Raw genomic sequence first — 44,066 nt, 5'->3', positions numbered from 1 at the left:
TTGATCTCGAACAACGCGTAGTTGTCCGCACCACCGCCGTTCGACATCCACTCCTGCACGAACTCCCGGCTGAACGACGTCGACGCCGGCAACAGCTCCGTGAAGGACTCCCGCTCACGCGACTGGGCGTCCAACTTCACCGCCCGGAACAGGCTCAGCGACCGACCCGACCCCTCCCCCGCCGGACGCAACGCCCGCGCGTGGTCCAGGAACCGCTGCACATCGACCAACAGCGACTCGTAACGCTCCCCCTCCCGCACCTTGAGCATGCCCTCGTCGTCACGCCGACTCGTGAACGCACCCGCCTTGATCCGCCCCATGAACTCGAACAGGGCCTGGTCCTGCTTCGCGGCATCGAGGTGCTGACGCGCCAGGTCCACCACGAACGGATCGGCGGCGGGCAACGGCGGTGCGGCGGCGGGCTGGTGGAGGTCGTCGCCGTCGAGGTCCGTCAGGTGGTGGTCGGCGTCCTCCGCGGACGCCGCCTCCGGGTCGTGCCAGTCGTAGTCGGGGCTGTACCACTCCCAAGGGAGGTCGAGGGACTCGAAGCTGGGGTTCTCGGTCAGCGTCTGCGAACGAAGGCTCCCGCTCACCTCGCCGATGTTCTCGGCGGTGTAGCGCATCGGCTCGCGCGGCTCGGTGTCGTCGCTGGAGCGCCACAGGATCGAGACGGATTCGCCTTCATGGCGGATCGTCACTTCGGTGAACTGCCCGTTGAGATCCGGGTGGGAGTGCTCGATCCTGACGGTCCTGGTGAGGCCGTCCGGCGACGACGTCTCCGTGATGCGGTGCTGCGGGTTGAAGTCGTGGGGATAGGCGGCGCGCAGTGACTCCGGGCTGTAGAAGTCGGCGAAGCCCCGGAACGCGTCCGCCATCGACGTGCCGCTGGACCAGTTGGCGACCTCGCTGCGAATGTCGTCCACCGTCATGGGCTCGGCGTCGACCTTGATCACGTGGTAGCCGCCCGAGTCGTCACGGCCGGTCACCGTCAGGCGGCTGGGGCCGAGCGTCACCTCCGACTGCGCCTCGTTCACCGGCTGCGGGTCGTGCTCCGTCCTGGCATGGCCGGGCGGGAACGACAGGGCCAGCATCGGGTGCTCCAACGGCACCTTGATGTCGAACAGCGCGTAGTTGTCCGCACCACCACCATTGGACATCCACTCCTGTACGAACTCCCGGCTGAACGACGTCGAAGCGGGCAGCAGCTCGGTGAAGGACTCCCGCTCCCGGGACTGCGGATCCATCCGCACCGCCCGGAACAGGCTCAGGGACTGCCCTGACTGCTCACCCGCCGGGCGCAGCGCCTGCGCGTGGTCGAGGAACGTCTGCACGTCGTGCAGCAGGGAGTCGTAGCGCTCCCCCTCCCGGACCCTGAGCATGCCTTCGTCGTCACGCCGGCTCGTGAACGCACCGGCCTTGATCCGCCCCATGAACTCGAACAGGGCCTGGTTCTGGTTCGCAGCGTCGAGGTGCTGGCGGGCCAGGTCCACCGCGAGGGGATCGGCGGCGGGCAACGGCGAAGCTGCGGGCTGGTGGAAGTCGTTGCCGTCGAGGTCCGTCAGGTGGTGATCGGCGTCCTCCGCGGACGCCGCCTCCGGCTCGTGCCAGTCGTAGTCCGGGCTGTACCAGTCGACGGGGAGGTCGAGGGACTCGAAGCTCGGGTTCTCGGTCAGCGTCTGCGAACGAAGGCCGCCGCTGACGTTGCCGATGTTGTCGGCGTTGAAGACCATCGGCTCGCGCGGCTCGGTGTCGTCGCTGGTGCCCCAGCGGATCGATACGGACCCGTCGTCCTCGTGCCGGATCGTCGCCTCGGCGAACTGCCCGTTCAGGTCCGGGTGGGAGTGCTCGATCCGGACGGTCTTCGTGCGGCGGTCCTGCGACCACGACTCGGTGATGCTGTGCTGGGGATTGAAGTCGAAGGAGTAGGCGGCGCGCAGTGACTCCGGGCTGTAGAAGTCGGCGAAGCCCCGGAACGCGTCCGCCATCGACGTGCCGCTGGACCAGTTGGCGACCTCGCTGCGGATGTCGTCCACCGTCATCGGTGAGGCGTCGACCTTGATGACGTGGTAGCCGCCCGAGTCGTCACGGCCGGTCACCGTCAGGCGGCTGGGGCCCAGCGTCACCTCCGACTGGTTCTCGTTCACGGGATCCGGGTCACCTTCCGCCCGGACGTGACCGGGCGGGAACGACAGCGCCAGCATCGGGTGCTCCAACGGCACCTTGATCTCGAACAGCGCGTAGTTGTCCGCACCACCACCATTGGACATCCACTCCTGCACGAACTCCCGGCTGAACGACGTCGACGCCGGCAACAGCTCCGTGAAGGACTCCCGCTCACGCGACCGGGCGTCCAACTTCACCGCCCGGAACAGGCTCAGGGACTGCCCAGCCGGGTGCGTGCCGGCCTGGTTCAACGCCTGCGCGTGGTCCAGGAACCGCTGCACGTCGCCCAACAGCGACTCGTAACGCTCCCCCTCCCGCACCCTGAGCATGCCCTCGTCGTCACGCCGGCTCGTGAACGCACCGGCCTTGATCCGCCCCATGAACTCGAACAGGGCCTGGTCCTGCTTCGCGGCATCGAGGTGCTGACGCGCCAGGTCCGCCACGAACGGATCGGCCGCAGGCAACGGCGCCGAGACCATCTCATGAAGGTCGTTACCCTCCGTCAACTCAGGGGCGTACCAGTCGAAGGGAAGCTCGATCGACTCGAAGCTGGAGTTCTCCTGCAGCTTCCGAGTGCGAAGGCTGCCGAACACCTCCCCGATGGTCTTGCCGCTGTAGGCCGCCCGAATACGCACAGGGGCTTCGTCGCCCTCGACCGCGTCCTCGGTGGTGCGCAGGGTGACCGACACGGACTCGCCCTCGTGCCGGACCTCCACCTGGACGTACTGGCCTTGCAGGCTCTCGTGCGGGTACTCGATCTTGACGGTCTTCGTGAGGCCGTCCGACGACCACGTCTCGGTGATGCGGTGCTGAGACCCGAGGTCCTTGGGGTAGGCGGCGAGCAGCGACTCCGACGTGTAGAAGTCGGTGAAGCGCTGGAAGGCCTCCGTCATCGACATGCTGCTCGACCAGTCGGCGACCTCGGTGCGGATGTCGTCCACCGTCATCGGTGAGGCGTCGACCTTGATGACGTGGTAGCCGCCCGAGTCGTCACGGCCGGTCACCGACAGCCGGGACGGACCCAGCGTCACCTCCGACTGGTTCTCGTTCACCGGCGCCGGATCACCTTCCGCCCGGACGTGACCTGGCGGGAACGACAACGCCAGCATCGGGTGCTCCAACGGCACCTTGATCTCGAACAACGCGTAGTTGTCCGCACCACCACCGTTCGACATCCACTCCTGCACGAACTCCCGACTGAACGACGTCGACGCCGGCAACAACTCGGTGAAGGACTCCCGCTCACGCGACTGCGGATCCATCCGCACCGCCCGGTACACGCTCAGGGGCTGACCCGGCCCCTCCCCCGCCGGACGCAGCGTCTGCGCATGGTCGAGGAACCTCTGCACATCGAGCAGCAGCGACTCGTAGTCCGGCCCCTCCCGGTCCTTGATCATGCCTTCCTCGTCACGCTTGCTCGTGAAACCGCGGTTCCTGAGCCACCCCATGTACTCGAACAGGGCCGGGTTCCGCGACGCGGCGCCGAGATGCCGGCGAGCCACGTCAACCGCCGTCGGGTCGACGGGAGGCAACGGCGCGGCAGGCGGTTCCCCGTGTGAGGGGTGCTCTCCGACGGTCGGCTCGTCATGGACGGCCGCCGGGGACCTCACCTCGCTCTCCTGGTGGGTGAGGTACTGGCCGTGGGTCAGGTCGCGCAGGACGGGACCCGAGTGGAGGACCTCCTCGATGCGCTGGAGGTGGCGGGGCAGGACGGTGAAGTCGTCGCGGTGGGCGGCGGTGCCCATGACGCCGTTCTCGCCGGCCCAGCGGTCGCGGCGGCGCAGGGCGAAGGCGTCGCCGGGCCTGGCGGCCGGTTCGACGTACTCGTCGGGCAGGCCGAGGAAGTGCAGCACTTCGTGCAGCAGCACGCCGGGGGCGCTGCCGTCGTACCAGTGGAGCTGGTCGCTGCGGCCGGTGCCGGGCAGGACGGTGATGCTCTGGTGCGCGCCGGCGGCCTTCGGGGCGCTCTCCAGGCGCAGGTGGACCTGGTCGCCGCCGGGCAGGCGGTGGCGTTCGTTGAAGCGGTCGGCGACGACGGCGCGGGCGCGGTCGAGCACGCGGGTGGCGGCGGCCTCGGGGAGGGGTTTGCCGTCCGGTCCCTTGAGGTGGAGGTTCAGGGTGAACTCGGTGACCCAGTGGTCCGGTTGGGCCTCGAAGCGCCGCACGTCGTAGGTGATCGCGGTGTCGGCGCCGTGCAGGTCGCCGAGGCTGCGCTGGGAGCGGGGCAGGCCGCCGGGGCGCCGTACCCGGTTCTCGTACTGCTCGCGCACCTTGGGGCCGGCGATGGCGCCCGGGTTGTCCTGGCCGCGCACGCGGGCGTCGAAGCGGACGGTGTCCATGCGGGCGGACGGTGCGAGGGTGCGGATGTCGGCCCAGGCGGAGGCGGGCAGCAGCGGGCGCGGGTCCGTGGGCGGTACGGCCGTGGGCGGCACGGCGGGCGGCTGGGCGGGCGGTGCGGCGGCCGGCGTCCTGGGGGCGGTGTCGGGGGTCTCGGGGGTGTCGGAGGCGCTGTCGGTGGGGCGGGTGAGCGGGCCCGACGGGGTGTCCTGGGTGGGCTTCTCCTCGGGTACGGGGGTCGGCTCCGGCTCGCGCGAGGACTCGTTCGCGGGCTCGTGCGAAGACTCGTTCGCAGGCTCGCGCGAGGGCTCCGGCGTGGGCTCGGGGCGGCGGCCGAAGACGTTCTCGTGGGTGGCCTCGTGGCCGCGCCAGCGCTCGCCGTCGAGGTCCTCGGGCGCCCAGTGCTCCCGGTAGGCGTCGAAGAAGTCGTCGCCGTACTCGCTCTTGAGCTTGCGGATCTCCGCCTCCGGCACCCGGCGGTCCTCGGCGAGGCGGTCGTAGCCGGCCGCGGCGCGCTCGCGGGCCGGCAGCACGGCGCGTTCGAAGGCGACGTGCTCCGCCAGGCCCTCGGTCAGCCGGTCGCGCTCGGCGCGCCAGCGGGCCACCTGTTCGGGCAGCTCGGCGCGGTGGTCGGCGCCCGGATCGCGCAGCAGGGAGCGGAAGGTCTCCTCGAAGGCGGCGCGGACGCGCTCGGTGTAGCCCTCGCGGACCCGGCGGGCGGCGTCGGTGGCGGGCGGTTCGGTGCGGTCGGTGCGGGTGCCGCGCACCGGGCCCAGGGCCATCTCGACGGAGGCGGCGGCGTCGCCGTCGTGCTCGGTGGCGTGCTCGGTGGCGCTCTCCGGGCCGCCCAGGTCGCGCGGGACGTGGGTCCGGGCGCTGTCCTCGGCGGCGCGCAGCGCCTCCTCCCGGGCACCGTGCAGGGCCAGCAGGCGGTTGGCCTCGGCCCGGGAGGTGAGCTTGTCCAGTTCCGCCTTGAGGTGGGCGGGGTCGCGGTCGGCGGCGGTGTGCTCGGCGACCAGGCGGTCGACGCGGCGGGCCAGATCCGCGCGGGCGGCGGCCACCGCGCGCGCGGACGGGCCGTCGGCCAGGCCGAGCTCGCGCAGCGCCTCGGGGCCGAACTGGTCGGCGGCGGTGTCCTTCCACGCCGCGGCGGCGTCGTCCACCGCGTCGACGGAGCGCTTGAGCCCGGCCTCGCGCACGGCCTGGACGGTGAAGTCGTGGGACAGCCCGGCCCGGTGGCGTTCCAGGGCCTCCTGGAAGTCCGCTTCGAGCCGGGTGCGGCCCAGGCGGGTCGGGTCGACGGGGGCGAGGTCCTCGCCGCCCTCCTCCTCGATCCGCGGGGAGGGGCCCTCGTCGCCTCCGTGCAGGTCCGCCAGCCGCTCCCGCAGGGCCTCGGCCAGCTGGTCGCGGGCCTCGGGTGTCAGCCGGACGTCCCCGGTCAGGCCGGCGGCCTCCAGCAGGGCGCGGTCGCGGTCGGAGAGCTCGTCCGCCGACCATCGGTCGTGGGCGTCGTCGACCACCCGGTCGACCTGCTCAAGCGCTTGGGCCCGCGCCTGGCGGACGTCCAGCTCCCGGCCGGCCTCGCGCAGGCGGCGCTCCAGGGCCCGGGCGGCCAGGGCGTTGCGCTCGGGGGTGAGGTCGGTGCGGGCGGTGAACAGCTGGGCGATGTCCTGCTCGGCGTCGGCCCGGAACTTCTCCGAGGCGTCGCGGCGGATCCCGGTGAGGGTGTGGTCGCCGGAGTGCTCCGGGCCCAGGCCGCGGTCGGCCAGCAGCCGCTCGAAGCGGCCGACGGCGAAGGTGAGCGCGAGTTCGCGGGCGCCGGTCAGCTCCAAGCGGTCCGTGGCACCGGCGAGGATCTCCTCCCGCTCGTGCGGGCGCGCTTCGAGGTCCTCCCGCATCGTCTCCGCGGCCCGGCGCCACACCGGCGAGTCGGGCGTCACCAGGGCGCGCAGTTCCCGGGGCAGGAGGGCGGCGCCCTCCGTCAGCCGGTCCTCGATCGCACGGCGGTCCGCCTCCTGCCGCTCGGCCTCGGCGAGCCGGGCGTCGTGGTCGTCGGCGAGGGACTGCTGCTTGTCCCGCCAGGCGGTGCGCCGTTCGTCGCCGGCGGGCGCCTTGGCGTGCTCGGGGGCGTCGACCTGGTGGTAGAGGTGGCCGGCGGAGGTGGCGGAGGAGGACGGCGGGGTGTCAGGGGTGTGCGGGTCGGGGCCCGGGCCGTTGGGCTTCGGGTCGCGCGGCGGGGTGGCGGGCGGCGGCGGGACCTGCGGGTCGGGGCCCGGGCCCTGGGGAGTCTTCGGGTCGGGGCGGTTGGGGTCGCTGTGGTTGGGGTCGCTGTGGTTGGGGTCGGGGCGGTTCGGATCGGTGTGGTTCGGGTCGGGGCGGTTGGGGGTGGCCGGCACCGCGCCGTCGCCGGGGCCGCCGGCGCTGGTGCGGATCGGCGGTGGTGGCGGCGAGGCGGCCGGGCTGCGGTGGGAGCCGCCCTCCTGCGGCTGCGGCTGGGTGCCGTTCACGGTGCCGCCGGTGCGCGTGGTCGTGGACTCGTGCAGGGGCGCCTCGCCGTGCTCGTCGACGACGGTGGTGCGGCGCGACGGGTCCGGCTTGGGCTGCGCCTGCGGCTGTGCCTGGGGCTTGACGGCGCCGCTCTGGCCGTTGGCGTCGGCGGAGGCCGTCGCGGTGCTGCCGCGCTCGCCGCCGTTGCCCGCCTTGGCTCCGCCGTCCGCGTTCCGCCGGCCGCCCCCGGTGGTGGTGGTGGTGTTCTCCGCCCCGCCGTCCGTCTTCCTCGGCACGGGCGGCGGGACGACGGTGTCCCGCTCGCCCTGGCCTCCCGACGCGGCTGGAGGCTTGGGCGGCCCGGACGCGGCGTTGCGCTCGTCGCCGCGGGACTGGGTCTCGACCGGCCGGACCGGGGCCTTGGGGTCCCAGCCGCCGTCGACCGAGGAGTGGAAGCTGCTCTTGCCCGCGGGGTCGGCGAGGACGCCGTCGCCGTTCTCCTCCGGGTGGTGGCTGCCGGAGTCCAGCAGGGTGGAGCCGGACAGCGAGCCGGCGCCCTCGGTCCTGATCGAGACGCCGTCGGACTTGATCGAGGCGCCGTCACCGCCCGACAGCCGCGTACCGCCGATCTGGTCGATGTGGCCGGGGCGGGGCACCGGGAAGGGCGCCGCGTGGCCGCCCATGTTGCTGATCACCGACAGGAAGGTCCGGATGTCGGTCGGGCCGTAGAACCCGCCGTTCTCCTCGGTGATCCGAGAGCTCTCCAGGCCTCGGACGTAGTCGGCGTAGCGCAGGGTCAGCGGCGAGGCGAGGCCCATGATCATGTGCCGCATGCCGGCCATCATGAAGCCGCCGACGAAGCTCATCCCGCTGGCCGACCACTCGCCGTTGTAGATCGTGTTGTAGATGCCCTCGGTGAGGTACTGGTTGATGCCCGACTCGAACTGGCTGCCCAGGACTGCCCCGAGGTGGAACATCTTGTCCATCTTGTTGATGCCGCCGGCGAGTTCGGGCATCTTCTCGACCAGCAGCTTGAGTTCGGGCGTGAGGGCGACCTTGCCGCTGTCCTTGGCGAGGTTCTCCAAGGCCTCCTTGAGCGCCTCCTGGCTGCTCTCCTTGGCCACCGTCTTGAGCGAGTGCTGGACGAACTGCTTGCCGATCTGCTCGCCCATGTCGCGGGCGAGTTGTCCGCCGATCTCCGCGCCGAGCTCCTTCTCGAAGAGCTCGCCGAGCTGGCGCACGAACTTCTGGCCCATCGCGGCGCCCACCTTGCGCCCGCCCTTGAAGCCCTTGGCGAGGTACTGGGAGTTCTCCTTGAGGAGGGTGGTGATGCCGTTGGCGAACCGCTCGGCCGCCTCGTTGCCGAGCAGACGGCCGAAGCCCTCGCCGGCCTCCTTGCCCGCGCCCTTGAGCGCGCCGCCGGCCACGCCCTCTCCGAGGTCCTTGCCGATCCCCTTGAGCGCGCCCGCCGCAGCGCCCTCCCCCAGCTCCTTGCCGATCCCCTTGAGCGCGCCGCCCGCCACACCGCCGGCCAGGTCCTTGCCGACGCCCCCGGTCAGGCCCTTGATGACGTCCTTGAGGGCGCTCTCCACGAACAGCTTGCTCAGCCGCGGGCCGAGCAGCTTGCCCAGTCCCATGCCCAGCAGGCTGAGCGGTCCGCCGATCGCGCCGCTGATCGCGCCGAAGATCGCCGCCTGCTTGGTGAGGTCCTTGTCCCACTCGTGGCGGTCACCGTGCTGGAACTGGATGCCCTGGATGATCGCGTCCAGCATCAGGCCGCCGACGATGCCGCCGAAGGTGTGCATGGCGATCAGCGTGAGGAGCTTCTTGACGAGCCAGAGCAGGAACTGCCGGGTCAGGATCTTCTTGAACTCCAGCGCCACCATCGAGCCGCCGCCGGTGAACACGGACCAGGCGATGGCCAGGGCGATCTCGAAGAGCAGTTGGACGAGCTGGCCGATCGCCATCCACTTGGTGTACTCGACGGTGTTGGCCACCTTGCCCGCCAACTCGGCGAGCTGGGTGCAGAGTTCACCGGCCTTGCGGAGCGGGTCGTTGGCCTCGTCCGTGTTGACGAAGCGGCCCCACTCCTTGCGGAACGCCTGGGCGGCCTCGCCCTCCAACCGCTTGTCGCAGTTCTGCACCGCGTCGAGGATGTACCCGCTCAGCTTGGGCAGATCCTCGGCAAGTGCCTGGTAGTCGTCCCGGACGTCGCGCAGCTTCCCCTCGTCGGACTCCGGCCAGGGCATGCCGCTGATGATGTGGAAGAACTGCGCCAGACCCGGGGAGACGTGGACCGAGGAGTGGGGCATGGCGCAGGGCCTCCGGAGGCGGGGCTGATGGTTCGGGCGGTACGGGGGCGTTCGGGCGGTGGTGCCCGAGGGCCGGGGGTTTACGGACGGAGGCTCACGCCAGGCCCACGTTGTGCTCGTCGGTGGCGTCCAGGAGGTCGACGGTGTCCTTGCCGTGCTGGGACATCGCCATGATCTTGTTGTAGATCTGGCCCGTCAGCGTGGTGAGGTCCGCGGTCGGCTTGTCGATCTTCTCGTGGTACTGCTTGCCGATGTCGTCGCCGCCGCCGGCCTGGACGTTCCACTCGTTGATGTCCTTCACCTCCCCGTGGATCTTCTTGACCAGGGCGGCCACGTCCTCGAAGTTGCTGAACGCCTCCTTGGCGCCCTCTTCCTTGCGCAGCGTCTTAGCCATTGAACTCCTCCTGCTTGCGGGACTTGGCGGTCCGGTCGGCGCCGGGGCGCATCGCGGTGAGCGGGGCGAGCAGTGCGTCCAGGTCCAGGCCCGCCCCGCCCCCGAAGAGGTCCTCCTCGTCACCGCGTTCACCGGTGAAGCCCATCCGCAGCGTCTCGCCGACGCCCTCGAAGCCGCGCATCTCGGCGGTGAGCTGATCGCCCATCCGAGCCTTGGCCTCGTTGAAGACGTCCTTGAGCACTGCGCTCAACTCGGCCGGGGCCATGGACTGGTAGGCGGTGGTGTGGAAGCTCAGCGCGAGCAGTTCACCCTGCGGGCCGACCTTCGCGGTGACCATCCGGTCCTTGCTGGTCGCGGTCGCGGTCATCGACTGCATCCGGCGGGTGGACTCGGCCAGCCTCTCCTGCTGCTCCGCCAACGAGGCGATGGCCTGGTTGAGTTGGTCCTCGAAGGAGTACGACATGTCTTTCCTGTTCCTCGTTCCTCGGTGGGGTCGTCACGCGTCGTCCGGAGCCCGGTCCGGCCGCCGGTTCAGCGGCCGATCACTCCGCTGACCGCACCGGTGTCGGTGCCCCACACCTCTTCGTCCTCCGCCAGCCAGGTGGTGCGCTGGCGGTCCTTCTCCCCCTGGCCGGCGCCCATGCCACCGCCGCCCATCGGCCCCATCGGCATCCCGCCGCCGCTGGTCTGCATCGAGCGGCCACGCATCGCGGCCTCCTCGGCGGACATCGCGGAGGCCTTCTGCATGGCCGCCTTCTCGGCTGCGGCGGCCTCGGCCGCTGCGGCGGCCGCCGCCTTGCCGCCCGGAGCCAGCCCGCCGCTGTTCTCGACGGCCCGCGCGCTCAGCCCGCCGCCGGAGCTGACCAGCTTGGGCAACTGGCCGCCGCCCGACCCGACGCCGCCCCCGCCGATGCCGCCCGCTCCCCCGCCGCCCAGCAGGCCCGAGTAGGCGCCCAGCCCGCCGGCGCCCGCGTCCGAGCCGTGGTCGTCGAAGGCGCTGCCCAGGTCCAGCTTCCAGTCGGAGCCGGTGGTCGGCAGCCGGGTGCCGCCGCCCGACCCGATACCGCCGCCCCCACCCCCGCCGCCGCCCCCGCTGCCCATGATCGTGTCGATCGCGTGCTGGCGGTCGGTGTAGCGCTGGGAGACGTCGGAGATCGGGTGGCCGGTGGAGTCCAGCAGGGTGCCGTCGGCGGCGATGGAGCCGCCCTTGGCCAGCACCACCGGGTTGCCGTCGCGGTCCAGGACCTCCTTGCCGTCGGGCCCGATGACCGTCCCGTCCTCGCGGACCCTGGAGCCCTTGGGCACCTTGGCGTTGGTCCCGTAGATGCCGCCGCCGGTGCCGGGCGGCACGTCCGAGCCCGGCGGGACGACGACGGGCTTGCCGTCCTTGCCGATCACCTTCTGGCCGTTGGCGTCGTAGACCTGGCCGTCCTTGCCGATGTAGCCGCCCGGGGGCAGCAGCACCGGCTTCTTGTCGGCGCCCAGGACGGGCTTGTGGTCCTTGTCGAGGATCGGTGTGCCGGCGCCGTCGCCGATGCCGGAGCCGCCGCCACCGCCGGGGCCGATGACGGGGGGCGGTGGCGGCAGGTGGGTCTTGTCGCCGCCCTTGCCGCCCCCCGCACCGCCACCGGCACCGCCTGAGCCGCCGCCCAGGTCGAACTTGCCGTTGCCGTCCTTGCCGTCGCCCCCGCCGCCGCTGCCGCCGCCCAGGTCGATGTTGCCGTCCTTGCCGCCGTCCTTGCCCCCGTCCTTTCCGCCGTCCCCGGCGCCGGTGGGCGGGCCGGTGGGCAGGTCAAGGGTGGCGTTGCGGTAGCCGAAGCCGAAGTCGGCGTCCAGCCGGTTGAAGGCGTCCTGCAGGACGAGCATCGGGTCACCCACCTTGCGCAGGGTCACCGCGGCCGTGTTGGGATCCTCCGTCTGGAAGGCGTAGGACCGGTCGTCGAGGTACTTCTTGACGTTGTCCAGCCAAATGGACTTGGCCTTGAGCTCCAGCTGGTCGTAGAAGCCCTGTTCCCGGGGGTCGCCGAGGGGGGTGGTGATCGAGCTGATGGCGTGCGCGGTGGAGTCCAATTGCGGCACGACACCCACCAGGGCCGTCGACAGGGCCTCGTAGATGGCGTGCGAGGGCCACAGCTTCCCGCTGTCCCACCAGCGCTGGTGGACGGTGTGGAGCTTGTCGACGGTGGCGGGGAGCAGGTCGGCCACCGCCCTGAGGTCGGCCTCGTACGGGCTGTTCTCCAGCTGGACGCGGACGGTCTCCAGCTCCAGCGCGTACTGCTTGAGCAGCACCTTGAACTCCCCGGCCGCGTCACCCTGCCAGTTGCTGTCCGGCCCGTTGACCAGCTCCGCCCAGTGCTGCACCCGCGGGTGCCAGAGGTCCAGCCACGCCCGCACCTGGGCGATGCCGTCCGCGGCGTACCGCAGGCTCTCGGGCTTGACCGTGTCGTTCCCGGGCCCGCCCGAGCCCAGCGGCGCGAAGATCCCCTCGTGCTGGTGGATGAACTGGGACAGCGGCTTGTCCGCGTCGTTGCCCCAGTCCGTGTAGTTGACGCTCACCGTGATCCGGATGCTGTGCGCCAACGTGCCGTGCATGTAGTTCCACGCCCACCAGACGTCGGGGGTGCCCATCCCCGAGACCGCGCCCTTGTCCGTGGTGCCGTTGTAGAAGTTGTTGAAGTCGAAGACCAGCTTGTCGATCGGGCGCAGCCAGGGCTTGTCCTTGGAGGGTCCCGCGACCTGGTCCCTGGTGACGATCTTGGAGCTGCGCTGGGCCTCGGAGGCGAAGAAGCCGAGCACGCTCTCCCAGTTCAGATCGGCCATGGGGGTTCGTTTCTCCAAAGGGTGTCGGGCGGTCGGGCCGGGGCGGGGGTGGCGCTAGGACGACGTGCTGGTCTTGGGCGGGGTGGCGGACGAGACCTTGCCGAGGATCGCCATCATGTCGGCGGCCGTCATGGCCTCCTCGTGGGCGGCCTCCATGAGGGTCAGCGCGAGCCGGATCCTCAGCTGGCCCTCGGTCATCTGGGTGCCCATGGTCTTGAGGTCCGTGGAGATGCCCCCGGCGAGGGTCTTGAAGTCGGTCTGGATCTTGGTCGCGATGGACAGCGCCGCCGGCGAGCCGTGCCCCAGCAGCAGCGTGGAGTAGTCGCCGCCGCCCTCGCCGGCGAAGGAGAGCATCGCCCGGTAGCCGGGGTTGCCCGCCAGGTCCTTGAGGAAGGCGCCGAGCTCGGTGTCCGCGAAGTACTTGAGGTCGTCGTGCTTGACGCTGAGGGTGTGGTTGTAGTCCGGCTCGGTGGGCGTGGCCATCAGCCGATACCCGCGGCGGCCCGCTTGTCGGCGTCGCGCAGCAGGCCGTGCATGGTGCGCAGGGCCTCGACGCCGGCGGCGATCTCGTTGTTCATGTCGGTGTTGTTGTTGGACAGCACCGTGTTGAACGCCTCGGCGGCCTGGGCGAGGCTGCCGCTGAGGTGCTCCTGGTTGCTCTTGATGGCCGCCATGCAGCTGGTCATGGCCTCTGCCATGGCCCGGCTGGCCTGCTCCATCTCGTCGGCTGCCTGGTCGATGTTGGCGTGGTTGAGCAGGATGTTCGCCATCGGGGTTCCTCGCTGTGAGTCGTGGTGGTGGTGGTGCTGGTGGAACTTCGGGTCAGGCGGGCCGGGTCAGGGGTTGAGGCCCTTGTAGACGCTGTCGGAGTGCCCGCCGCCCCAGCCGCCGCCGACCCCGGTGGCCTCGTCGTGGGCGTTGTTGACCTGCCGGTGCCCGGCGGCGAAGGCCTCCTGGAAGGTCCGGTAGGCGCTCTGGAGGTTCGCGTACTTGCCCTCCCAGGCGTTGAGGTTGTCCGTGTACTTCGTGCTGCACGCGGCCTGGAAGTGCTGCTGGACCTCGGTGTTGATGTCGTGGATCCGCGCGGCGGCCCGCATCATCGACTCGATCTGTTCCTCCAGGGTGGCGTGGGTGCCCTGGACGGCGTTGTCGTTCACCTTCAGGTTCACGGTGGTTCCTTTCCTCGGCCCGGATTCGGATTCCCGGGTTCATTTCAGGTCAACGGGGTCGTGGGGAGCGTTGGTTCAACGGGCGCACGCGGGGCCCGGTAGGGCGGTGGCGGCGGGGCTCGCGGCGGTACTCGGGGCGGAGCCGGTGAGGGCGGCGGGGTCGAGGCTGGGGCCGGTGGGCAGCAGGGCCAGCAGGGCGGCGGGCACGCCCGCGGGGGTGACGTCGGCGTAGCCGAGCTGCTTGGCGACGGCCGGTGAGGCGAGCGGGTACTTGGCGCCGTTGTCGGTGACCAGGTACAGCGTGGCGCCGGTGCCGGCGGTGGACAGGGCGCGCACCAGGGCGCCGCCGCCGGGGCGTACGGCGATGGTGTCGGCGGGGGTGCAGGCGGCCTCGATGCCGGGCTGGGCGGCGGGGCCGGGGCCCTGGACGGCGGTGTCGTCGACGAGGGTCAGGGTGGTGGTGGGGCCGGGGTCGCCGGGGCGCAGTTCGGTGCACAGGTCGCGGCCCTGGGGGGCGGTGACGAGTTCGGGCACGGTGCTGGGCAGGGCGGCGGCCGGGGCGGGGGTGGTGGGCGCGGTGTGGGCGGCGAGGTCGGCGGCGCCGATGGCGGTGGGGGTGGCGGCGGCCTTCTGGTAGGCGCTCTCCTGGGTGCGGGGGTCGGCGAGGACCAGCTGCAGGGCCATCGGGGTGAGCGGGGTGAGTCCGGCTGGGGTGAGCAGGTACGGGTCGCCGCCGGGGCCGGTGAAGAGCTGGCCGACCCGGGTGGGGCGGGTGGCGAGGTCGGGGCCGGGGGTGCCGCGCTGGTCGAGGTCGGGGCCGGCCAGGTCGGGGCCGGCGGGCAGGGCGTCGAGGAAGGCCTGGGTGACGGGCTGGGGGGTGACGGCGGCCTGACCGAGGGCCTGGCGGGCGCCGTTGCGGGTGTCCAGGCGCAGTCGGCGCCCGTGCCACAGCAGGTGCTGGGTGCCGTCGGGGGCGGCGACCAGGAAGGCCTGACGGTCGGTGAGGGCGGTGCCCTGGGTGGTGGGGTCGATGGCCAGGGCCAGGCGGGGGCGGCGGGTGCCGGAGGGGTCGGGCTGCCAGCTCGCGCAGGCGAGCCAGGGGGCGGTGGCCAGGCGCTCGGGCTGCGGCAGGCCGTCGGGGGCGCCGGGGATGCCCAGGGGGGTGCCGCGCGGGGTGTCGGCCAGGGAGTGGACGCTGACCTGGTCGACGGTGAGCTGGTCGCCGGCGAGCAGGCGGGCGGTGGCCTCGTTGAGCACGGGGTGGAGGGCGCCGTCGACGTAGAGGTAGCGGGCGCCGCTCTCCTTGACCAGGACGAGGGTGCCGGGCTTCTTCCAGCCGGTGGCACCGCCGGGGACGAGGACGCCGTAGACGGCGGCGATCAGGGCGGCGAGGGCGGCGACGACCAGACCGGTGACGATGCCTCGGGAGGTGCGCCCGGTGGGGACGTCGGGGGCGTCGGGCTCGCCTCGGAGCATGCCGGTGGCGAGGCGGCCCATCACGAACAGGTGGGCCTGCACCTGGTCGCGCTTCGACTGCATGGTGGCGGTTCTCCTCGGTGGCGGGGCTCAGCGGGTACGGCGGGTACGGCGGGTCGTTCGGGCTCAGCGGGTACGGCGGGTCGTTCGGGCTCAGCCCGCGAGGGCGCGCAGCGCCTGGAAGGCGCCGGCCGCGGCGAGGGCGAGCGGGAGGACGGCGACGGCCGCGAGGGTGTGCAGGAGGTCGGCGGCGCGGCCCCAGTAGGGCAGCAGCCGTCGGCCGGGGACGGTCCAGGAGGCGGCGGCCAGCAGGGCGGCCGCGGCCAGCAGCGCGGCGAGCAGGCCGGTGCGGGCGGCGGGGGCCAGCTCGGTGGCGAGGCGGGCGGTGAGCAGCACGGGGCCCCAGACGGCGGGGACGAGGACGGCCAGCCGCTGGGGGACGGAGCCGATGCCGCGGGCGTGCAGGGCGAGGAGCAGGGCCAGGGTGCAGGTCAGGGCGGTGGGGGCCCAGCCCTCCTGCCCGCTGAGGGCGGTCAGGGCGAGGAGGAGAACGGGGGCGAGGGCGAGGTGGAAGGCCGTCAGGAAGCCGTCGGCGACGGTGCTTCGGGCGCGGACGGTGGCGGCGGGGACGGCTTCGATGCCTTCCTGGAGTTCCTCGGCGTTGCGGGGCAGGGCGGGCAGGCGCAGTCCGGACAGGCGGAAGCACACACCCGGCAGGAAAGCGGCGGTGGCGACGGGGGCGACGGCCAGGGCGGCGGCGGTGGCGGGCACGGTGAGTCCGGCCAGCAGCAGGGCACCGGCCGCGGTGACGTGCAGGGCGAACAGGACCAGGCCGAGGAAGAGCGGGGCGGCGCAGCCGACGGCGGCCATGGCCAGGACGGCGGCTCCGGCGCCGGCGCAGCCGCCGGCGAGCAGGCGGGCGCCGGCGGCGGAGGGTCCGGTGTCGGGGGTGAGGAGGGCTCCGGCCAGGGCGAGGTAGGACACGGCGGTGGCGCCCAGGGCGGTGCCGGCGCCGGCGTCGCCGACGGCGCGGGAGGCGCTGAGGGCGCCCAGCAGCAGGAACAGGGCGGTGACGGCGGCGGCACCGGCCCGCAGTTGGGGCGGGCCGGGCAGCAGCAGGAGGGCCAGGCCGCCGGCCAGGACGGTGACGGCCAGGGCGAGGGCGGTGTGGTGGGTGAGGACGGGGCGCCAGGTGTCGGCGCGTTCGCGCATGCCGGTGGCGAGGCCGTCGGGGAGGTCGTCGTAGTGGACCTCGGGGAGCGGGTCGCGGCGGGGGCGCAGGTGGAGGTCCTCGCCGTCGCGCAGGCCGAGGGCGTCGGCGCCGAGTTCCTCGTCCAGGGGGGCCTGGCCGAGGCGTTGGAGGATCCAGCCGTCGTGTTCGGCGCCCTGTTCGTCGAGGTCGTCGCCGGCGTGGTCGAGGACGGCGGGCAGCAGGTCGGCGAGGGGGACGTCGGCGGGGACGACGAGTTCGAACACCGTGTCGGGTGCGTGGAACCTCAGTCGGCACAGTCCGGTTGCCGTGGTCCCGGTGGTGCTCCCGTTCAAGGTTCTCCTCGTGCTCGCGTGCGGCGCTTGCCGTACCCGCCCGTGCGGCGGTTGCCGTACCGCCCGCGGGGCGGCCTCCTTCCCGGGGGACGGGCCGGGGCGGGTGCGGGGTTCAAATCCGGTCCGAACGGGTCGAGCGGGGGCCCGGCTGAACCCCGGAGGGGGTGCCGTCCGTCGCCCCAGGAGGACGGCGTCCCGCGCGGCGGGGCACTTCGCCGCCGTCCTTCCCGGGTGCGAGGAGCGCTTTCGTTGAGTGTGGTAGTGGTCGAGCGTGCGCCGCGGCGCCCCGGGCCGGCGATGCCCGACGGCGAGATCCAGTTGCAGGAGCCGCCGGTCCTGCCGCAGTCGCAGAGCGGCATGTCGAGCATGATCACGATGGCGCCGATGGCGCTGAGCTCGCTGTCGATGGTGTTCGTGTTCCTGCGCCCGGGTGAGGGCGGCGGGATCATGACGTACGTCGCGATGGGCATGATGGGCCTCTCCGCGGTGGGCATGCTGGTGACGTCGCTGCTGCGCGGTTCCAGCGACCGCAAGCGGGAGCTGCGCGCCGAGCGGCGCGACTACCTGCGCTACCTGGCGCAGATGCGCCGTCAGGTGCGCGGGCACATCGTGCGCCAGCAGGAGGCGCTGGCCTGGCGGCACCCGGCGCCGGGCTCGCTGGCCTCGCTGGTGCGCACCTCGCGGCTGTGGGAGCGGCGCGCCGCGCACCCGGACTTCGGGGACGTGCGGGTCGGCGTGGGACACCAGCGGCTGGCGGTGCGGCTGGCGCCGTTGGCGACCAAGCCGGTGGAGGACCTGGAGCCGCTGTGCGCGCACGCGCTGCGCCGGTTCATCCACGCCTACGGCACGGTCGCGGACCAGCCGATCGCGGTGTACGTGCGCGGCTACGCCCAGGTGCTGGTGCGCGCGGACGAGCGGGAGGCGGCGCGGGCGCTGGCACGGGCGATGCTGGCGCAGCTGGCGCTGTTCCACGCGCCGCAGGACCTGCGGATCGCCGTGGTGTGCGAGGCCGGGCAGCGCCGGGCGTGGGAGTGGGTGAAGTGGCTGCCGCACGCGCTGCACCCGGTGGAGACCGACGCGCTGGGGCCGGTGCGGCTGATGGCCGGGTCGGTGGCGGAGCTGGAGCAGGTGCTGGGGGCGGAGTTCGCGGGGCGCGGGCCGTGGGAGCCCGACGCGCAGCCGGGCCGGGACGAGCCGTTCACGGTGGTCGTGCTGGACGGTGTGCCGGTGGGCGCGGGCAGCCGGGCGGCGCTCGCGGGGTGGCGCAACGCGGTGCTGCTGGACCTGGGTGAGGCGCTGGAGTGGAAGCCGCTGCGGCACCGGTTGCGGCTGCGGATCGACGAGGGCCGGCTGGCGATGGTCGGTGCGGACCGCAACCACCGGGACGAGGAGACCGACCTGGGGCGGCCGGACGCGCTGTCGCTGCCGGCGGCGCGGCGGCTCGCGGCGCTGATGGCGCCGTACCGGATCGGGGACGGCTCGGAGGGCGGCGAGCCGCTCGCCGGGGACTTCGACCTGGCGTCGCTGCTGGGCGTCCGCGACCTGCACGGGCACGACGTGGCGGCGGGCTGGGCGCGCGGCGTCGCCGACCGGCTGCGGGTGCCGCTGGGGATCGCCGCCGACGGCACGCCGGTGGAGCTGGACATCAAGGAGTCGGCGCAGGGCGGCATGGGGCCGCACGGGATGCTGATCGGGGCGACCGGGTCGGGCAAGTCGGAGCTGCTGCGCACGCTGGTGCTGGCGCTGGCGATGACCCACTCCTCCGAGGTGCTGAACTTCGTGCTGGTGGACTTCAAGGGCGGGGCGACGTTCCTGGGGCTGGAGCGGCTGCCGCACACCTCGGCGGTGATCACCAACCTGGCCGACGAGGCGGCGCTGGTGGACCGGATGCGCGACGCCCTGCACGGGGAGCTGGTGCGCCGTCAGGAGCTGCTGCGGGCGGCGGGCAACTACAGCTCGCTGCTCGACTACGAGCGGGCCCGGGCCGGCGGGGCGGCGCTGGAGCCGCTGGCGACGCTGTTCGTGGTGGTCGACGAGTTCTCCGAACTGCTGGCCGCGCACCGGGACTTCATGGACCTGTTCATCATGATCGGACGACTGGGGCGCTCGCTGGGGGTGCACCTGCTGCTGGCCTCCCAGCGCCTGGACGAGGGGCGGATGCACGCCCTGGAGTCGCACCTGTCCTACCGGATCGGCCTGCGCACCTTCTCCGCGATGGAGAGCCGGGGCGTGCTGGGCGTCCCGGACGCCTACCACCTGCCCTCGCAGCCGGGCAACGGGTTCCTGCGCAGTGACATCGCGACGCTGACCAGGTTCAAGGCCGCGTACGTCTCCGGGCCCTACCGGGCGCCGCGCCCGGTCGCGGCCCGCCGTCAGGCCGCGGCCGGGCAGGTCGCGGCGTACGGCACCGAGTACGTGGCGCCGCGTCAGCCCGCCGTCCTCCCGGCGGAGGTGCAGGAGGCGCAGGAGGAGGAGGCGTCCGGTCGCAGCCTGCTGGAGATCGCGGCCGAGAAGCTGGTGGACGCCGGTCCGCCGGCCCACCCGGTGTGGCTGCCCCCGCTGGGTGTGCCGCCGACCCTGGACCAGCTGCTGGCGCCGCTGGCGCCGGTGCCCGGATGCGGGCTGACCGCCGAGGACGATCCGGGCCGCGGCGCGCTGCGGGTGCCGGTCGGCGTGGTGGACAAGCCCTTCCAGCAGGTGCGCGACCTGCTGGTGGCGGACCTGTCCGGGGCGGGCGGGCACGTGGGGGTCGCGGGCGGGCCGCAGAGCGGCAAGTCCACCCTGCTGCGCACCCTGGTCGCGGCGCTGGCGCTCACCCACACCCCGCGCGAAGTGCAGTTCTACTGCCTGGACTTCGGCGGCGGCACGCTCTCCTCGCTGCGCGGCCTGCCGCACGTGGGCGCGGTGACCGGCCGGCACGACCCGGAGCGGGTGGTGCGCACGGTCGCCGAGGTCAACGCCATCCTGGCCCGGCGCGAGCAGAGCTTCGCCGAACTGGGCCTCGACTCGGTGGCCGCGTTCCGGCGCGCCCTGGCCGAGGGCGCGCTGCCCGGGGAGGGCCACGGTGACGTGTTCCTGGTCGTCGACGGCTGGAACACCGTGCGCCAGGAGTTCCCCGACCTGGCGCCGGCGCTGACCCTGATCGCCCAGCGCGGCCTGAACTACGGCATCCACCTGGTGGTGGGCACCACCCGGTGGGGCGAGGTCAGCGGCGCGCTGCGCGACCTGCTGGGCACCCGCTTCGAGCTCCGGCTGGGCGACCCGGTCGACTCCGCGATCGGCATGCGCATCGCGGCGACCGTGCCCAAGATCCCCGGACGCGGGCTCACCGGTGAGGAACTGCACTTCCTCACCGCACTGCCCCGCCTGGACGGCCGCGGCGCCACCGAGGACCTGGGCGAGGGCGTCGCGGACCTGGTCGACGCCGTCGCCGAGCACTGGACCGGCCCGCGCGCGCCCGAGGTCCGGATGCTGCCGCTGCACCTGCCCGCCGCCGCGCTGCCCGCCCCCCAGGGCCGGCTGCGGGTGCCGTTGGGCCTGCAGGACGTCTCGATGGACACCCTCTGGCACGACTTCGAGGAGTCCCCGCACCTGGTCGTCGTCGGCGACAGCGAGGCCGGCAAGACCAACCTGCTCAAGCTGGTGGCCGCCGGCATCACCGGCGCCTACCGGCCCGACGAGGCGCGGATCATGCTGGTCGACTACCGGCGCGTCCTCCAGGGCGCGGTGCCGCCGGAGTACCGGCTCGGGCACGCCGTCGCCGTGGACGTGCTGCGCCAGATCGTCGACGGCGCGGCCCGGGCGATGGCCAACCGGCTGCCCGGGGCGGACATCGCCCCCGAGCGGCTGCGGCTGCGGGACTGGTGGGAGGGCCCCGAACTGTTCATCCTGGTCGACGACTACGAACTGGTCTCCGGCTCCCCCGGCGGCATGCAAGCCCACCCGTTCGCGCCGCTGCTGGAGTACCTGGCGCAGGGCGCCGAACTGGGCCTGCACCTGATCGTGGCCCGCAGCGCCAACGGCGTCGGGCGGGCCTCCTCCGACCAGCTGCTGCGCAAGCTCGAAGAGGTCAACACCCCGGCGCTGCTGCTGTCCTGCCCGCCCAGCGAGGGCTTCCTGTTCGGCAACACCAAGCCGCGGGCGCTGCCCCCGGGCCGGGCCCTGCACATCACCCGACGCCGGACCGTACAGGTGCAGACCGCGCTCGTCGACGACGGGGACGGCGGGGGCAGCGCGGACGGGGAAGGGGAGTCGCGTCAGTGAGCACCATCGAACAGGCCTCCGGGGCACGCCGCTGGCTGAACCGCCGGCGCACGGACAAGGACACGGCGGCCGAACCGGCGGGCCCGGCCGCGCTGCACGAGGTGGGAGCGCACTTCGTCATCGCGTCCGGCACCGACGCGGCTGCGCTGCCCGCCGCGCTCACCGACGCGCTGGCCGCGCTGGAAGCCGTACCCGGCACCGTCACGGTGCTGGCCGCGGCCCCCGATCCCCAACCCGTCCTGCTCGGCCGCCTCGACGACCTCGCCCGCACCGCCGCCGACCGCAACGCCGCCACCCTGGTCCTGGCCGCCTCCGCCCTCGCGGCGCCACCCGCCTCCGGGCGCCGGCCCGCACAACGGCTCGCCGAACTGGCCGCCACCAGCATCGTCGCTCCGGACGGGCTCGTCACCCTGCGCCCCGACGGCACCCTGCTGACCAGCGGTGCCACCGACGCCGAGCCGTCCTCCTGGTGGCTGTTCACCCCGGACGGACGCACCCGCCGACTCGGGCCCGTGTGGCCGCTGCCCCGAGCAGGCACGGGCACGGCGCCCGGGCGCGCGGGCACCGGCGCGGCGCCCGGGGGCGCGGGCACCGGCAGCACCGGGAACGGCACGACAGCAGCCGTGGCGGTCACCGCAGCCGCTGTGGCGGCCACACCGACGCCACCCGCGACGACCACGGCGGGAGCGTCCGGCGAGCACCTCGGCGCCCCGCACCCCCTCGAAGCGGACCCCACCCACCGGCCCGCCACACCGGCCCTACCGGCGGCGGGCCCACTGCCCTCCCCCGCCGCCCCCGTGCCCCGGCAGGCGGCCCAGCAGGCCGCCGTACCGGACCCAACTCCCCTTCCCACCAATCCCGTCGGAACGAGCGCCCCGGCACCCCGCGCCGGGGAGCCGACCGTGGCCGGGCCCGCGGAGAGCACGGTCGAGGCACTGACGGCCGTGCTGCCGCACGGCTTCTGGTTCCCCGGCACGACCGTCCCGGCCGCCGTGCCGGACCCCCTGCTCCGGGCCGCCACGGCGCCCGGCACCCCGGTGCTGGTGGTAGGCCGACCGCACGCGCCCTTGCCACCGGCCGCCGACGTCGCCGCAATCGCCGCCGCCGCCGCCGTCGCCGCTGCCCGGCCCGGCCCGCCCGGCACCCGTCCCGCCGAGCTGCTGATCAGTGCGCCCTGGGCCGACCCCGCGCAGCTCGTAGCCCTGACCGGGGCGCTCGCGGCGGCCCTGGGCCACGACGTGCGGGCCGCTGTCGGCCTGCCGACACGGACCGCGAGCGGCTGGTCCGCCCGTGTCCTGGGCGCCGACGGGGCCCCGGGCTGGGAGCCGTGGCTGACCGAGCTGACCGCCTGCCGCGAGCTGGGGCGGGTGATCGCCTCCGCGTGGCGCCCCCTGCCCGCGGCCTTCGCCGACTGCGGGCCGGCGCTCCATCAGGCCCCGGTCGCGGGCTGGCGACTGGAGGCCGTTCCGGCCGGGCTGTGGCTGCGGCCCGACCAGGTGCCGGACGACCGCGGCCCCCGCCTGCTCGTCCCGGACCCGACCCGGCCGACCCTGATCGCGGGTTCGGCCGACCTGCCGGCGCCCGCCGAGGTCCTCGCCGTCCTGGAGGACCTGGTGTCCGCCCTCACCGAACCGGGCGCCCCCGCCCCGCGGCTGCTCCTGCCCGCCACCCCCACCGTCCGACGAACCCACCCGGCCACCCCTGCCACCCCCACCCCGCCGGAACCCATCGCCCCGGCCACCGCCGCGACCGTCACCACCCAGAGCACCACCCCCGACACCCCCGCACCGACCCCCGAACCGCACACCCCGCCCGAACCCATCACCCCCGCCACCGCCGCGACCGTCACCACCCAGAGCACCACCCCCGACATCCCCGCACCGACCCCCGAACCGGCCGGCCCGCAGGACCCGCCCACCCCGCAGGCCGAAGGGGCGGGCCCCGGCGAACCCCCGGCCCCGCCGCAGGGCGCCATCGTCCCCGACTCCCCCGACACCCCCGGTCGTGCCGCCGCGCCCCGCCTCCTCGTCCCGCCCACCGTCGGCACCACCGCCGCCGGCCGCGCGTCCACGCCCGCCGAGCGGGCCGCCTTCCGGGCCCTGCTGGGTGCGGACTTCCACCGCTACGCCGGCCGCGCCGAGCAGGCGGCGCTGCGGATGCCGGCGCTGCGCGCCCAGGCGCGGGACGACCTGAAGGACGACCTGGCGGCGGTCTACCTGCACCACGCCGACACCGGTATCCCGGTGCACCGCGCCGAGTTGGTCGAGGCCGCCCGCCGCGGCGACCACGCCACCGGGCCGCTGGCCCCGTACCTGGCCTGCCTGGGGTCCGGGTTGCGGCGGCTGCCCAACCACCGGGGCGCGGTGCTGCTGGGCGCCGAGGCCGGCGAGGAGGTGCTGGCGCAGTACGTGCGCGGCGCGCTGCTGGTGGAGCCCGCGCCCGTGGTGGGGACCGCGGAGGCGGAGGTGGTGCCGGGCACGGGCGTGGAGTTCCTGGTGTGGTCCGCCACCGGCCGCCGCACGTCCGTGATCGCCGAGGAGGGTGATCCCGAAGTGGTGTTCCCGCCCGGCACCCGTTTCCTGGTACTGGACGTCCTGCCCGCCGGCGAGGACCGCCCGGCCCGGGTGCTGCTGCGGGAGACCGGCCAGGCACCCGCGCCGGAGGGGGAGGGGGCCGGGGACGAGCAGGACCGTTCCCGTCTGCTCGCCTGGCAGGCCCGCCGTGACCAACTGCCGCCCGAACGCCTGCGAGCCCCGGCCCGCCCCGAGCGCCTGCGCCTGACCCCGGGCGTGCGGCCCGACGACCCACGAGGAGTTCCCTCATGACGCATCAGGAGCAGTACACGCTGTACCGGCAGGAGGCGAAGCTGCTGGCCGCGGTCGGGGAGCACGTCCACCACCAGGTCGGCCGGGTCACGGTGCGCCTGCCCGCGGAACTGGCCCGCGCCGCGATGGCGGCCTGGGAACGCGACGACGAGGGCGAACTCGGCGAGGAGACCTGGGAGGAACGTGAACAGAGGGACCAGGCCGGCGAGTTGGCACTGATCGGCCTGGCCCTCACGGAGGACGGCCGCCACGATGGCGGGGAGGTCGTCGTCGACCTGCACGTCAGCTCCGCCGGGGCCGCCTTCCGCGCGTACATCGAGGCGGCGGGGCCGGCGTTCCGGCAGACGGGCCCGGCCTACCCGCCGTCCCCGCAACCGGACCCCGACGCCTGACGCCCGTACCACCCCCCGGCGCCCGGGGCGCGGCGGCGCGCCCCTGTCGGATGTCAGGGACCGCCCTGGCCCGCGCGTTCCTACGCTGGCGAGCACTGGCCCCGACCGCAGGTGGGGGCCGCCGCACCAGCGAGGGAGTACACCATGCGAAGGATCACCCGTACCCTGACCGCCGTCGCGATCACGGCCGCCGCACTGACCGCCGTGGGCACCGGCGGCGCCGGCGCCGCCGTCACCGGCGACTGGGCGGGCTGCCCGTCCGGCGCCGTCTGCGTCTACCCGCAGGACCAGAACCCGGCCGTCTCCCCCAGCGCCGTGTACTGGAGCTACGGCGCCCACAACCTCAGCGGCCAGTACGGCAACCACTGGGTGCTGAACAACCAGACCGGCGGCGCGCACGCCCACCTGTGCAAGAGCAGCGGCGGCGGCAACTGCGTGTACGACATCCCGGCCCAGAACGGCGTCTACTACGACCTCGGACCGATCAACTCGATCACCCTCGACCGGCCCTGACGATTCGTCAGGTCGGGGCTGTCCGACGATCGTGAGGTGCCCGCCGCATCAGGGGAGCGGCGGGCACCTCGCCGTCTCCCCGGCAGGACGGCGCGGCACTCCTGCCGCACGGCACCGCCCCCCCCGCCTACCGAGAAGCCGAGCCTTTATCCCGATACCACCGCCATGTCAAGCGCACACGCCGGGAAAACCAAAAGCGTTCACGAAGATAACGAATAGCAGGCGTTCGCTCGGAGTCTGGTTTTACTTCTTGACGCCATGTACGCGGTCAGGGTTGACTCCCCCCACCCCGCCGCACCGTCGCGGCGCCCCAGGGAGAGGCACCCGTATGAACGCCGTACTGCGTCGCGTACTCGTCCCGACCGTCGGCCTCGCGCTGGCGCTTTCCATGACCGCCGCCTGTGGCAAGGCCGGCGGCGACAAGAAGGACTCCGCTGCCTCCGGCGACAGCACCTCCATAGGCCTGCTGCTGCCCGAGAACGCCTCCTCCGTGCGCTACGAGTCCTTCGACCGGCCCTTCATCGAGGCCAAGGTCAAGTCCCTGTGCACGGGCTGCAAGGTGCTCTACAACAACGCCGAGGGCAGCGCCGCCAAGCAGAAGCAGCAGTTCGACACCCTCCTCACCCAGGGCGTCAAGGTCATCATCCTGGACGCCTTCGACGCCAAGTCCACCCAGAGCTGGGTGCAGGAGGCCGCCGCCAAGGGCGTCAAGGTCCTCGCCTACGACCGCCTGGCCACCGGCCCCGTCTCCGCCTACGTCTCCTTCGACAACGAGAAGGTCGGCGAGCTCCAGGGCCAGGCCCTGCTGGACGCCCTGGGCCCCCAGGCTCCCGACGCGAACATCGTCATGATCAACGGCGACGAGGCCGACCCCAACGCCGCCCAGTTCAAGAGCGGCGCGCACAAGGTCCTCGACGGCAAGATCAAGAAGGTCGTCTACGAGCAGTCCGGCCAGTGGAACCCCACCGTCGCCGGCCAGAAGATCGCCGCCGCCGTCACCCAACTCGGCAAGAACGGCTTCCAGGCCGTCTACTCCGCCAACGACGGCATGGCCGGCGCCATCATCACCCAGCTCCAGGGCTCCGGCATCAAGGTCCCCGTCGGCGGCCAGGACGCCGGCCTCGACGCCATCCAGCGCGTCGTCAACGGCGACCAGGCCTACACCATCTACAAGGCCTACAAGCCCCTCGCCGAGTCCGCCGCCGAACTGGCCGTCGACCTCCTCCAGGGCAAGGACGTGAAGTCCGTGGCCACCACCACCGTCGACAGCTCCACGGACAAGAACATCCCGGCCAAGCTCCTGGACGCCAAGGTCGTCACCAAGGCCAACATCGCCCAGACCGTGATCGCCGACGGCCTCTACAAGGCCTCCGACATCTGCACCGCCGACTACGCCGCCGCCTGCACCGCCGCCGGCCTCAAGTAGCCCACCACCCCCGAACATTCAGGATGGTTCATGTGACAGGCGCACCCGTCCTCCAGCTGCGCTCGGTCTCCAAGCGCTTCGGCGCCGTCCAGGCCCTCACCGACATCGACCTCGACGTCCACCCGGGCGAGGTCCTCGCCCTCGTCGGCGACAACGGTGCCGGAAAGTCCACCCTCGTCAAGACCATCGCCGGCGTCCACGCCGTGGACGAGGGCACCATCACCTTCCGCGGCACCCCCGTGCGCCTGGCCCGCCCCCAGGACGCCACCGCCCTCGGCATCGCCACCGTGTACCAGGACCTCGCTCTCTGCGACAACCTCGACGTCATCGCCAACCTCTTCCTCGGCCGCGAACAACTGCGCCACGCCCTGCTCGACGAAGTCGCCATGGAGCAACGCGCCCGCGACCTGCTGGACACCCTCGCCATCCGCATCCCCGACGTGCACGCCCCCGTCGCCGCCCTCTCCGGCGGCCAGCGCCAGGTCGTGGCCATCGCCCGCGCCCTGGTCGGCGAACCGTCCCTCGTGCTGCTGGACGAACCCACCGCCGCGCTCGGCGTCGAACAGACCGCCCAGGTCCTCGACCTGGTGGAACGCCTGCGCGACCGCGGCCTCGCCGTGATCCTGATCAGCCACAACATGGCCGACGTACGGGCGGTGGCCGACACCGTCGCCGTCCTGCGCCTGGGCCGCAACAACGGCGTCTTCCCCGTCGCCGACACCACCCAGGAACAGATCGTCGCCGCCATCACCGGCGCCGACGACAACGCCCACGCCCGCCGCCGGGCCCGCCGCGCCGAGGAGGAGGACGCCGCATGACCGCCCCCGCCCCCGACCCCCGCCTGCACGTCACCGCCCCGACCTGGGCCGGACGAGCCGACGCCGCCCGGCGCCGGCTCGCCTCCGGCGAACTGGGGTCGCTGCCCGTGGTCGTCGGACTGGTCGTCATCGCGATCGTCTTCCAGTCCGTCACCCACCACTTCCTGCAGGCCGACAACCTCACCAACATCACCCGCTTCATCGCCGGACCGGGGCTGATAGCCGTCGGCGTCGTCTTCGTCCTCATCCTCGGCGAGATCGACCTCTCCCTCGGCTCGGTCGCCGGCGCGTCCTCCGCCATCACCGCCGTCCTCGCCGTACGCCAGGGCTGGCCGGAATGGCTCGCCATCGCCGCCGCCCTCGCCGCCGCCTGCGTCATCGGCGCCCTGCACGGCCTGCTCTTCGCCCGCGTCGGCGTCCCCGCCTTCGTCGTCACCCTCGCCGGCATGCTCGCCTGGAGCGGCCTCCAGGAATGGGTCCTCGGCGACGCCGGCACCGTCAACAACCCCCACGACGGCATCGTCGCCGGCCTCGACTCCACCTTCCTCGGCGACGGCGACATCGCCTACGCCTGGGGCCTCGCCGTCCTCGCCCCCGCCCTCTACCTGCTCGCCCAACTGCGCACCGCCCGGCGGCGGTCCGCCGCCGGCCTGACCTCCCGGCCGCTCGCCGACACGGTACTGCGCACCGCCGCGCTGGCGGTGCTCGCCCTGGCCGCCGCGTACGCCCTCAACCAGGACCGCGGCCTGCCGCTGTCCCTGGTCGTCCTGCTCGGCGTGGTCGTCGCCACCGACTTCACCCTGCGCCGTACCCGCTTCGGGCGGCAGATCTTCGCCCTCGGCGGCAGCGTCGAGGCGGCCCGGCGCGCCGGCGTCAACGTCGCCCGCGTCCGGGTCACGGTGTTCATGCTCTCCGCGCTGCTGGCCGGCCTCGGCGGCCTCTTCTACGCCTCCCAGCAGGGCTCCGCCGACAAGCAACTCGGCAGCGGCAACGTCCTGATGATGGCCATCGCCGCCGCCGTCATCGGCGGCACCAGCCTCTTCGGCGGCCGCGGCAACACCTGGTCCGCGCTGCTGGGCATCCTGGTCATCCAGTCCATCACCACCGGCCTGGACATGGTCCACGCGGCCCAGGCCATCCAGTACATGATCACCGGCGCGGTCCTGCTCGCGGCCGTCGTCCTCGACTCCCTCACCCGCCGCACCCGGGCCGCCCGCAGATAGCCCGGCCGCCCGTCAACCCGCTCCCCGCCACCCCGAAACCCCGGGACGGCGGGGAGTCCGGCGTTCCGCCCCGCCCGCACAGCGGCCCACCTACGCCGACGAGTCCGGTATCGACCACCGAAGGGCACTCAACCCATCCGCTCCGACCCCGGTGAACAACCAACCGTCCCGCACTGGGCGACCATCCTGAGTGACCCTCACCACCGGACACACCAGCCTTCCGGAGGCAGCGCTCCGCGTAGCGCCCGCCTTCTCGCTCCACGGCGTGTCGCAGCGTCCGAGGCGCAGAGTCCCGATCTGCTGCCGGACCGTTACTCCTCAGGGTCGGTCGGATCCTCGCCGACCGGCACGCCCTGAACGAAGGTGACGTCGGGTTCGGAGGCAGGGTTGATCCAGCACCGCATGGTGATAACCGGGGAGAAGGACTTCGTGTCAGCGGCGAAGCCCCGTTCGGCCTGGACGAAGTCGGGGTTGGCCATGCCGACGGAGAGGCGATGCGCATGTCCAGCGGGTGCAGCGAGCGCGGATGGCGGCAGAACTCCACGAACTTGGAGCGGTTCTTGGTCTTCTTCACGCAGCCGGTGAAGCCGCCGTCCGGGTCCTCAGCGGCGAGGTCGGTGGTCGTGCCGACTGGTTCACATCCAGCTACGGCAGCAATGGCGGTCAGTGCGTCGAGGTGTCCGGCAGCATGCCCGGCCTCGTCCCCGTACGTGACTCGAAGGACCCCCAGGGACCGCGCCTTGCCTTCCCGGCGGACGCGTGGCGGTCCTTCCTGGCCGCCGTCCGGGCCGGGGAGTTCGGCGAGGTCTGAACCTACGGCAGCCTTCCGCCCCGCCGCCCCGGAAGCCGGGGCGGCGGGGCTTCGTCGTCGGCCGGCCTCAGGCCGGGTGGAGGCCCGGGTTGCCGGCCTCGGTCACGAAGGACGCGGCCGTGGAGACCGTTCCGCCGGGGCGGGTGATGTGGGAGACGGTGCGGTAGTCGGCGCGGGCCCGGTGGCGGTCCAACGTCAGGGTGGTGTAGCCGCGGCGGCCGTCGTAGAACTTCATGTGGGGGTTGGCGGCCGTCAGCGTGGCCCAGTTGGAGGGCTTCTCCTCGCCGTCGCCGTCGCTGCTGACGGAGGTGCCGACGATCTCCACGCCGACCGTCCGGGAGCCCGGGTCGTCGAAGTCCCGCTTGACGTCCATCGCGTAGGCCACGTGGACGTCTCCGGTGAGCAGCAGCAGGTTCTTCGTACCGGCCTCGTCGACGGCCTTGAGGAAGCGCTCGCGCGCCGCCGGGTAGCCGTCCCAGGCGTCCATCGACAGCTTCGAGCGCTCGGCGGTGGTGTTCTTGCGGCGGGAGAACACCACCTGCTGGGGCACCACGTTCCAGGTCGCCCGGGAACGCCGCAGCCCCTCGGCGAACCAACGCTCCTGGGTGGCGCCCATCAGGGTGCGGCGCGGGTCCTGGGACTCGGGTGTCGGGTACTGCCAGCCGTCGCCGTTGGCCTGGTCGTCGCGGTACTGGCGGGTGTCGAGGATGTCGAACTGCGCGAGCTGCCCGCAGTGGACCCGCCGGTAGAGGGTGAGGTCGGTGCCGCGCGGCTGGGGCAGGCGCAGCGGCTGGTTCTCCCAGTAGGCGCGGTAGGCGGCGGCACGGCGGGCGACGAAGGGGGCCGGGTCCTGGTTCTTCTCGGGGATGCCGGCGGCGTAGTTGTTCTCGACCTCGTGGTCGTCCCAGGTGACGTACCAGGGGTGGGCGGAGTGGGCGGCCTGGAGGTCGGGGTCGTTCTTGTAGAGGCTGTAGCGCAGCCGGTAGTCCTCCAGGGTGACGGTCTCGTGGTCGAGGGCGGCGGGCAGGACGCGGTCGGTGTACTTGCGGTCGCCGCCGGCCGCGTCGATGCCGTACTCGTAGACGTAGTCGCCGACGTGGAAGACGGCGTCGAGGTCCTCGTCGGCGAGGTGGCGGTAGGCGGTGAAGTAGCCGTCCTCGTACGCCTGGCAGGAGACGACGGCGAAGCGGGTGCGCTCCGGGCGGCGGGTGCGGGCGGGGGCGGTGCGGGTGCGGCCGACGGGGCTGGTCCAGGCGCCGACGGTGAAGCGGTAGAAGTAGCCGCGGGCCGCGTCGAGGCCGTCGACGTCGACGTGGACGGCGTAGTTGAACTCGGCGTGGGCGCGGACGGAGCCGCGTCGCTCGACGCGGCGGAAGCGCTCGTCGCGGGCGATCTCCCAGCCGACCCGGACGGATCCGGCCGGGGGCAGGCCGCCGCCGGGTTCCAGGGGGCGCGGAGCGAGGCGGGTCCACAGCACGACGGCGTCGGGCAGCGGGTCGCCGGAGGCCACGCCGAGGGTGAACGGGTCGTCGGTGATCAGGCGCGGCGCGAACTCGGGGGTGTCGGCGTGGGCGGAGGGCAGGTTGACGGTGAAGGCGAGCGCGGCGGCGGCCGAGGTGACGGTCAGGAAGCGGCGCCGGTCCAGGCGCGCGGCGGCCTCGCGCAGCAGGCGGTCGGGCGAGGGGCGTTCGGCGGGACGGGGCATGGCGGGGCGGCCTTTCGCTGCTGGGGGCGGTTCGACTCCGGGGGGTGTGCGAAGGAATTGGAGTGGACCGCTCCGTACGCCGGAGGTCCGGACCCGGGCGGCGGGGTGATCATCCGATGGGAGATTGGTGAAGGTCCGACAGATGCCCTGATATCTGGAGGAATCCGGGCGATGAGCCTCCTTTCGCAGGACACGGGACGGACCATCGTGCGGGAACGGTGCACGCCCGGGCCGTTTCCGGCCCGGGCGTGCAAGGGGTTGGTCAAGCGGGTGTCCTGGGGATCGGTCGAGCGGGCGGGCCGCGCCGGATCCCTCCGGGAGGTCAGATCCGCCCGGAGAAGGTGTCGCACTGGGTCATGTCGCCGCCGCGGTAGCCCGTCGTGAACCAGGCCTTGCGCTGCGCGGAGGAACCGTGCGTCCACGCCTCGGGGTTGATCCTTCCGGTGGCCTGCTTCTGGATCCGGTCGTCACCCACCGCCGCCGCCGCGTCCAGGCCCTGGGCGATGTCCTGATCCGTCAGCACCGAGATCAGCGGACGGCCGGTGGAGGCCTGCGGGGTCGTGGTCGCGTGGTGCGCCCAGACCCCGGCGTAGCAGTCGGCCTGCAGTTCCAGGCGTACCGAGGCGCTGTCCGCGCCCTGCCGGTCGTTGCCGACCTTCTGCATGGTGCCGAGCAGGTTCTGCAGGTGGTGCCCGTACTCGTGCGCCACCACGTACGACTCCGCGAACGGGCCGCCCTTGGCGCCGAAGCGGCTGGACAGCTCGTCGAAGAACCCCAGGTCGAAGTACGCCATCCGGTCACCGGGACAGTAGAACGGGCCCACCGCCGACGTCGCCAGACCGCAGGCGGTGGAGACCCGGTTGGTGAACAGCACCGTCTGGGCGGGCTTGTACGCCACCTTCGTACGGGCCGGCAACTCCGCCCCCCAGAACTCCTGCAGGCTGTTGGTCACCGCCGTGATCCGGCAGTCCTGACGCTTGTTCGCGTCCACACCCTTCTTGCAGGACTCGCGCACCTCGCTGTCCGTCCGCGCCCCGGTGGTGGAGGAGCCGCTGCCACCGCCGTCGGACAGGCCCAGCAACTGCGGATCGACCCCCAGGATGACCGCGAACAGCACCGCGATCAGGCCCACCGCTCCGCCGCCGAGGGCGACCTTCCCACCCGGAATGCCCCGCCGGTCGTCCACCTGCGAGGTGTCGAGGTCGCCCTCGTCATCGAACTGCATCGCCCCTGCCTGCCCGCTTCTGTCGATCCATCGGTGTGCCGGTGTGCCGGTGTGCCGAGGTGTCGGTGTGTCGACGTGTCGGCGTGTCGCGTTGGTGACGTTCTGTTCCGTCCCCGGCCCGCTCAGCCTACGGGGCGCCGGGCCGGACACGCGGCAGCCGGCGCAGCACGCGAGCGAGGTCACACCCGCCCGCACCGGACCGACGCTCCGGCCGACCCTGCGGGCGGGCGCACGGTCCGCCCGCCCGCCCGGGCGTCACACCCCGGCACCGACCACCCGCAGCAGCTCCAGCCGCGAGGCGCTCTCGCTGCCCACCGCGGCCGTGTGCACCAGCAGCAACTGGTCCTCCCCGCCCGCGGCCAGCACCTCGCACTCCAGCACCAGTTCCCCCACCACCGGATGGCACACCCGTTTGGCCCCACTGCGCCTGCGCGCCACCTCATGGCGCCCCCAGTGGGCAGCGAACTCCGGTCCCGTCGCCAGGAGTTCGGCGAGCAGTCCGGCCACCCGCGGATCACCCGGGCGGGCCGCGTGCGCCGCGCGCAGGCCCGCCACGTGGGCGCGGGCCAGGGCCTCGTGGTCCTCCGGCGGGAAGAGCGCCCGGCTCGCCGGGTCGGCGAACCAGCGCAGCAGCAGGTTGCGCCGGCCGGAACCACCGGCGTCCCCGAACACCGCCGCCGCCATCGCGTTCTGCGCCAGCACGTCCCCCACGTCCGAGACCACCTGTGCGGGCACGTCGTGCAGGCGGTCCAGGATCAGCAGCAGTCCGGGCCGCACGTGCGCGTGGGCGCCGTGGCGGCGCGGCGGCTCGTGGCCGGCCAGGTGGAACAGGTGGTCGCGCTCGTCCTCACTCAGCCGCAGCGCCCGCGCCAGGGCCGCCAGCAACTGCGGGGAGGGCTGCGGGCCGCGGCGCTGCTCCAGTCGCGCGTAGTAGTCCACCGACAGTCCGGCCAGCTGCGCCACCTCCTCCCGGCGCAGCCCGGGCGTACGGCGCCGGGCACCGGGCGGCAGGCCGAGGTCGGCGGGCGTCAGACGGGCACGGGCGCGGCTGAGGAAGTCGGCGAGGGCCTCACGGTCGATCATGGTGCCCAGCATGGCGCGCTCCGGGGCCGGTAGCCAGGGCCTACCGGTCCGGGGCTGGGCGGGCTCCAGGGTCGGTCGGGCTCCAGGGCCGGCCGGGCCGCGGGTGGTCTAGAGTCGTGGCCCGTGTCCGGATCCTCGTCACCCTCCTCCTCGTACCTGCGCACGACCGCCGACGCCTACGACGCGATGGCGGAGCGCTACGCCGACTTCGTGAGGGACGGCCTGGCCCACCTGCCGCTGGACCGCTCCCTCGTCACCGCCTTCGCCGACCTGGTGCGCGAGTCCGGGTCCGGCCAGGTCGCGGACCTGGGCTGCGGGCCCGGCTACCTCACAGCCGCGCTGGCCGAGCACGGCCTGGACGCCTCCGGCATCGACCTCTCGCCCGCACTGATCGCCATCGCCCGCCGGCGGTACCCGCGGCTGCGCTTCCGGACGGGATCGATGGGTGCCCTGGCGGTGGGCGACGGAGAGCTGGGCGGGGTCGTGTCCTGGTACTCGCTGATCCACACCCCACCCGAGCAACTCCCCTCCTACCTGGCCGAGTTCCGCCGCGTGCTGGCCCCTGGCGGGTACGCACTGCTCGGGTTCTTCGAGTCCGAGGGCGATCCCGTCACCCCCTTCGACCACAAGGTCACCACCGCCTACCGCTGGCCCGTCGACCACCTCACCCACCTCGCCCGCGAAGCCGGCCTCACCGAGAACGCCCGCCTGCTGCGTGAGCCCGGCGAGGGCGAGCGCTTCCGCCACGGCCGGCTCCTGCTGCGCGCCGTCTAGGCCCTGTCCGGGCTAGTGGCTCGTCTCCGGCAGGAGCCCGTCGACCAGGTGCGGACACAGCTCCCTCAGCATGGCGAGAATCGCATCCGCGTCCGCGAAGGTCAGCTCCTCGACGAAGAAGGACTCCGCATGCTGCGTCGCGCACTGCGGCGTGGGCCGGTACTCGTCTCCGAAGAGGCAGCGGGCGTGCTCCGTCAGCGTGCTGTGCATGCCGGCCAGCCTACGACGGCATGATCCGCCGGACGGGCGCGGGCCGACCCCGGGTAGAGCGCACGGCACCCGGGGCGCGCCGCGCGGGGCGTGGCGCGATCCGTGGGGTGCTCGTCGTTGACGCCGTCGACGCCGCTCGGACAGCCTGGCAGGCATGCGTCAGGTGGTGTTCGTGGTGTTCGAGGGATTCCAGTCGGTCGACCTGGTCGGCCCCCATGCGGTGTTCCATTACGCGCAGGAGGCGGTCGGCAGCTACGACTGCCCGGTGGTGGCCCCCCGCGCCGGTGCGGTCCGCTCCTCCAGCGGGCTGACGCTGCACGCCACCCACGGGATCGCGGACCTCGCCCCCGAAGGACTGGACACCCTGGTCGTGATCGGCGGCCCCGGCGTCAACGACGCGCGCCACGACCCCGCCCTGGTCGCCTGGATCACCGCGGCGGCGTCCGGCGCCCGCCGGGTCGCCTCGGTGTGCAGCGGCGCGCTGCTCCTGGCCGCCACCGGCTTCCTCGCCGGACGGCGGGTCACCACCCACTGGGCCCGTGAGCGCCAACTCGCCCAGGAGCACCCCGAACTGACCGTGGACTGCGACCCGATCTTCATCCGGGACGGCCCGGTGTGGACCTCCGCCGGCGTCAGCGCCGGCATGGACCTCGCACTCGCCCTCGTGGAGGACGACCACGGGCCGGAGCTCGCCCTGGCGGCAGCCCGCGAGATGGTGCTGTACCTGCGCCGGCCCGGCAACCAGTCACAGTTCAGCGTCCCCCTGTGGTCGGCGCAGCCGACCAGCGGGCCCGTACGCACAGCCGTACGGGCCGTCCAGGACGACCCCGGCGGGCGGCACGGCCTCGCAGAGCTCGCCGCCCGGGCCGGCCTCAGCCCCCGACACCTGCAACGGCGCTTCGCCGCGGAGGTCGGCACGGGACCGGCCGCCTACGTCGAACGCGTACGGATGGAAGCGGCCCGACGGGCCCTCACCGAGACCGACGAACCGGTCGCCGCACTCGCCCGCCGCCTGGGCTTCGGCACCGCCGAGACCATGCGCCGCACCTTCCACCGCCACCTCGGCATCGCCCCCGACCACTACCGCGAACGCTTCGGCCACTCGACCACCCACGCACTCCCGGAGAACTGACATGAAGACACAGCCCGTCACCGTGGTCACCGGCGGAAGCCGCGGCATCGGCGCGGCGATCTGCCGGCGCCTCGCAGGCGAGGGCCACGACATCGTCCTCGGCTACCACACGGACGGCGCCGCCGCCGAGGCAGTCGCGGCGCAGGTCCGTGACCACGGCCGCACCTGCCTGACCGTACGGGCCGACACCGCCGAGGAGGCGGACGTCGAGCACCTCTTCGACCGGGCCGCACAACTCGGCCCCCTCACCGCCCTGGTCAACAACGCCGGGACCAGCGGCCCCAACGGACCACTGGCCGAAGCCGACCCGGCCGGGATCCGCCGCGCCCTGGACATCAACATCCTCGGATACCTGCTGTGCGCCCGCCGCGCCGTCCAGGACATGGCACCTACGGGCGGCGGAGCGATCGTCAACATCTCCTCCGCCGCGGCCACCCTCGGCAGCCCCGGACAGTACGTCCACTACGCCGCCTCCAAGGCCGCCGTCGACGCCATGACCGTCGGACTGTCCAAAGAAGTCGCCGGACAGCGCATCCGCGTCAACGCCGTCGCCCCCGGCACCATCTGGACCGACTTCCACCAGGACCCCCAACGCCCCGCCAAAGCCGCCGCCAACATCCCCCTCGGCCGCGCCGGCCGGCCGGAGGAAATCGCCGCGGCGGTCGCCTGGCTGCTGTCACAGGACGCCTCGTACACGACCGGGGCGATCCTCCGAGTGGCGGGCGGACTCTGACCCGAACCCGACACCCAGGGGGGGTACCCCCACTCGCCAGAATGACAACGGGACGCCGCACGTGGACCCCGCAGGAACGCGCCACGCACCCCTGACACCCCGCCCGGCCGTCACGGCCGGAGCTGGCGGGCGAGCCCGGCACAGGTCGTTCGAGAGAGCCCGACCGACGGACCGGGCACCTCGCGATCAGACGTTCGCCGGCCCAGGACGAGACCCTGCGCATCGGCGAGAGCCGCCCCCGCCCACCGCGCGGAGCGTTGCCAGTCGCCTTGACCGAGTCGGCCAGAACCGCCGCCGACCGGGCGAGGGGGCCGCGCGCGGCGGCGGGGCGACGGAGCCGGTGCCGGGGTGCGGCCGGACACTGGTGGGCCCGGACGCCAGGCAGGAGAAACCCCATGGACGAGCGCAGCCTCCCCCACCTCCCGGGCCGCCCGGACCCCGGCGGGAGCCGGCCGGGCAGCGGGCAGGCCGGGGTGCTGGGCACGGCGCTGGCCGGGGTGCTGGCGGCCGCGCTCGCCTCGGGGTCCTGGCAGTGGTTCTCCACCTACCTCGGGCTGACCCTGCTCGCCGTGGTCTTCGCCTTCGCCGACCCGCCACTGCGCTCAACCCGTGCGCACGGTACGCCCGGTACGCCCGGTGCGGGGATCGGCCGCGGTCGCCTGCGGTCGCTGGCGGCCTACTCGCTGGTCGTCGGCCTGTGCGCGGCCCTCGTCCTGGCCCCGGCGATGCAGCGCTGGGCCTGGCTGCTGCCGATGCCGGGCACCCGCGCCGAGTGCGCGCGCCTGGGCGACTACGCGGCGCTGAACGCGCGGGCCGCCCTCGGCGCGCTCGCCGACCAGGGCGCCGGCGCGCTGGCCTCCGCGCAGCGCACCCAGGGCCGGGTCGCCGTGAACGACTGCCTGGCCTCGACGACGACGTTGTGGCTGCCGGTGTACGCGTCGGCGGCGGCGCTGCTGACCGCCCTCGCCGTCCACCTCACGGGCCGCCCCCGCGCGGCACACAGCGGCCCGGGCCGCACAGGCGACAAGGACCGGTAACAGGACCGGCGGTCCCAACCAGGGATCGGGAATCCCTGGATCAGCGGGTCTCTGTCGGCGGCCGGGCGGGGCGGGCAAGCTGGTGCACGTCGGAGAGCACAACTCCTGTGAGGGGAAGCAAGCATGACGAAGATCCTGGTGACGGGGGCGACCGGTTCGGTGGGGCAGCGTCTGGTGCCGCGCCTGGCGCGGTGGGCCGGGGCCGAGGGTGGCTCGGTGCGGGTGCTGGTGCGGGACGCGGCCAAGGCGCAGGCGCTGGGGCTGGACGGGGTGGAGACGGTGGTCGGGGACGTGTGCGAACCCGCCGACCGGGCGCGGGCGTTGGCGGACGTCGACGTGGTGCTGAACGTGGCGGCGGCGCTGCGCGGGGTGCCGGACGAGCAGGCGTGGGCGGTCAACCGGGACGCGGCGATCGCGCTGGGCCGGGAGGCCGCGAAGGCCGGGGTGGCGAGGTTCGTGCACACCAGCACCAACCTGGTGTACGGGCGGGGGCTGGGCCGCCCGGCCGTGGAGGAGGACCGGTTGGCGCCCGATCCGGCGTGGGGGGTGTACGCGCAGTCCAAGGCGCAGGCCGAGGCGGGACTGCGCGAGTTGGCGGACGAACTGCCGCTGGTGGTGGCCCGGTTGGCGTTCGTGTACGGGGAGGGCGATCCGCACCTGGCGCAGTCGCTGCACTGGGCCGCGTCCTGGTCGGCCCACCAGCGGCTGGCGGTGGTGCACCACGCGGACGTGGCGCAGGCGCTGTGGCGGGCGGTGGTGACCCCGGGGATCGAGGGCCGCACCTACAACGTGTCGGACGACGCGCCGCTGACCGCCTGGGACCTGCACGTCCTCAACGGCCGCACCCACCCCGGCACTTCGGCACCGGAGGCGGAGTTCGACCCGTGGGAGGGGCAGGTGTCGACCGCGGCCGCCCGCCGGGACCTGGGCTGGCGGCCGCTGTTCCCGTCGGCGTGGGCGGCGGCGCAGGCCGGGACACTGTGACCACCGCCCACCCCGGGCCGACCGGTGATCAGGCGCTCGGGTCCCAGTCGATGAGCTGCTGGAAGACCTGACGGTCGCCGTCGATGTTCATGGCGTCCAGCGAGAAGCGGCCGTAGCAGAAGAGGACCAGCTCGGAGGCACTGCCACGGGCGGAGACATCCGCAGGCGTGGCGGCGGCCCCGGTCGGGTGGTCGGTCAGGCGCTCGACCTGGACGCCGTCGGCGCCCAGGTGCAGGCGCCAGGAGCGGCCCTCGGTGGCGTGGTAGTCGATGACCGCCGGGGTGTGCGGCCAGGCGACGGGGGTGGCGACACAGGTGAACTGGAACTCCTCGACGCCGTCGAGCGCGACCTCCTCGGGCAGCATCTCGGCCGCTCCGTTGGCGAGTCCGGCGTCGTAGGTGTGCACCGCGCTCTCCTGGACCCGGTGGCGGGCGACGCCGCCGGCGCTCTGCGGGGTCTGCGAGCCGGGCCACCACGTCCAGCAGTCGGCCTCGGCGCCGACGGCGCGCAGGGTGTCCAGCAGCTGCTGGGTGGAGTCGGCCAGCCAGGCCGTCAGGGCCTCGCGCTCGCGGGGTGCGACGATGGCGGCGCGAGCGGCGACGGCCTCGGCGGGGGGCCCGTCGGCGGGACCGGCGGCGACGATCGCGGCCCAGAAGCGGTCTCCGCTGCCCAGGTGCCGGGCCAGGTCGTGGAGCGTCCACTCGGGGCAGCTGGGGACCTTGGCGTCGAGGTCGGGGGCGGCGGCGATCGCGGCGCGGAAGGCGGCGGAGCGGTCGTCGATCAGACGCAGCAGGTCGGGGAAGTCCGGGTTCTTGTGCACCCGGGAGTTCTACCACCGTACGGCGACGGCGGACCAGCGGTTTTCTCGGGAGGCAGGGACCCGGCCCTCCCCCGGACGGGGAGGGCCGGGTCGCGCCTCAGCGGGCTGCCCGGCCGGCCGCAGAGGCCGCGGGAACCGTGGGGGCCGCGAGCGCCGAAGCCGCCGCGGGGGCCGGGGCGTAGCCGGCCGGCCGGGTGGTGAAGGTGCCGCGCCCCTGGGTACGGCTGCGCAGCCGGCCCGCGTAGCCGAAGAGTTCGGCCAGCGGTACGAGGGCGTCGACCTGGGCGGTGCCGCCCGGGCCGGGCCGGGTGCCCTGAACGGTGGCGCGGCGGGCGGCGAGGTCGCCCAGGACGGTGCCGAGCGCGTCCTCGGACACGGTGACGCTCACCTGCGCGAGGGGTTCGAGCAGGTGGAGCCGGGATGCGCGCAGCGCCTCGCGCAGGCCCTGACGGGCGGCGGTACGGAAGGCGAGCTCGGAGGAGTCCTTGGGGTGGGTGAGCCCGTCGGTGAGCGTGACCGCGACGCCGGTGACCGGGTGGCCGCCGAGCGGGCCCTCGGCGAGGGCGTCGCGGCAGCCGGCCTCCACGGCCTGGACGTACTCGCGCGGGACGCGCCCGCCGGTGACGGTGGAGGTGAAGGTGAAGGCCTCGTCGGCGGGGGCCAGGTCGAGGACGATGTGGGCGAACTGGCCGGACCCGCCGTCCTGTTTGGCGTGCCGGTGGGTGAAGCCGGTGACGCCTTCGACCAGCGCCTCGCGCAGCGCGACGCGGGGGCGGCCGACGACGGCCTCGACGCCGGCGTCGCGGCGTACCTTCTCCACGGCGACCTCCAGGTGCAGTTCGCCCAGGCCGGACAGGGTGCGCTGGCCGGTTTCGGGGTCGGTGGCCAGGCGCAGCGAGGGGTCCTCGTCGGTGAGGCGGGCCAGGGCGGCGGTGAGCTTGTCGGTGTCGGCGCTGCGGCGGGCCTCGACGGCGACGGTGACGACGGGTTCGGCGCTCACGGGTGCCTCCAGGAGGATCGGGTGGTCGGGGTCGCACAGGGTCGCGCCGACGCGGGTGTGCTTGGGGCCGATGACGGCGACGATGTCGCCGGCCAGGGCGTGGTCGGTCTCGGTGTGGCGGTCGGCCTGGACGCGCAGGATGCGGGCGATGCGCTCGGTGCGGCCGGTGGCGGCGTCGAGCAGGGTGGCGCCCTTGTGCAGGGTGCCGGCGTACAGGCGCAGGTAGGTGAGGCGGCCGGTGGGCGCGGTGGTGACCTTGAACGCGAGGGCGGTGACGGGCTGCCCCGGGTCGGGGAGGCGCTGTTGGGAGCCGTCGGCGGCGGTCACGGGCGGGGTGTCCAGGGGTGAGGGCAGGTAGGCGAGGGCGGCGTCCAGGAGGGGTTCGACACCGCGGTTGCGGTAGGCGGAGCCGGCCAGGACGACCACGGCCTCGCCGGTGCGGGTGAGGTCGCGCAGGGCGGTGGTGAGGGTGTCGGTGCCGAGGGTGGCGTGGGTGCAGAACTCCTCCAGGGCCCGGGGGTCGAGTTCGGCCACGGCTTCCTCCAGAGTGCGGCGGCGGGCGGCGGTCTCGGCCGCGAGGTGGTCGGGGACGGGGCCCTCCGTCAGGGTGCCGTCCGCGTCCCAGGTGAGGGCGCGCAGGCGGACGAGGTCGACGAGGCCGGTGAAGGCCTCCTCGGTGCCGATGGGCAGGTGGACGGCGAGCGGGTGGGGGTGCAGGCGTTCGCGGATGGAGGCGACGGCGGCATCGAGGTCGGCTCCGGCGCGGTCGAGCTTGTTGACGAAGGCGATCCGGGGCACGCCGTGGCGTTCGGCCTGGCGCCACACGGATTCGCTCTGCGGCTCGACGCCCGCGACGGCGTCGAAGACGGCGACGGCGCCGTCCAGGACGCGCAGGCTGCGTTCGACCTCGTCGGCGAAGTCGACGTGGCCGGGGGTGTCGATGAGGTTGATCCGGTGCCCGGCCCAGGCGCAGCTGACGGCGGCGGCGAAGATCGTGATGCCGCGGTCGCGTTCCTGGGGGTCGAAGTCGGTGACGGTGGTGCCGTTGTGGACCTCGCCGCGCTTGTGGGTGCTACCGGTGAGGTAGAGGATCCGTTCGGTGAGGGTGGTCTTGCCGGCGTCGACATGGGCGAGGATGCCGAGGTTGCGGACGGCGGCGATCGCGGCGGTGCCGATAGTGGTGGTGGTGTGGGTGCGCATGGCCCGGTGCCTTTCGAGGCGGTGCTACGGGTGGAAGCGCGATTGGCACAGTGCTGCCGCTGAGTTCTGACGCTCCGCCAGAACATTGACGAGAATGGGCCCTTGACAGGTTTCTAAGGGCGGCGTTCTCAGACGGTGACGGCACTGTTCCGGTGCCGGCCGCGCAGCGGGCACCGGAAGGGCGAGGACACCAGGATCACCTCGTACCGCGAGGCGGGAGAGGGGGCGGCGGCGCTGTGCTTCGGCATGGCCGTCCCGCCCCCTCTCCGATTGCTGTCGTCACGGTCGGCCGCGCATTCGAGGCGCGGCTGCGGGGCGAGTCTAGGGAGGGCGGACTCGCGTCGGCGAGGGGTTTTACGGTGCGCGGAAGCGCAGGACCGGCCCCGACCAGTCCTCGCGGCCGCCGACTCCGGTGTCCAGGGCGGCGTCCAGAGCGGCGCCGATGGCGCGTTCCTCGTAGGCGAAGTGCGACTCCATGATGGCGGCGAGGCCGTCGAGTTCGCGCCCGACGGCCTCCAGGTCCGCAGCCCGTACGGCCTGTTCGGCGAGGTCGCGGACCCGGGCGAGGATGTGGGTGATGAGGTCGTGGTCCTCGGCGAGTTTGGCGACGGTGGGGGCGAGGTCGGGCCGCTCGCGCACCAGGGCGGCGAACAGGCCCTGGTCCTCGCCATGGTGATGGTTCGTCAGGGCGGTGCAGAAGGCGAGGCAGTGGGCGCCCAGGGAGTCATCGGGCATGGTCCGGCGGCCCAGGCCCGTGCGGAGGTTGGTCAAGCGGCGGCGCAACTCGTTGTGCGCCTGGGAGAGTTGGAGACTGAGAGCGGCCGTTCGGCCGCGCGAGTACGGGGAGGCCACGAGCGGGCGGTCCCTTCGGTTCCGCACCTCCATGCCTGGCGCGGTCCGCCATCGGCACGCGATGCTGCCCGCCATCCGATCACGTGCCACGACACCGCCGCAAGCCCGGCCCCGAGGCCGAGGCCGTCGGCGCCGTGGGGTCGGCGGACGCACCGGTGTCCGGCACGGCCGCGCGGGCGCGGGGGCGCCCGAGCAGGATCCCGGCGGCCACCAGCACCAGGCCCGCCCCCTGCCGCAGCCCCAGTGCGTCGCCGTCCAGCGCGGTGCCCAGCAGCACCCCGGCCAGCGGGTTGAGCAGTCCGAGCAGGCCGACGGTGCCGGCCGGCAGGTGCCGCAGGCCCGCGAACCAGCAGGCGAAGGCCAGCGCGGTGGCCACCAGCGTGACGTAGCCGAAGGCCAGCAGGGTACGAGCCGAGAGCGCCGGCGGGGCGCCCTCGGCGAGGACGGCCGGAGGGAGCAGCAGCAGGCCGCCGGCCGTCAGCTGCCAGGCGGTGGCGGCCAGCGGGTCGGCGCCCTCGCGCCAGCGGGCGGCCAGGACGTAGCCGACGCAGGAGACCAGCATCGCGCCCGCCGAGGCCGCCAGCCCCCTCCCGTCGGGCATCCCGTCGCCGCCGAGGACGGTGAGCGCCACCCCGCCCAGGCCGATCACCGCCCCGGCCAGGTGGGCGCGGTGCGGGTGCTGGCCGGCCAGCACCCGGGCGGTGAGCAGCATGGCCAGCGGGGAGGCGGCCATGACGGTGGCGGCGGTGCTGGTGGGCAGCAACTGGGAGGCGAGGTAGAGCAGGACGAAGAAGACCGCGGTGTTGAGCAGGCCGAGCACGGCGCTGCGCCACCACCAGGGACCGCGGGGGCGGCGGCGGGCGAGGGCGAGCAGCAGCAGTCCGGCGGGCAGGGCGCGCAGGGCGGCGCCCCACAGGGGCTGGTCGGCGGGCAGGTAGGCACGGGTGACCCAGTAGTTGGTGCCCCAGGCGAGGGGGGCGAGGGCGGTCAGCAGGACCCACCGGGCATTGGCTTCCATGGAAGACAATATAGCTTCCTTGGAAGCTACTGGAGGTAGGATGGGCCCATGGACCCCACGGACCACGCTGATCACACCGATCACGCCGACCACGTCGCCCTCATCCAGGCCCAGTGGCACCGCGAACGCCCCGACCTCGACGTCTCCCCGCTGGCCGTGATCGGGCGCCTGCACCGCCTCGCCGACCGCCTCACCGCCGAACTCACCCTCGTCTTCCAGCGCTACGGGCTGAGCGAGGGCGAGTTCGACGTGCTCGCCGCGCTGCGCCGCGCCGGCACCCCCTACGAGCGCGCCCCCGGGGAGCTCGCCGCCCACACCATGGTCACCACGGGCGCGATGACCAAGCGGATCGACCGCCTGGAACGCGCCGGCCTGGTCACCCGCCGCCCCGCCGAGGACGACCGGCGCGGGCGCGTGGTCGCCCTCACCGACGCCGGGGTGCGCCTGATCGACGAGGCGTTCACCGCCCACCTGCGCAACGAGCACCGCCTGCTCGCCCACCTCGCCCCCGAGGAGGCCGCCGCCCTCCAGGCCCTGCTCACCGCCTGGCACCGGCGCCTGGACGCCCCCGGAACGCCGGGGCCCGGCACGACCCTTCCGACTGCTCCCGACCCCGGCCCGGGCTCCGACCCCGACTCCGGTCCCGACCCCGACCCTGACGACGGTCCCGGCCACGGGCGCCGGCCGCGCACAATGTGACGCATGAGCACCCCTCCCCCGCCCGGCCCCGACCCCGACCCCGGCCGCCCCGACGAGTCCTCACCCCCGCCGCCGGGCTGGGAGAACCCGGCCGTACGGGCCGACCGACGCCTGGTCGAACTGCTCCAGGAACTACGGGTGCTGCAGACCGGCGTCCAGATCGTCTTCGCGTTCCTGCTCGGCGTCGCCTTCACCCCGCGCTTCTCCGAACTCTCCGACGCCCAGCAGGACATCTACGTCACCACCCTGCTGCTGACCGTCGTCGCCGCCGCCGTCCTGGCCACCCCCGTCGCCCTGCACCGCGGCCTCTACCGCCACCCCGGCAAGGCCCGCATCGTCGACGTCTCCGCCCGCATCGCCCAGTACGGCCTGCTGCTGCTCGCCAGCGCCCTGACCGGCGCCGTGCTGCTGGTCCTGGACGTCGTCCTCGGCCCGGCGCCCGCCGTCGCCATCACCGCCGTCATCGCGCTGATCTTCGCCACCCTCTGGTTCGCCCTGCCGTGGGCGGTGCGCCGCGCCGCCACCCGCGAGCGGCCCTGACGGGCCCGGACGGCCCCGTCGCCCCCGCCCGGGTCGGCGGGCCCGTTGGCCGCCGCCCGCGTGCCCGTAGCGAGTACGGG

31 protein-coding genes and 2 pseudogenes are annotated in these 44,066 nt (G+C 73.7%); 15 read left to right on the top strand and 18 right to left on the bottom strand.

What is annotated here, in order from left to right:
- The 9 genes and pseudogenes from ACFC1T_RS34110 to eccD all read right to left on the bottom strand — a co-directional run.
- Positions 1–9,299: pseudogene (locus tag ACFC1T_RS34110) on the bottom strand (hypothetical protein); the annotation flags it as partial.
- Positions 9,300–9,393: 94 nt separating this feature from the next.
- Positions 9,394–9,693 carry a hypothetical protein gene (locus tag ACFC1T_RS34105; RefSeq protein WP_375895406.1) on the bottom strand — a complete coding sequence of 100 codons (300 nt, stop codon included), beginning with the start codon at positions 9,691–9,693 and terminating at the stop codon, positions 9,394–9,396.
- Positions 9,686–10,156, bottom strand: coding sequence for a YbaB/EbfC family nucleoid-associated protein (locus tag ACFC1T_RS34100; RefSeq protein WP_375895403.1), 471 nt, complete (start codon positions 10,154–10,156; stop codon positions 9,686–9,688). Before ACFC1T_RS34100 ends, ACFC1T_RS34105 begins: the two co-directional genes overlap by 8 nt.
- Positions 10,157–10,224: 68 nt before the next feature.
- Entirely contained in the window at positions 10,225–12,513 is a 2,289-nt protein-coding gene (locus tag ACFC1T_RS34095; RefSeq protein WP_375895401.1) for a hypothetical protein, read from the bottom strand.
- A gap of 54 nt (positions 12,514–12,567) precedes the next feature.
- Entirely contained in the window at positions 12,568–12,996 is a 429-nt protein-coding gene (locus ACFC1T_RS34090; protein ID WP_375895399.1) for a hypothetical protein, read from the bottom strand.
- A complete protein-coding gene (locus ACFC1T_RS34085; protein WP_375895397.1) occupies positions 12,996–13,283 on the bottom strand; it encodes a hypothetical protein in 288 nt (95 codons plus the stop codon). The genes ACFC1T_RS34090 and ACFC1T_RS34085 overlap by 1 nt, the downstream gene beginning before the upstream one ends.
- Before the next feature lie 66 nt (positions 13,284–13,349).
- Positions 13,350–13,682 carry a hypothetical protein gene (locus ACFC1T_RS34080; RefSeq protein ID WP_375895395.1) on the bottom strand — a complete coding sequence of 111 codons (333 nt, stop codon included), beginning with the start codon at positions 13,680–13,682 and terminating at the stop codon, positions 13,350–13,352.
- 75 nt (positions 13,683–13,757) lie between these two features.
- Positions 13,758–15,221: a type VII secretion protein EccB gene (eccB, locus tag ACFC1T_RS34075; protein WP_375895392.1), complete on the bottom strand. Its 1,464-nt coding sequence runs from the start codon at positions 15,219–15,221 to the stop codon at positions 13,758–13,760.
- Between the two features lie 90 nt (positions 15,222–15,311).
- Entirely contained in the window at positions 15,312–16,703 is a 1,392-nt protein-coding gene (gene eccD, locus ACFC1T_RS34070) for a type VII secretion integral membrane protein EccD (protein ID WP_375895391.1), read from the bottom strand.
- A gap of 249 nt (positions 16,704–16,952) precedes the next feature.
- On the opposite strand from eccD, the gene eccCa reads away from it, so the two are divergent.
- From eccCa to ACFC1T_RS34035, 7 genes are all read left to right on the top strand, one after another.
- A complete protein-coding gene (gene eccCa / locus ACFC1T_RS34065) occupies positions 16,953–20,966 on the top strand; it encodes a type VII secretion protein EccCa (RefSeq protein WP_375895388.1) in 4,014 nt (1,337 codons plus the stop codon).
- Positions 20,963–23,791 carry a hypothetical protein gene (locus ACFC1T_RS34060; RefSeq protein WP_375895386.1) on the top strand — a complete coding sequence of 943 codons (2,829 nt, stop codon included), beginning with the start codon at positions 20,963–20,965 and terminating at the stop codon, positions 23,789–23,791. Before eccCa ends, ACFC1T_RS34060 begins: the two co-directional genes overlap by 4 nt.
- Positions 23,788–24,183 (top strand): hypothetical protein, encoded by a 396-nt coding sequence (locus ACFC1T_RS34055; protein ID WP_375895383.1) that lies wholly within the window; start codon positions 23,788–23,790, stop codon positions 24,181–24,183. Before ACFC1T_RS34060 ends, ACFC1T_RS34055 begins: the two co-directional genes overlap by 4 nt.
- 144 nt (positions 24,184–24,327) lie before the next feature.
- Entirely contained in the window at positions 24,328–24,696 is a 369-nt protein-coding gene (locus tag ACFC1T_RS34050; RefSeq protein WP_375895381.1) for a hypothetical protein, read from the top strand.
- A 328-nt stretch (positions 24,697–25,024) separates the two neighbouring features.
- A complete protein-coding gene (locus ACFC1T_RS34045) occupies positions 25,025–26,122 on the top strand; it encodes a sugar ABC transporter substrate-binding protein (RefSeq protein WP_375895379.1) in 1,098 nt (365 codons plus the stop codon).
- A gap of 23 nt (positions 26,123–26,145) precedes the next feature.
- Entirely contained in the window at positions 26,146–26,940 is a 795-nt protein-coding gene (locus tag ACFC1T_RS34040) for an ATP-binding cassette domain-containing protein (protein WP_375895376.1), read from the top strand.
- Positions 26,937–28,163: a sugar ABC transporter permease gene (locus ACFC1T_RS34035; RefSeq protein WP_375895374.1), complete on the top strand. Its 1,227-nt coding sequence runs from the start codon at positions 26,937–26,939 to the stop codon at positions 28,161–28,163. Before ACFC1T_RS34040 ends, ACFC1T_RS34035 begins: the two co-directional genes overlap by 4 nt.
- Positions 28,164–28,474: 311 nt before the next feature.
- On the opposite strand, the gene ACFC1T_RS34030 is transcribed toward ACFC1T_RS34035, so the two are convergent.
- The gene (locus tag ACFC1T_RS34030) at positions 28,475–28,642 is read right to left on the bottom strand and encodes a hypothetical protein (RefSeq protein WP_375895371.1); all 168 of its coding nucleotides are present in this window, start codon (positions 28,640–28,642) and stop codon (positions 28,475–28,477) included.
- Positions 28,643–28,689: 47 nt separating this feature from the next.
- Between ACFC1T_RS34030 and ACFC1T_RS34025 the strand changes: the two genes are divergently transcribed.
- Positions 28,690–28,974: a DUF397 domain-containing protein gene (locus ACFC1T_RS34025; protein WP_375895370.1), complete on the top strand. Its 285-nt coding sequence runs from the start codon at positions 28,690–28,692 to the stop codon at positions 28,972–28,974.
- A gap of 67 nt (positions 28,975–29,041) precedes the next feature.
- On the opposite strand, the gene ACFC1T_RS34020 is transcribed toward ACFC1T_RS34025, so the two are convergent.
- The 3 genes from ACFC1T_RS34020 to ACFC1T_RS34010 all read right to left on the bottom strand — a co-directional run bounded on the left by ACFC1T_RS34020 (position 29,042) and on the right by ACFC1T_RS34010 (position 32,984).
- A complete protein-coding gene (locus ACFC1T_RS34020) occupies positions 29,042–30,679 on the bottom strand; it encodes an alkaline phosphatase D family protein (protein ID WP_375895367.1) in 1,638 nt (545 codons plus the stop codon).
- 322 nt (positions 30,680–31,001) lie between these two features.
- Positions 31,002–31,904: a neutral zinc metallopeptidase gene (locus ACFC1T_RS34015; protein WP_375895365.1), complete on the bottom strand. Its 903-nt coding sequence runs from the start codon at positions 31,902–31,904 to the stop codon at positions 31,002–31,004.
- Between the two features lie 255 nt (positions 31,905–32,159).
- Positions 32,160–32,984 carry a helix-turn-helix transcriptional regulator gene (locus tag ACFC1T_RS34010; RefSeq protein ID WP_375895411.1) on the bottom strand — a complete coding sequence of 275 codons (825 nt, stop codon included), beginning with the start codon at positions 32,982–32,984 and terminating at the stop codon, positions 32,160–32,162.
- A gap of 189 nt (positions 32,985–33,173) precedes the next feature.
- Between ACFC1T_RS34010 and ACFC1T_RS34005 the strand changes: the two genes are divergently transcribed.
- Positions 33,174–33,761 carry a class I SAM-dependent methyltransferase gene (locus ACFC1T_RS34005; protein ID WP_375895408.1) on the top strand — a complete coding sequence of 196 codons (588 nt, stop codon included), beginning with the start codon at positions 33,174–33,176 and terminating at the stop codon, positions 33,759–33,761.
- A gap of 12 nt (positions 33,762–33,773) precedes the next feature.
- Here ACFC1T_RS34005 and ACFC1T_RS34000 read toward each other — a convergent pair whose 3' ends face one another.
- Positions 33,774–33,971 carry a hypothetical protein gene (locus tag ACFC1T_RS34000; RefSeq protein WP_375895363.1) on the bottom strand — a complete coding sequence of 66 codons (198 nt, stop codon included), beginning with the start codon at positions 33,969–33,971 and terminating at the stop codon, positions 33,774–33,776.
- 154 nt (positions 33,972–34,125) lie between these two features.
- On the opposite strand from ACFC1T_RS34000, the gene ACFC1T_RS33995 reads away from it, so the two are divergent.
- From ACFC1T_RS33995 to ACFC1T_RS33980, 4 genes are all read left to right on the top strand, one after another.
- Entirely contained in the window at positions 34,126–35,103 is a 978-nt protein-coding gene (locus tag ACFC1T_RS33995) for a GlxA family transcriptional regulator (RefSeq protein ID WP_375895360.1), read from the top strand.
- 1 nt (position 35,104) lies between these two features.
- On the top strand, positions 35,105–35,836 hold the full coding sequence (locus ACFC1T_RS33990) for an SDR family NAD(P)-dependent oxidoreductase (RefSeq protein ID WP_375895358.1): 732 nt from the start codon (positions 35,105–35,107) through the stop codon (positions 35,834–35,836).
- A 395-nt stretch (positions 35,837–36,231) separates the two neighbouring features.
- A complete protein-coding gene (locus tag ACFC1T_RS33985) occupies positions 36,232–36,873 on the top strand; it encodes a hypothetical protein (protein WP_375895356.1) in 642 nt (213 codons plus the stop codon).
- 123 nt (positions 36,874–36,996) lie between these two features.
- Positions 36,997–37,857 carry an NAD-dependent epimerase/dehydratase family protein gene (locus ACFC1T_RS33980; protein ID WP_375895353.1) on the top strand — a complete coding sequence of 287 codons (861 nt, stop codon included), beginning with the start codon at positions 36,997–36,999 and terminating at the stop codon, positions 37,855–37,857.
- A gap of 28 nt (positions 37,858–37,885) precedes the next feature.
- Here ACFC1T_RS33980 and ACFC1T_RS33975 read toward each other — a convergent pair whose 3' ends face one another.
- From ACFC1T_RS33975 to ACFC1T_RS33960, 4 genes are all read right to left on the bottom strand, one after another.
- Positions 37,886–38,677, bottom strand: a complete 792-nt coding sequence (locus ACFC1T_RS33975; RefSeq protein WP_375895351.1) for a maleylpyruvate isomerase family mycothiol-dependent enzyme — start codon at positions 38,675–38,677, stop codon at positions 37,886–37,888.
- 97 nt (positions 38,678–38,774) lie between these two features.
- Positions 38,775–40,877 (bottom strand): elongation factor G, encoded by a 2,103-nt coding sequence (gene fusA / locus ACFC1T_RS33970; protein WP_375895348.1) that lies wholly within the window; start codon positions 40,875–40,877, stop codon positions 38,775–38,777.
- Positions 40,878–41,231: 354 nt separating this feature from the next.
- Positions 41,232–41,762 carry a hemerythrin domain-containing protein gene (locus ACFC1T_RS33965; RefSeq protein ID WP_375895346.1) on the bottom strand — a complete coding sequence of 177 codons (531 nt, stop codon included), beginning with the start codon at positions 41,760–41,762 and terminating at the stop codon, positions 41,232–41,234.
- 46 nt (positions 41,763–41,808) lie between these two features.
- Positions 41,809–42,747: a DMT family transporter gene (locus ACFC1T_RS33960; RefSeq protein ID WP_375895344.1), complete on the bottom strand. Its 939-nt coding sequence runs from the start codon at positions 42,745–42,747 to the stop codon at positions 41,809–41,811.
- A gap of 48 nt (positions 42,748–42,795) precedes the next feature.
- Here ACFC1T_RS33960 and ACFC1T_RS33955 point away from each other — a divergent pair.
- Positions 42,796–43,317, top strand: a pseudogene (locus ACFC1T_RS33955) (MarR family winged helix-turn-helix transcriptional regulator); the annotation flags it as partial.
- A gap of 132 nt (positions 43,318–43,449) precedes the next feature.
- Complete coding sequence (locus ACFC1T_RS33950) at positions 43,450–43,986, top strand: DUF6328 family protein (RefSeq protein WP_375895341.1); 537 nt, start codon at positions 43,450–43,452, stop codon at positions 43,984–43,986.
- Positions 43,987–44,066 lie beyond the last annotated feature (80 nt).

The sequence above is a fragment of the Kitasatospora sp. NPDC056076 genome, assembly GCF_042266305.1.
Classification (GTDB): domain Bacteria; phylum Actinomycetota; class Actinomycetes; order Streptomycetales; family Streptomycetaceae; genus Kitasatospora.
This window is presented reverse-complemented; position numbering and strand designations above follow the sequence as displayed.

What these genes read in the sequence shown, in the direction of transcription:
- ACFC1T_RS34105 (WP_375895406.1), bottom strand. Translation starts at nt 9,693, where the DNA reads ATGGCTAAGACGCTGCGCAAGGAAGAGGGCGCCAAGGAGGCGTTCAGC.
- ACFC1T_RS34100 (WP_375895403.1), bottom strand. Translation starts at nt 10,156, where the DNA reads ATGTCGTACTCCTTCGAGGACCAACTCAACCAGGCCATCGCCTCGTTG.
- ACFC1T_RS34095 (WP_375895401.1), bottom strand. Translation starts at nt 12,513, where the DNA reads ATGGCCGATCTGAACTGGGAGAGCGTGCTCGGCTTCTTCGCCTCCGAG.
- ACFC1T_RS34090 (WP_375895399.1), bottom strand. Translation starts at nt 12,996, where the DNA reads ATGGCCACGCCCACCGAGCCGGACTACAACCACACCCTCAGCGTCAAG.
- ACFC1T_RS34085 (WP_375895397.1), bottom strand. Translation starts at nt 13,283, where the DNA reads ATGGCGAACATCCTGCTCAACCACGCCAACATCGACCAGGCAGCCGAC.
- eccB (WP_375895392.1), bottom strand. Translation starts at nt 15,221, where the DNA reads ATGCAGTCGAAGCGCGACCAGGTGCAGGCCCACCTGTTCGTGATGGGC.
- ACFC1T_RS34055 (WP_375895383.1), top strand. Translation starts at nt 23,788, where the DNA reads ATGACGCATCAGGAGCAGTACACGCTGTACCGGCAGGAGGCGAAGCTG.
- ACFC1T_RS34050 (WP_375895381.1), top strand. Translation starts at nt 24,328, where the DNA reads ATGCGAAGGATCACCCGTACCCTGACCGCCGTCGCGATCACGGCCGCC.
- ACFC1T_RS34045 (WP_375895379.1), top strand. Translation starts at nt 25,025, where the DNA reads ATGAACGCCGTACTGCGTCGCGTACTCGTCCCGACCGTCGGCCTCGCG.
- ACFC1T_RS34040 (WP_375895376.1), top strand. Translation starts at nt 26,146, where the DNA reads ATGGTTCATGTGACAGGCGCACCCGTCCTCCAGCTGCGCTCGGTCTCC.
- ACFC1T_RS34035 (WP_375895374.1), top strand. Translation starts at nt 26,937, where the DNA reads ATGACCGCCCCCGCCCCCGACCCCCGCCTGCACGTCACCGCCCCGACC.
- ACFC1T_RS34030 (WP_375895371.1), bottom strand. Translation starts at nt 28,642, where the DNA reads ATGGCCAACCCCGACTTCGTCCAGGCCGAACGGGGCTTCGCCGCTGAC.
- ACFC1T_RS34025 (WP_375895370.1), top strand. Translation starts at nt 28,690, where the DNA reads ATGGCGGCAGAACTCCACGAACTTGGAGCGGTTCTTGGTCTTCTTCAC.
- ACFC1T_RS34020 (WP_375895367.1), bottom strand. Translation starts at nt 30,679, where the DNA reads ATGCCCCGTCCCGCCGAACGCCCCTCGCCCGACCGCCTGCTGCGCGAG.
- ACFC1T_RS34015 (WP_375895365.1), bottom strand. Translation starts at nt 31,904, where the DNA reads ATGCAGTTCGATGACGAGGGCGACCTCGACACCTCGCAGGTGGACGAC.
- ACFC1T_RS34005 (WP_375895408.1), top strand. Translation starts at nt 33,174, where the DNA reads ATGGCGGAGCGCTACGCCGACTTCGTGAGGGACGGCCTGGCCCACCTG.
- ACFC1T_RS34000 (WP_375895363.1), bottom strand. Translation starts at nt 33,971, where the DNA reads ATGCACAGCACGCTGACGGAGCACGCCCGCTGCCTCTTCGGAGACGAG.
- ACFC1T_RS33995 (WP_375895360.1), top strand. Translation starts at nt 34,126, where the DNA reads ATGCGTCAGGTGGTGTTCGTGGTGTTCGAGGGATTCCAGTCGGTCGAC.
- ACFC1T_RS33990 (WP_375895358.1), top strand. Translation starts at nt 35,105, where the DNA reads ATGAAGACACAGCCCGTCACCGTGGTCACCGGCGGAAGCCGCGGCATC.
- ACFC1T_RS33985 (WP_375895356.1), top strand. Translation starts at nt 36,232, where the DNA reads ATGGACGAGCGCAGCCTCCCCCACCTCCCGGGCCGCCCGGACCCCGGC.
- ACFC1T_RS33980 (WP_375895353.1), top strand. Translation starts at nt 36,997, where the DNA reads ATGACGAAGATCCTGGTGACGGGGGCGACCGGTTCGGTGGGGCAGCGT.
- fusA (WP_375895348.1), bottom strand. Translation starts at nt 40,877, where the DNA reads ATGCGCACCCACACCACCACCACTATCGGCACCGCCGCGATCGCCGCC.
- ACFC1T_RS33965 (WP_375895346.1), bottom strand. Translation starts at nt 41,762, where the DNA reads ATGGAGGTGCGGAACCGAAGGGACCGCCCGCTCGTGGCCTCCCCGTAC.
- ACFC1T_RS33960 (WP_375895344.1), bottom strand. Translation starts at nt 42,747, where the DNA reads ATGGAAGCCAATGCCCGGTGGGTCCTGCTGACCGCCCTCGCCCCCCTC.
- ACFC1T_RS33950 (WP_375895341.1), top strand. Translation starts at nt 43,450, where the DNA reads ATGAGCACCCCTCCCCCGCCCGGCCCCGACCCCGACCCCGGCCGCCCC.